Annotated in this window: 35 protein-coding genes and 6 pseudogenes (1 of these 41 running past the window's edge); 26 read left to right on the forward strand and 15 right to left on the reverse strand. The window is 71.7% G+C overall.

What is annotated here, in order from left to right:
- Positions 1 to 231: 231 nt before the first annotated feature.
- A pseudogene (locus ACSMTC_RS33895) lies at positions 232 to 744 on the reverse strand (IS1380 family transposase); the annotation flags it as partial.
- 107 nt (positions 745 to 851) lie between these two features.
- Here ACSMTC_RS33895 and ACSMTC_RS33900 point away from each other — a divergent pair.
- The 5 genes from ACSMTC_RS33900 (at position 852) to ACSMTC_RS33920 (ending at position 5,902) form a co-directional block, all read left to right on the forward strand.
- The gene (locus ACSMTC_RS33900) at positions 852 to 1,253 is read left to right on the forward strand and encodes a RidA family protein (protein WP_436563568.1); all 402 of its coding nucleotides are present in this window, start codon (positions 852 to 854) and stop codon (positions 1,251 to 1,253) included.
- A gap of 176 nt (positions 1,254 to 1,429) precedes the next feature.
- Positions 1,430 to 1,639: a hypothetical protein gene (locus ACSMTC_RS33905; protein WP_436563569.1), complete on the forward strand. Its 210-nt coding sequence runs from the start codon at positions 1,430 to 1,432 to the stop codon at positions 1,637 to 1,639.
- 285 nt (positions 1,640 to 1,924) lie between these two features.
- Entirely contained in the window at positions 1,925 to 3,325 is a 1,401-nt protein-coding gene (locus ACSMTC_RS33910) for a hypothetical protein (RefSeq protein WP_436563570.1), read from the forward strand.
- Positions 3,326 to 3,383: 58 nt separating this feature from the next.
- Positions 3,384 to 4,646, forward strand: coding sequence for an AAA family ATPase (locus ACSMTC_RS33915; RefSeq protein WP_436563571.1), 1,263 nt, complete (start codon positions 3,384 to 3,386; stop codon positions 4,644 to 4,646).
- Positions 4,643 to 5,902 (forward strand): vWA domain-containing protein, encoded by a 1,260-nt coding sequence (locus ACSMTC_RS33920; protein WP_436563572.1) that lies wholly within the window; start codon positions 4,643 to 4,645, stop codon positions 5,900 to 5,902. The genes ACSMTC_RS33915 and ACSMTC_RS33920 overlap by 4 nt, the downstream gene beginning before the upstream one ends.
- A gap of 315 nt (positions 5,903 to 6,217) precedes the next feature.
- Here ACSMTC_RS33920 and ACSMTC_RS33925 read toward each other — a convergent pair whose 3' ends face one another.
- The gene (locus tag ACSMTC_RS33925; RefSeq protein WP_436563573.1) at positions 6,218 to 7,198 is read right to left on the reverse strand and encodes a pirin family protein; all 981 of its coding nucleotides are present in this window, start codon (positions 7,196 to 7,198) and stop codon (positions 6,218 to 6,220) included.
- 92 nt (positions 7,199 to 7,290) lie between these two features.
- On the opposite strand from ACSMTC_RS33925, the gene ACSMTC_RS33930 reads away from it, so the two are divergent.
- The 3 genes from ACSMTC_RS33930 to ACSMTC_RS33940 all read left to right on the forward strand — a co-directional run bounded on the left by ACSMTC_RS33930 (position 7,291) and on the right by ACSMTC_RS33940 (position 10,446).
- Positions 7,291 to 7,791 carry a carboxymuconolactone decarboxylase family protein gene (locus ACSMTC_RS33930; RefSeq protein WP_436563574.1) on the forward strand — a complete coding sequence of 167 codons (501 nt, stop codon included), beginning with the start codon at positions 7,291 to 7,293 and terminating at the stop codon, positions 7,789 to 7,791.
- Between the two features lie 286 nt (positions 7,792 to 8,077).
- Complete coding sequence (locus ACSMTC_RS33935; protein WP_436563575.1) at positions 8,078 to 8,584, forward strand: Dps family protein; 507 nt, start codon at positions 8,078 to 8,080, stop codon at positions 8,582 to 8,584.
- 158 nt (positions 8,585 to 8,742) lie between these two features.
- On the forward strand, positions 8,743 to 10,446 hold the full coding sequence (locus ACSMTC_RS33940) for an NAD-dependent malic enzyme (RefSeq protein ID WP_436564890.1): 1,704 nt from the start codon (positions 8,743 to 8,745) through the stop codon (positions 10,444 to 10,446).
- Positions 10,447 to 10,514: 68 nt separating this feature from the next.
- Here ACSMTC_RS33940 and ACSMTC_RS33945 read toward each other — a convergent pair whose 3' ends face one another.
- From ACSMTC_RS33945 to abc-f, 7 genes and pseudogenes are all read right to left on the reverse strand, one after another.
- A complete protein-coding gene (locus tag ACSMTC_RS33945; protein WP_436563576.1) occupies positions 10,515 to 11,861 on the reverse strand; it encodes an amidase in 1,347 nt (448 codons plus the stop codon).
- A 382-nt stretch (positions 11,862 to 12,243) separates the two neighbouring features.
- Complete coding sequence (locus tag ACSMTC_RS33950; protein ID WP_436563577.1) at positions 12,244 to 14,556, reverse strand: ABC transporter permease; 2,313 nt, start codon at positions 14,554 to 14,556, stop codon at positions 12,244 to 12,246.
- A 490-nt stretch (positions 14,557 to 15,046) separates the two neighbouring features.
- Positions 15,047 to 15,577 carry a hypothetical protein gene (locus ACSMTC_RS33955; protein ID WP_436563578.1) on the reverse strand — a complete coding sequence of 177 codons (531 nt, stop codon included), beginning with the start codon at positions 15,575 to 15,577 and terminating at the stop codon, positions 15,047 to 15,049.
- 140 nt (positions 15,578 to 15,717) lie between these two features.
- On the reverse strand, positions 15,718 to 16,281 hold the full coding sequence (locus ACSMTC_RS33960) for a CGNR zinc finger domain-containing protein (protein WP_436563579.1): 564 nt from the start codon (positions 16,279 to 16,281) through the stop codon (positions 15,718 to 15,720).
- An 81-nt stretch (positions 16,282 to 16,362) separates the two neighbouring features.
- Positions 16,363 to 16,965 (reverse strand): annotated as a pseudogene (locus ACSMTC_RS33965) (ATP-binding cassette domain-containing protein); the annotation flags it as partial.
- Between the two features lie 40 nt (positions 16,966 to 17,005).
- Positions 17,006 to 17,179, reverse strand: a pseudogene (locus ACSMTC_RS33970) (hypothetical protein); the annotation flags it as partial.
- An 11-nt stretch (positions 17,180 to 17,190) separates the two neighbouring features.
- Complete coding sequence (abc-f, locus tag ACSMTC_RS33975) at positions 17,191 to 18,825, reverse strand: ribosomal protection-like ABC-F family protein (protein ID WP_436563580.1); 1,635 nt, start codon at positions 18,823 to 18,825, stop codon at positions 17,191 to 17,193.
- A gap of 492 nt (positions 18,826 to 19,317) precedes the next feature.
- On the opposite strand from abc-f, the gene ACSMTC_RS33980 reads away from it, so the two are divergent.
- The 4 genes and pseudogenes from ACSMTC_RS33980 to ACSMTC_RS33995 all read left to right on the forward strand — a co-directional run.
- The gene (locus ACSMTC_RS33980) at positions 19,318 to 20,040 is read left to right on the forward strand and encodes a molybdopterin-dependent oxidoreductase (RefSeq protein ID WP_436563581.1); all 723 of its coding nucleotides are present in this window, start codon (positions 19,318 to 19,320) and stop codon (positions 20,038 to 20,040) included.
- On the forward strand, positions 19,988 to 20,668 hold the full coding sequence (locus tag ACSMTC_RS33985) for a cytochrome b/b6 domain-containing protein (protein ID WP_436563582.1): 681 nt from the start codon (positions 19,988 to 19,990) through the stop codon (positions 20,666 to 20,668). The genes ACSMTC_RS33980 and ACSMTC_RS33985 overlap by 53 nt, the downstream gene beginning before the upstream one ends.
- Before the next feature lie 120 nt (positions 20,669 to 20,788).
- The gene (locus tag ACSMTC_RS33990; RefSeq protein WP_436563583.1) at positions 20,789 to 22,408 is read left to right on the forward strand and encodes a tannase/feruloyl esterase family alpha/beta hydrolase; all 1,620 of its coding nucleotides are present in this window, start codon (positions 20,789 to 20,791) and stop codon (positions 22,406 to 22,408) included.
- Positions 22,409 to 22,447: 39 nt separating this feature from the next.
- Positions 22,448 to 23,026, forward strand: a pseudogene (locus tag ACSMTC_RS33995) (DUF308 domain-containing protein); the annotation flags it as partial.
- Positions 23,027 to 23,294: 268 nt separating this feature from the next.
- On the opposite strand, the gene ACSMTC_RS34000 reads toward ACSMTC_RS33995, so the two are convergent.
- The 4 genes from ACSMTC_RS34000 to ACSMTC_RS34015 all read right to left on the reverse strand — a co-directional run bounded on the left by ACSMTC_RS34000 (position 23,295) and on the right by ACSMTC_RS34015 (position 26,358).
- On the reverse strand, positions 23,295 to 23,771 hold the full coding sequence (locus ACSMTC_RS34000; protein ID WP_436563584.1) for a hypothetical protein: 477 nt from the start codon (positions 23,769 to 23,771) through the stop codon (positions 23,295 to 23,297).
- Between the two features lie 439 nt (positions 23,772 to 24,210).
- Positions 24,211 to 24,600, reverse strand: coding sequence for an SsgA family sporulation/cell division regulator (locus ACSMTC_RS34005; RefSeq protein WP_436563585.1), 390 nt, complete (start codon positions 24,598 to 24,600; stop codon positions 24,211 to 24,213).
- A gap of 177 nt (positions 24,601 to 24,777) precedes the next feature.
- Positions 24,778 to 25,638 (reverse strand): alpha/beta fold hydrolase, encoded by an 861-nt coding sequence (locus tag ACSMTC_RS34010; protein ID WP_436563586.1) that lies wholly within the window; start codon positions 25,636 to 25,638, stop codon positions 24,778 to 24,780.
- 360 nt (positions 25,639 to 25,998) lie between these two features.
- Entirely contained in the window at positions 25,999 to 26,358 is a 360-nt protein-coding gene (locus ACSMTC_RS34015) for a hypothetical protein (RefSeq protein WP_436563587.1), read from the reverse strand.
- Positions 26,359 to 26,654: 296 nt separating this feature from the next.
- Here ACSMTC_RS34015 and ACSMTC_RS34020 point away from each other — a divergent pair, with 296 nt between their 5' ends.
- Entirely contained in the window at positions 26,655 to 26,849 is a 195-nt protein-coding gene (locus tag ACSMTC_RS34020) for a hypothetical protein (protein ID WP_436564891.1), read from the forward strand.
- Between the two features lie 483 nt (positions 26,850 to 27,332).
- Here the strand turns inward: ACSMTC_RS34020 and ACSMTC_RS34025 are convergent, their stop codons facing one another.
- Complete coding sequence (locus ACSMTC_RS34025) at positions 27,333 to 28,463, reverse strand: metalloprotease (protein ID WP_436563588.1); 1,131 nt, start codon at positions 28,461 to 28,463, stop codon at positions 27,333 to 27,335.
- 647 nt (positions 28,464 to 29,110) lie between these two features.
- Here ACSMTC_RS34025 and ACSMTC_RS34030 point away from each other — a divergent pair.
- Positions 29,111 to 31,504, forward strand: coding sequence for a penicillin acylase family protein (locus ACSMTC_RS34030; RefSeq protein ID WP_436563589.1), 2,394 nt, complete (start codon positions 29,111 to 29,113; stop codon positions 31,502 to 31,504).
- A gap of 166 nt (positions 31,505 to 31,670) precedes the next feature.
- On the opposite strand, the pseudogene ACSMTC_RS34035 reads toward ACSMTC_RS34030, so the two are convergent.
- Positions 31,671 to 31,820, reverse strand: a pseudogene (locus tag ACSMTC_RS34035) (exodeoxyribonuclease III); the annotation flags it as partial.
- Positions 31,821 to 32,645: 825 nt separating this feature from the next.
- Here ACSMTC_RS34035 and ACSMTC_RS34040 point away from each other — a divergent pair.
- The 12 genes and pseudogenes from ACSMTC_RS34040 to ACSMTC_RS34095 all read left to right on the forward strand — a co-directional run.
- Positions 32,646 to 37,487 (forward strand): DUF6603 domain-containing protein, encoded by a 4,842-nt coding sequence (locus ACSMTC_RS34040; RefSeq protein ID WP_436563590.1) that lies wholly within the window; start codon positions 32,646 to 32,648, stop codon positions 37,485 to 37,487.
- Positions 37,488 to 37,492: 5 nt separating this feature from the next.
- Positions 37,493 to 39,709, forward strand: coding sequence for a hypothetical protein (locus tag ACSMTC_RS34045; RefSeq protein WP_436563591.1), 2,217 nt, complete (start codon positions 37,493 to 37,495; stop codon positions 39,707 to 39,709).
- Positions 39,706 to 43,776, forward strand: a complete 4,071-nt coding sequence (locus ACSMTC_RS34050) for a hypothetical protein (protein ID WP_436563592.1) — start codon at positions 39,706 to 39,708, stop codon at positions 43,774 to 43,776. Before ACSMTC_RS34045 ends, ACSMTC_RS34050 begins: the two co-directional genes overlap by 4 nt.
- A 43-nt stretch (positions 43,777 to 43,819) precedes the next feature.
- A complete protein-coding gene (locus tag ACSMTC_RS34055) occupies positions 43,820 to 44,314 on the forward strand; it encodes a hypothetical protein (RefSeq protein WP_436563593.1) in 495 nt (164 codons plus the stop codon).
- 41 nt (positions 44,315 to 44,355) lie between these two features.
- Positions 44,356 to 45,297, forward strand: coding sequence for a hypothetical protein (locus tag ACSMTC_RS34060; protein ID WP_436563594.1), 942 nt, complete (start codon positions 44,356 to 44,358; stop codon positions 45,295 to 45,297).
- A gap of 49 nt (positions 45,298 to 45,346) precedes the next feature.
- On the forward strand, positions 45,347 to 46,996 hold the full coding sequence (locus tag ACSMTC_RS34065) for a DUF4097 family beta strand repeat-containing protein (protein ID WP_436563595.1): 1,650 nt from the start codon (positions 45,347 to 45,349) through the stop codon (positions 46,994 to 46,996).
- A gap of 301 nt (positions 46,997 to 47,297) precedes the next feature.
- Positions 47,298 to 47,894 (forward strand): annotated as a pseudogene (locus ACSMTC_RS34070) (transposase); the annotation flags it as partial.
- A gap of 121 nt (positions 47,895 to 48,015) precedes the next feature.
- On the forward strand, positions 48,016 to 48,876 hold the full coding sequence (locus ACSMTC_RS34075; RefSeq protein WP_436563596.1) for a ribosome-inactivating family protein: 861 nt from the start codon (positions 48,016 to 48,018) through the stop codon (positions 48,874 to 48,876).
- A 259-nt stretch (positions 48,877 to 49,135) separates the two neighbouring features.
- On the forward strand, positions 49,136 to 49,699 hold the full coding sequence (locus ACSMTC_RS34080; RefSeq protein WP_436563597.1) for an EF-hand domain-containing protein: 564 nt from the start codon (positions 49,136 to 49,138) through the stop codon (positions 49,697 to 49,699).
- 159 nt (positions 49,700 to 49,858) lie between these two features.
- Entirely contained in the window at positions 49,859 to 51,295 is a 1,437-nt protein-coding gene (locus tag ACSMTC_RS34085) for a PfaD family polyunsaturated fatty acid/polyketide biosynthesis protein (RefSeq protein ID WP_436564892.1), read from the forward strand.
- 53 nt (positions 51,296 to 51,348) lie between these two features.
- Entirely contained in the window at positions 51,349 to 56,439 is a 5,091-nt protein-coding gene (locus ACSMTC_RS34090; protein ID WP_436563598.1) for an SDR family oxidoreductase, read from the forward strand.
- Positions 56,420 to 57,671 carry the 5' portion of a polyketide synthase dehydratase domain-containing protein gene (locus ACSMTC_RS34095; RefSeq protein WP_436563599.1) on the forward strand. The gene runs 302 nt beyond the window's last position, so the window shows 1,252 of its 1,554 coding nt (coding positions 1–1,252); the start codon lies at positions 56,420 to 56,422; its stop codon lies off the right edge, out of view. Before ACSMTC_RS34090 ends, ACSMTC_RS34095 begins: the two co-directional genes overlap by 20 nt.

The raw sequence follows: 57,671 nt of genomic DNA on the forward strand, positions 1-57,671 counted from the left end.
GGCCAGGTCGGACGAGTTCCCGAGCGATCACGGGCGCACAGGTCCAAAATGTCGACCACATGGTGCGAATTACCGTGATACGGGCAGTTTCGCCACGTGGCGGTGATCGTCGACGCCACGCTGAAGAGTGGGTCCGTCGCCGAGAGCTGCCGTGACGCACACGCGTCAGGCGGGCTGTCGCACCGCCGTCCCACGACGATTGTCGATCAGGTTCTGCCAGAGTCCATCCGCGCCGCGGCGTGCGATATCGCTTGCGGAGCCTTCGATGTACGCGTGCACCGCCCACCCGAGCGCGGTAACGTGGTCGGCGGCGGTATTCGAGCCCGCGTTCCCCACGCGGAGCAGCCTGGCGAGGGCTTCGCTGTCGGCGATGTCGGGGCGGTCCAGGAACACCGGTAGTGGGTGGTGGCCGTAGGTTTTCTTCCAGGTCGCTGCCGCGTTCTGTTGGAGTGGTCGATGGTGATGGTGGCATCGACATCGATGTGCAGCCACCCACCCGCGGAGGGTGCGGCACCGGCCGCCCACGCCAGTGCTCGCGCGGCCGTGGCGACCAGATCGGCGAACACCGCCCGGCTCGTACACCCGCGGACCCTTGTATGTGTCCGCGAGCACGGCCGTGACCTGCACCGAAAGTGTGGTCAGGTCGGCGAGTTCGCGCACCATACCCATCCCGGCATGCGACAGGCCACCCAGGCCGTCAGCAGAGATTCGTACCCAGCCTGGCGTGTGGAGTCCTTCAGAAATCCTATTGTGTCTTGCAGGGCAGACACTTTCGCATTTCGCACGCACTCATCGGCGGACTTTCGCGAAAAATCCAGGCTTGACTGACGCCTTACCGACAAGGAGCGAGCATGGAACGGGAAATCATTCGGGTCGAACCCATCGACAGCAATTTCGAGAAGTGGGGCGCGCCGGTGTCGACCTGCACCCGGGCCGGCAACATGGTGTTCATCTCGGGCATGCCGCCTTTCGACCCCGACACCGGGGAAATCGTCCCGAACGCGCCGTTCGAACGCCAGGTCGAGCTCATCCTCACCCAGATTAAGGAGGCGCTCGAGGCCGCCGGCTCGGACCTCGACCATGTGCTGAAGTGCAACGCAATGTGCATCTCGGCCGACCACTTCAACGCTTTCAACAAGGTCTACAAGCGCTTCTTTCCGAACAACCCGCCTGCCCGCATCTTCTTCTGCGTGCCGGAGTGGACGGGCCCCTTCGACATCGAGGTCGACTGTATCGCCGTCACGAAGGACTGAGGGCTGGGACGCCATGACCGCGCCGCGCGCGGTGACGATCATGACCCAGACGGTGCAGGCGGGCCGGCCCGACGCCCCCTCGCCATAAACAGCACACCGAGCCTGGTGCCCTGACCTACCAGATCGCCGCCGCGCTCTCCCAGCACCGGCAGGTCGCCACCACCCATCTGCAGCGCATGCTCGCCCCACACATACACAGCACCCAGATCCTGCGCCGGACCAGGAAGCTGCGCGAGCAGGGCCTGGCCCCCGCCACCGAGAGCCGGGTCGCCGCCCAAGCCCGCAGTGTGCTGGCCAGCAACAGCGAACAGGTCATCGCCGACATCCAGGAACACCGTCGTGTCCACCAAGCCCGCTACCAGGACAGACTCCGCCTCGCAGCCTGAAGCACCACTCACTCAGGACGAACTGCACCCAAACACGTCCCAGAACTTCCCCGCGCACGCTGCACAGATACGCTGACCACGCTTCACATCGCTCGGGATCGGAGTGGATTGGTGGCCGCGTGCGCGCCGGACGCGGTGAGGCGTTCTGGCTCGCTCGCGTCCGGCTTCGGAGTCGGGATGCTCGACCGGAAAGCACCTGACAGGTCGAGGTGGGACCGCTATGCTCCCCGTGATGATGACTCACTCTCAGCGATTGGGGGTCCCGTCCGCGCAAGGTGAGTGCTGATGCTCACTCAGACCGCGAACGGGGATTCCCGCCTTTCCTTCTGGCTGCGCGTGCGCGAGTTCGCCGTGCCGCCCTCCGTGATCGAGACCGCGACCGACCGCCGCCAGGCCGGGGACTGGGCAGGGGCGTGCGCCGCCGCAGGTGTCGACATCGATCTCGATCTGCGCTCCGTGGCACGCACCTACGGCCGAGAGCTCGCAGCCCAGGTCCGGGCCGATCTCCGGCACCTGGCTCCTGACCTGTTGCGCTGGCACATGCCGAGGATCGCTCCTGACGGGCTGCTGCGCCCAGGTGTGACCATTGCGCTCGCCCGGTACGACGGCGCGGGGCGTGACGGTCCCGGCCCGGTGCACCTCGTGGTCCGAACGCCGCCGGCCTGGGCGGATGCCGGTCAGCGGATCAGCCTCGCGCTGTGGGACGGCTCACGTTTTGAGGCCAGCGTCTGCCGCCATCCGCGTCCCCGTTCCGACCGGCGGTACCGCCTCGACCTGCACCGCCACCTGTGGGACACGCGCAGGACCAACGAGCTGCGGATCCGGTCCGGGGCCGATCGCCCGCCCACCGTCGGTGACCCGGTGATCCACTCGGATCTACCGGGGATGCTGCCGCAGGTACGTGGTTGTGCCGTTGACCGCTGGGCGGCCGAGGCGGGGATTCTGCTGCACGCCGAAGAGCGGCCCACCGGCGCCGTCTCCGTGCGGCTCGGAGCCCGACAGCGGCTGGCCCTGGACCTGGTCGCGGACCGGAACGGCGCCGCGCCGCCTGCCCTGCGGATCAGGGCGGCCACGGACGGCGGCACCTCCGCGCTGCCCGTCCTGCCCGACGCGGCGACCTGGAGGCTGCCCGACCTGGACCTGCTCCGCGCCGGGCTGATCGAAGCCGAGCAGCTGCACCCGCTGGTCGCCTCGGCACTGGTACCGGGCCATCGGCCCGCCGGCCCGCCCCGCACCCCTGACCGGGCCGGCGGACCGCGCCTCGTGGAGTGCCGCGGAGCCCGGCACCGGATCGGCCTGATCAACGGGGTACTGGCCGCACTGGACCACGACCCGGCCGAGCTCCGCGGGGAGGAACTCCTGGCCGCACTGACCGGTACGCCGCTTCCCTGCCTGCAGGCGATCGACCAGGCACACCGTCACCCCGAGTGCCTCGACGACGTCCGCGCCCGCCTCGACCACGGCGACACCGCCGGCGCCCTGGCCGTCGTCGAGGCACTGCTCGGCCCCGACGCGCTGCTGCGCGACGGCGCGCTGCGCGACGAACTGGAAGCGGCCACCCAACGGCGGATCACCTACGGGCTGTTCAGGGCGGGCCTGATCGGCCCCGGGCCCGCCCCCAGCCACCTGGACCGCCGCCGTCCCCGCGATCACCGCACGCACCCCCGCCACGTGACCTCCCGCTGACCCAGAAACCTGCGTTCCCTCTTCATCCGTACACCACGAACCCACAGGTGACTCAGACATGTCCAGGCACGCTCCGTCCGCCGCAACCAGCACCCCCTCCGACCCGACCCGCACCTCCCAGCTCGGCGTCGCCGACGAGCTGCTGGCCATGCTGCGCGACACCACCACCGAACCACGCCCCGACACCCAACTGGAGGCCCTGACCCTGGCGGTGGCCGCCGACCTGCCCGTGCTGCTGTGGGGCGAACCGGGGATCGGCAAGACCGCCGCCCTGACCCAGCTCGCCGCAGCGCTGGACCTGCCGCTGACCACGGTGATCGCCAGCGTGCACGAACCGTCCGACTTCTCCGGTCTGCCCGTCATCGGGGACGATCCCGCCGAGCACGGTGTCCCGATGGCCCCGCCGGACTGGGCCGTGCGACTGGTCCGGGCCGGCCGGGGCCTGCTGTTCCTGGACGAGCTCTCCACCGCGCCGCCCGCCGTGCAGGCCGCCCTGCTCCGACTGGTGCTCGAGCGACGGATCGGCGCCCTCCAACTACCGCGCGGAGTAAGGATCGTGGCCGCTGCCAATCCGCGATCCTCGGCGGCCGACGGCTGGGAGCTGAGCCCGCCGCTGGCCAACCGGTTCGTTCACCTCCACTGGACGCACGACCACGAGGTCGTGGTCCGCGGCCTCGGTGGGACCTGGCCCCTGGCAAGCCTGCCCCTGCTTGACCCGGAGAGGTTGTCGGAGGCCGTGGCTTTCGCCCGCCGTGCGGTGTGCGGGCTCCTCGCGGCCCGTCCCGGGCTCGTGCACCGGCTGCCCGACAGCGAAACCCGCCGCGGCGGCCCCTGGCCGTCACCGCGCAGCTGGGAGATGACCTTGCACCTGATCGCCTTCGCGACCGCGGCCGGCTCCTCCCGGGACGTACTCTCCCTGCTGGTCAGGGGCACCGTGGGGGACGGCCCGGGGCTGGAGCTACTGGCCGGTCTGGACCGGATGGACCTCCCGGACCCCGAGACGCTGCTCGCCGACCCGGCCGGTGCCGTCATACCCGAACGGGGGGACCTGCGCCAAGCCGTGCTCGACGGTGTCGTGGAGGCGGTCCGCAAGCGCCCGGACAAGTCCCGTTGGGACGCCGCGTGGGAGCTCCTGGCCAGGGCGATCGAGACCGGAGCCCCGGACCTGGTGGTCGTCCCCGCGACCACCCTCGCCACACTGCGCCAACAGGACTGGGACGTTCCGGCATCGATAGAGCGGCTCGCCGGCGCGGTATCCCTGTCCCGGCGAGCAGACCGCGCGGCAGCCCAGGCCGCGGTCGCCGCGAAGGCCGGCCGATGACCGCGGCCGCACCGAGGGCACTGGACCGCGACAAGCTCTTCGCCGCCCGACTGCACGCCGCCCGGGCCCGGCCCTACCTGGCCACGGCACTGTTCGCCCTGCACACCGTGGAGTCGCGGCGGGTCCTGACGATGGCCGTCGACCGGCACTGGCGCTGCTACGTCTCGCCGGCCTTCGTGGCCCGCACGCCGGTGGAGGAACTGGCCGGAGTATGGGTGCACGAGGTGTCCCACCTGCTGCGCGACCACCACGGGCGCAGTGACCGGGTCGCCCGTGAGCGTGGGCTGACCGGCCCGGGGGAACGGCTGCGGATGAACATCGCCGCGGACTTCGAGATCAACGACGATGTCTTCGGCGACGGACTGATCCGACCCGAAGGTGCCGTCGAGCCGGGAACCCTGGGGCTGCCCGAGGGGCATCTCATGGAGGACTACCTGCGCTGGTTCCAGCTCGGGCCGAGAACGCAGAGCCTGGCCTGGCTGGACTGCGGCAGCGGCGCCGACGGACTGGAACGGGAGTGGGACCTCGGAGCGGACGGCGCGCACGGCCTCAGCGAGCAGGAACGGGACGCGGTCCGGTTCCGGGTGGCGCAGGGCATCACCGCCCGCCCGGGAGACAGCCCGCAGGGATGGCGGCGGTGGGCGGAGGAAGCGTTCCACCCGCCCCAGCCATGGCGGGAGTTGCTGGGAGCGGCGGTCCGCTCGGCGACCTCCGGCGCCGGCGCGGGCGAGGACTACACCTACGGCCGGCCGTCGCGCCGCTCAGCCGGGGTGCCCGGCGCCGTGCTGCCGAGCCTGCGGCGCAGGCCGCCGCGGGTCTGCGTGGTCATCGACACCTCCGGGTCGGTCAGCGACGCCGAACTGGGCAGCGCGCTCCTCGAAGTTGCCGCGATCTCCCGCGCCGTAGGCGGCCGTCGCGACCTGATCACCGTGCTGCCGTGCGACGCCGCGGCCCAGACCGTGCATCCGCTGTGCCGTGCCGAGGGAATCCCGCTGATAGGCGGCGGGGGCACGGATCTGCGCACCGGCTTTGCCAAGGCGCTCCAAGCACGCCCCCGACCGGATGTCATCGTGGTCCTGACCGACGGGCAGACACCCTGGCCGAGCACCCGGCCACCGTGCCGGACGGTCGTGGGCCTGTTCCCCCGGCAGCAGACAGCCCGCTCGTGGGACGAAGACGACCCCGACTACGTACCTGACTCACCGCCCCCATGGGCGCGAGTGGTCGAGATCGGATCAGCTCCCGCTGCCCGGTGAGTCAGCCCCCGGTGACGTCCCGCCCCTCCAGCAGCGAGGGGCAGCTCCGACTCGACACGAGACGCAGGTCAATTCCTGAAACTGGTCCAGACCACTTACCTGATTGCCCATCAGGAAAGTCAGCAAAAGGTCAGCATCGATCCGACTGGACCCTGTCACACATGCCCAAACATATGACTTGAGTCACTCCCAAAGAGAGCTTTCGCAGTGATCAACAAGACCGCCTGGTGGCCCGCCCACCGGGGTGCGGCGGGGCATCCAGTCCCGACCGATCAGCGACACTCCGACGCGCCCCTCAGAGCGAATCTCCGCAGATCAGCGCGCCCGTCCGCGCGGCTTCAGCGGCACCGAAGGCAGCACGGGAGCGGGAAGCCGAGCGCCCGCGTAGCCGTGCACCTCCCCGAACCGGTCCCCCTTCTCCCAGTCCTCCCGCGCCTGTGCGATCTCCTCCGTCGAGCGTCCGATGAAGTTCCACCACATGACGATCTGCTCCTCGAAGGGCGGGCCGCCGAGCAGGATCGTCCGGGCCTCGGTGTCGGTGGTGTTGGTGAGGGTGAGCGTGGCGGTGCCGGGGGCGAGGTAGCCGAGTTCGGCGGGCCGGAGCGGGGTGCCCGCCATCCGGACCTCGCCGCGGTCGACGAGCAGGCCGTGTTCGAAGGCGGGGTCCACGTCGAGGGTGACGGTGGCGTGCGGGTCGAGGGTGAGTTCGGCGCCGAGCAGCGGGGTGAAGGTCGGTGCGGGGGAGGTGTCGCCGGCCAGGGTGCCGAGGAAGACCCGGGCCTCGCCGCCGTCCAGGGGTACCGGGCGCGGCACGTGGTGGTGGAAGTCCCGCTCGGTGTGCCGGTGTTCCTCGGGCAGCGCCACCCAGAGCTGGACGCCGTGCAGGACCGTGGTCGCCGGGGTCGAGACCTCGGAGTGGCAGATGCCGTGACCGCCCGTCATCAGGTTCAGCTCGCCCGGCCGGACGAACGCGTGGACGCCGAGGCTGTCCCGGTGCTCGATCTCGCCGGTGAACAGCCAGCTCACCGTCTGCAGCCCGGTGTGGGGGTGCGGGGCGACGTCCATCCCGCCGGTCTCGGCGACGTCGTCGGGTCCGTAGTGGTCCACGAAGCACCAGGCGCCGATCAGGGGCCGGGAGCGCTGCGGCAGTGTGCGCCGTACCGTCATCGCCCGTGGTCCGCCGAGCGGGACGTCCCGTGCGGGCAGGACCTCCACCCGTGGTGCCCGCGCTTCGGCCCTTCCGTCCGCCGGGGCGTCGCCGCGGGGCTCGACGGAACCGGTCTCGATGGTGCTCACGATGTGCTCTCCCACTTCCCCAAATGGTTGTATCTTCAACTATCATGCCATGGCGAAGTGCCGTCCGACAGTGAACCGCCGGAGGAGTTCCCGTGAGTGATGTGACCAGCGATGTGACCGTGGCCCCGGTGCGGCGGCGGGTGTTCGTCGACAAGCAGAGCCCCAAGGCCTACCGGGCGCTTGTCGCTACCGCCGAGTCGGTCCGCGCGGGCGCGGAGGAGGCCGGGCTGGACCGCAAGCTCGTGGAACTGGTCAACCTGCGGGTGTCCCAGATCAACGGCTGCGCCTACTGCCTCAACGTGCACACCAGGGCGGCGCTGCAGGCGGGTGACACCGCGCAGCGCCTGGGCACGCTCCCGGCATGGCGCGACACCGAGCTGTTCACCCCGCAGGAGCGCGCGGCCCTCGCCCTGGCGGAGGCGACCACCACTCCGGCGGACGCCGCGGCGCAGGAGGACGCCTACAGCGCCGCCCGCCAAGTCCTGACCGACGAGCAGATCTCCGCCGTCATCTGGGTGGCCATCGCCATCAACGCCTTCAACCGCGTGTCCATCCTGAGCAAGCACCCGGTGCGCCCGATCCCGGCGCAGTGACAGCACCTCATCCGTGGAGGGCGTGGGATCGACGCGGCGCGGTAGTCGTCGAGCGGTCCGCCGAGTACCCGGCGGCACCGAACTGTCGCGGCGGGCGGCGAAAACCGCTGCTCAGCCGCCATGCGGCAGAGGGGGCATCCCTCACGGGCGACGCCGACGCGACCGGGCGGGAGGGCGGCCGAACGCCGGGTGGCGGCGCAGGGGGACCTTCGTAGGATTGTTGGCGTCAGCCACCGGGCCTCCTGTTCCGGGGCCCGGTCTCCTGTGCTCTCGAAGGAGAGATGCCATGACCGCTTCCTCTGCCCCCGGGGGCTCCCGGCGTTCGGGGACCGATGTCGCCGGGTTCACGGCCTCGCCGCAGCTCGCCCGAGCCTTGCAGCAGATCGTGGTGGACCTGGTCGAACTGCACCTTCAGGGGAAGCAGGCCCACTGGAACGTGGTCGGCCACAACTTCCGGGACCTGCACCTGCAGCTGGACGAGGTCGTGGACGAGGCCCGGGAGGCGGCCGACACCATCGCCGAACGCATGCGGGCTCTCGGGGCCTGCCCGGACGGCCGTACCGACACCGTGGCGGCGACCACCTCACTCCCCGGGTTCCCGGAGGGCGAGCAGAGTGTGAGCACCGTGGTCGACCTCGTCACCGTACGCCTGCGCGCCACCGTCGACACGCTGCGCACCCACCGCGACCAGGTCGACAGCGAGGATCCCTCCACGGCCGACCTGCTGCACGGGATCATCGGCTCGCTGGAGAAGTACGCCTGGATGGTCAGTTCGGAAAACCGATCCGCCTGAGACCCCACGTGTCGTCGGCCGGTGCCGCCGGCTCGCCTCCGGACATAGGCGATGCCTGAGGGGGCATCAGAGCGCCGGGAGCGCGGCGGAGTGGTTCGGCGACGCCGAGCGCGATCGGCTGACTGGTCGTCAATTCACAGGAGAAAGTCATGAATTCGATGCCGACCAGATGGAACGCCCGTTATCGGCGATGGGACACGGAGGCCAGGGGCCGGGCCGTGCTGGCCGATCCCCGGCTGAACAAGGGCACCGCCTTCACCAAGGACGAACGGCGGGCACTCGACCTCGTCGGCCTCCTCCCGCCGCAGGTGCTCACACTTGAGCAACAGGCCTCCCGCGCCTACGCGCAATACCTGGCGCAGCCTGACGACTTGGCCAAACACGTCAACCTGACCGCCGTACACGACCGCAATGAGGTGCTGTTCTACCGGCTGGTCGGCGAGCACCTGGACGAAATGCTGCCGATCGTCTACACCCCGACCGTCGGCACCGCGATCGAGCGCTACAGCTCCCAGTACCGGCGGCCCCGAGGGGTCTACCTGTCGGTCGACGCGCCGGAGGACATCGAGCGTTCGCTGCGGGCCACCGGACTGGGGCCGGACGAGGTCGACCTGATCGTCACCACCGACGGCGAGGCGATCCTGGGCATCGGCGACTGGGGGGTCGGCGGCATCAACATCTCGGTGGGCAAGCTCGCCGTGTACACCGCCGCGGGCGGCATCGATCCGGCCCGCACCCTGCCCGTGACGCTCGACGTGGGCACCAACCGCAAGGAACTGCTGGACAATCCGTCCTACCTCGGCAACCGTCACCCCAGGGCCGACCGGGAGACCTACGACGCCTTCGTCCAGACCTACGTGGACACCGTGATCCGGCTCTTCCCCGGCGCCCTGCTGCACTGGGAGGACTTCGGGCCGGACAACGCGCGGCGCATCCTGGCGCGCTACCGCGATCAGGTCCTCACCTTCAACGACGACGTCCAGGGCACCGGTGCGGTGAACCTGGCGACGGTGCTGTCCGGCGTGCGGGCGAGCGGCATGGCGCTGCGGGAGCACCGGGTGGTGATCTTCGGCGCGGGCACGGCGGGTGTCGGCATCGCCGACCAACTGCGCGACGCGCTCATCGCCGACGGCCTGACCCCGGGCGAGGCCACCCGCCGGATCTGGTGCATCGACCGGTACGGCCTGCTCACCGACGACATGACCGGCCTGCGGGACTTCCAGGCCCCCTACGCACGCCCCGCGGACGAGGTGGCCGACTGGGCGCGTGACCCGAAGATCGGCGGCATCGCCATGGCGGAGGTGGTGCACCGGGTCGAACCGACGGTTCTCATCGGCACCTCCGGCCAGGGCGGCGCCTTCACCGAACCGGTCGTCCGCGAGATGGCCGCATCCGCCCGCCACCCGATCATCCTGCCCATGTCCAACCCCACACCGCTCTCCGAGGCGACGCCCGCCGATCTGCTCGCCTGGACCGACGGCCGGGCCCTGGTAGCCACCGGCAGTCCCTTCGCACCGGTGACCCACGAGGGCACCACCCACCGGATCGGCCAGGCCAACAACGCACTGATCTTCCCCGGCCTCGGCCTGGGCGCCATCGTGGCCCGAGCCACTCGCATCACCGACGGCATGCTCGCCGCAGCGGCCCACGCGGTCGCCGCACAGGTCGACCCGACCACCCCCGGCGCGCCGCTGCTGCCACCCACCCAGCAGCTGAGGGAGACCTCCGCAGCCGTGGCCGCGGCGGTCGCCCGCAGCGCCGCCCACGACGGGGTGGCCCGCGCCTCCGTCGGCGACGAGATCGAGACCCAGGTCCGCGCGGCCATGTGGCGGCCCGACTACCAGCCCGTACACGCGATCTGACCGCACCGGACCGCCGTCCGTCCGGGGCCCTGGCACCGCCCGCCGCCGGCGTACCTGTCGCCGCGACGTCAGTAGCCGGGAGGCCTCGTGAACGCGGGCAGAACGCCCGCCTCCTCCATCTCGGCGGCGATGTCCAGCAACCGTATGTCCGACCAGCGGGGGCCGACGATCTGAACACCGATCGGCAGGCCGGCCTCGTCATGACCGGCGGGTACCGTCAGCACGGGCAGCCCGGCGAGGTTGGCGAACACCGACTGGCGTTCCTGTCCGGCGTCCGCCGTACTGTCATGGGGGAACGCGGTCGTCGTCGCGGGAGGAAGGATCAGCGCGTCGAACGCACCGAAGTAGTCCTCCCACGCGCTGATGAAACGGTCCCGCCGGTCCAGTGCGGCCAGATACCAGGCCAGGGTGCGGTGCTCGTCGGCGAGGCGGGCGCCGGGGTCGAAAACCCCGGTGACGGCCGCCATCAGGTCGTCGGAGAGTTCCTGATCGTCCCCGTCCGTGTCCGGCAGCCGGTCTTCCACGTGTGCCCCGGCATCGGAGACGCGGGCGGCGATCCGCTCGACCTCGGCCCGCAGAGCGGCCGCGACGTTCGCCCCCGGCAACGCCGTCACCGCCGCCAGCCGCAGCCCGGGCAGCGCCCGCCGTCGGCGCAGGTGGAGCGGCACGGGCGGGACTTCAGGGTCCTGCCCGTCGGGCCCCGCGATCAAGCGCAGGACGAGTTCGAGGTCGTCCAGGTCGCGTGCCATCGGGCCGAGTGACATCAGGATCCGGAGCGACCGCGGCGTGCCTGCCAGTGGACGCCGGAATCCGGTCAGCGGAATCCGGCGCTCGGTGGCCATCAACCCGTAGACGCCGCAGAAGTGCGGCGGCAACCGCAGCGAGCCCCCGAAATCCGAGCCGACCTCGATCGGCGTCAGCCCCGCCGCGAGCGCCGATGCGCCCCCGCCGCCGGAACCACCGGGTGTGCGGTTCACATCCCAGGGGTTGTTGGTGCGCCCGAAGATCGCATTGTCGGTCCGGTACTCCGTGAGCAGGGGCGGCACGTTGCTGTGGCCAAGGATGACGGCGCCCGCGGCCCGCAGTCGGGCGGCGACCGTACCGTCACGCTCGGGAACGCGGTCGAAGAGTTCGGTGCCGAGCGTGGTGCGCAGCCCCGCCACATCGTGACCATCCTTGAGGGTCATGGGAACTCCGTGCAGTGGCCCCGGGTGTTCCCCTCGCTCCAGGAGGCGGTCGGCGTCCGCCGCGGCCTGGCGGGCCCGGTCGAAGTCGGCCGAGACGACTGCGTTGAGCGTCGGATTGAGCCTTTCGATCCGGCTCAGGTAGGAGTCGAGGACCTCGACGGCGCTCAGTTCCCGCCGCTGCAGGCGATGTGCGAGCACCCTTGCCGGCAGATAGCACAAGTCGTCCATCGCTTCCCTCCTCCTTGCTTCCGTAGCCTTCCTTGCTTCCGTGGCGCGCCTTCGCCGATGCCGACCCCCTTCCTGCCGTCGAAACCTCCGCAGCGCCTGCAACGACGTGCACAGCCGCACCGATGCCGTGCAGGGGCCCGAACCGCCGGCCGACGCGGTGGGCCCGCCCGGTGGGGTGCGCGGGTCACGGGCTCGGTCGCCGGTGTCAGCGGTCGTCGCGCCGCCGGAGGTACGTGTCTGTAAATCGCAGCACAGAGCGCCTCGAAGTTCATCCCGGCGCACGTCGGCGGGATCGAGGGCCGGTCGTCCTCACCGGGGTTGTGCGGTGCCGTCCCCGCGCATGACGCGGATGCGAGGTCGCGCCCGGCGGGAAGCGCGGGTGTCACTCGTTGTGCAACACCTGCGCGATGGTGAGCCGGGCCGCGGAGCGCGCCGGGATGAGCGCACCGAGTACGGCGATCACCAGGCCCGCGAAGGCCAGCAGGACGAGCAGCGGTGTGTGCCAGACGTCCAGCATCGATGCCGGGAGGTCGATCTGCGCCGCGCGGACCATCACCGGCACCAGCAGGCGGTGTGCGAGGACCCCGAGCGGGAGGCCGATCACGCTGCCGACCGCGCCCAGGCCCGCCATCGAGGTCACCATCATCACCGTGACCTGCCGGGGTGTCATACCGATGGACTTGAGCATGCCCAGGTTCCGGCGGCGCTCGCGGGTGGTGAGCACCACGGTGTTGAAGACACCGAGTGCGGCGACCGCGGCCAGCATCAGGGTGAAGAGTGACGCGAAGCTGACGACGGTCAGGGTGCCCTGGTTCAGTTCGTCCGTGTGCTTCACGGGATAGAGGCCGGGGCCGGCCGCCTTCCTGAAGGCGGCCACGAAGGCTTCGGCGTCGGCGCCCGGGGCGAGCTGGACCATGTAGTCGCGGGGCCGCGGGCCCGGTGCGAGCTGCGTCAGGGTGTCCCAGTCGGAGAGCACACCGTCGGGGTCGAAGGCCATCAGCTGGCCGACGATGGTCACCGGGACCTGCCTGGCTCCCAGATCCACGGTGAGCCGGTCGCCGACCGCCAGACCGCGCTGCCTCAGGAAGCCTCCCGAGACGAGGATCTCACCCGGCCCGTCCAGCCAGTGTCCCTTGACCATCGTGTAGTTCAGGCTCGCGGAGTCCCCGCGCAGGAACAGGCCGTTGAGACTCCGGGTGGAACCGGCGAACTTGACGTTCTGCCACGCGTCGGCCGTGACGCGGACCGCACCCAGGGAGCGCATGAGGGCTTCCGTCCGGGCGTCGCTCAGCGTCGGTGCGGGCTGATCGGGGCGACGGCCGCCGACGGCCACATCGACCTGGTAGGTGCCGTTGTGTTCCTCCGCGTTTCCATAGGCGGTCATCGTGTTGGTCAGGCCGCTCGCGAGGGTCACGGTGGTGACGCCGAGGATGATGGCCGCCATGGTCAGTGCGGTGCGCGCCGGGCGGGCGAAGGGCAGGCCCAGCCCCAGGCTGACCGAACGCGGCAACCGGGAGGCACCGAGCCGGCGTTGGACGCCCAGCCCGCGTCCGGCCCGTGGGGCGCTGCCCGCGCTGATCGCCTCGGCCGCGGAGAGCCGGTGGGCACGAAGGGCGGGGCCGAGTGCGGCGAGCGCGACCACCGTGGGCATGCCCAGCAGTGCGAGGGCGTCCACCCGGTAGGCGACGCTCACGCTCTGCACCCCGAGCCCCTGGAACGCGCTGAGCAACAGGGGCTGGGCCAGGAGGTTGCCGAGAGCGGTGCCGGTCAGGCAGCCGAGAATCGCGGGAACGGAGATCATCAGGACGTAGACCGCAGCCACCTGGTTCGGCGTGAAGCCCAGAGCCTTCAGGACCCCGATGTGCCTGAGTCCCGAGACCACCGCGCCACTGACCACGTTGGCGACGATCAGGACGGCGACCACCAGTCCGAGGACGCCGAACGTCATCAGGAACGGGACGTAGGCGTCGGTCCGGGCGGCGATGGTCTTCTTCAGGGCGAGGTAGGACTGCGATCCGGTCAGCGAGTCCTGGGGCAGGCCCGCGGTGACCGTGGCCAGGCCGGCGCGGATGTCCTCGTCCGTCGCGGAGGCGGAGAAGCGGTAGAGCATCTCGCTGGTCTTCGGATGCAGGGCCGTGAGCTGGCCGGGCGTCACCCACGCAGCCGCCGACTGGCTCACGCTGGAGGCGAAGCCGACGACCCTGAGTTTCGAGCCGTCAGGCAGTGGGATCGCATGGTCCGGAGGGAACGACGCACCGTAGCCGGAAGGGTTGCTGTTCAGGACGGTCTCGCCGGGGCCGGTGGGCCAGTGGCCGGCCCACAGGTTCAGATGGTCCACCGGGCTGTCCGGGCCGGCCCGGCCCACCACCGTCAACGGGCCCGCCGCGAAACCCGGAGTCCCGTCGGGCACATTGACGACGGTCTCGGCGAACGGGCCGGCTGCGGCCTTCACTCCCCGACTGTGGGCCGTCTTCGCCAGTTGCGCCTCCGACACCCTGGAGCTGTCGAAGGTGGCCACGACGTGCGCGCCGTGCTGCTGGGAGAACGCGTCGTCGAAGGGGGCCGCGGCAGCCGCCATCAGCGCGAGTGCGACCGTGATCGTCGTGGTGGAGAGCAGGACGACGATGCCGATGATGGTCGTCTGCAGCCTTCGGCGCTTCACGGCTGCCCGTGAGGCCCGCCAGACGGCGCTCATGCGGCCCGCTCCATCGTGCTCCCGCGCGCCACGTGTCCGGAACTGTCGTCAGAGGTCATGCAGACAAGCTAGAAGCGCGGTTGCCGCCGGATCGTCCTTCCCCGGAGGTAGCTTTCCGCGGCCGTCATTCGCGAGATGTACAGCGCCGGGGCGGACGACCCGGCGCGATTCCCCGCATGCCCGCCGGCCCGGCGCCGCTGGGGCTCCACCGGGTCCGATGCCCGTGAGCAGCCGCTGCCCCGGCCACACGGACGTACGGAACCCGGGGCCACCTTTCCCGCTGTGGGTCGCACATCACTACTTTGACCGGTGACGTGTGAAAGCTGCCATCCCGGTCACCATCAAGGCCGGCGCTGCCGTCTGATCCACCCGGTGGTGGGTCCCGTGCCCGTTCTTCCGGCGCGGGACCCGCACCCCTCGGTCACACCCGCACCGCCGGCCGGGGAACGAGGGCAGCGCACGCCCGCACCAGCGGGACGCATCAGCTGGGTCAGCCGGCCTCGCCCGACGCGACCGCGCCCGGCCTCACCAGGGTGTACAGGACGGAGCGCTGCTGCTTGTGCCGCTCGATGCGGCCCTTGGCGACGAGGGCTTCCAGGGTGTTCCGTACCACCTGGGGCGTCGGGTTGCGCCTGGGGTACTTCTCCAGGAGTTCCTCCCGCAAGTCCTTTGCCAGGCACGGCTCGTCGTGGTGGCCCAGCAGATCCGCCAGGAGGTCGCCGAGCAGGGGCTGCTGCGCCTTCCCCTTCGTGCCGCCCTTGGCCGCGCGGGCCGCCGGAGCGCTACCGGTCGGCGCCGGACGCCGCGAAGCGGTTCGGGAGGCGGGCCTCTGCTTCGCGACGAGTGGCTCGCCCTGCATCTGCTCGGGCAGCCGTGACGGGTCCGAGAAGCCCTCGTACCGCTCGGCGAGGCTCAGGATCTCCGCCAGGAGGGCTTCCTCCTGCTTCAACACCCGTAGCTCTTCCGCCAGTTCCTGCTGTCGCTGGTGGTTCTTCTCGAGGTCCGACGCGGCTTGTTCCACGTACCGGGACCGGAGCGTGGAAGCTGGTTGGCGGGTCACTGCCGTTCACTCCCTAGGCATGGATGGTGTTGCGCATGGTACCCATGCCGGGGCTTCCGTGCAGACGGGTGGCGACGCCGGACGGCTCGTCGCGCGCGGGGCTACCGCGCGCTCATCGCGGGTGAGGTCTTCTTCCGCGCGCGGTAGGCGGCGGCCTTGATCCGGTTGCCGCAGGATTCCATGCCGCACCACTGGCGCCGCATGCCCCGGGAGCGGTCGAGGTAGATCCGCGTGCACTCCGGGTTGCCGCACTCTTTCATCAGGGAGACGTCCGAGCCGCTGAGGAGTTCGACGGCGTGCCGCGCGACGGTCGCGAGGGCCTGTGCGGGGGTGGCCTCGTTGTACCGTCCGGCCACGGTGAGCTGAGGCGTCACGGGAGTCCTGCGTGCGGCGCCGTTGAGCACGGCGAGCGCCTCGCGGTCCAACTCCTCGCCGAAGAGGCGGTTGCTGACGAGCCGGTAGACGGCCTCGCGCACGGTCCGCGCCTCCCGGACGTCATGCTCGTCGCCGGGCGTGATCGCGTCCACGAGTCCGCACTCCAGGTACCAGGCGTTCAGCCGCTCCGGCGTCACGAACATCTCGAACCGGATCGAGCGCCGCGCGCGGAAGGTGGCGGCGAAGTCGAGCGCCGGGTTCCCGCATACGAAGACATGGTTGAGGTCCACATCACCATCCTGACAGGTGACTATGGTGGGCGCAAGAACCGTCACCGCTCCTGGGGTGCCGCCCGGTGGAGCGTGACCGCCCTACAGCCGGATCCCGCGACCCTGCCACCGCCGGCGCAGCCAACGGTCGTGGCTCGCGAGGACGATCGCGCCGGGCCCGGTCTCCAGGGCCGCCTCCAGTTCGTCGCACAGGCGCGGGGAGAGGTGGTTGGTGGGCTCGTCCAGCAGCAGCAACTGGGGCGGGTGGGCCACCAGAAGGGCCAGCGCGAGCCGTCGGCGCTGCCCGACGGACAGTCGGCCGAGGGGCTTGTGCAGGTCAGCCTCGTGCATCAGGCCGAGCGAGCCCAGCGGCACCTTCTCGGCCCGCGCCGGGCCCAGTGCCAGCTCGTAGGTGTCGTGGACCGTGCGGTCGGGCCGGTCGAACACGGTGTCCTGAGCGAGCAGCCCCACCGTCAACCGGTCCCGCCTGCGCACCTCGCCCTCGGCGGCGAGACATCCGGCGAGTACGGCCGGCAGCGTCGACTTGCCCGCTCCGTTGCCGCCCGTGACCAGCAGCCGGTCGGTCGCCAGAGCGTCCAGCGCGAGCCGGCCGGGCACCCGTACGTCCCGGAGGGACACCAGGGGCCGCGGGTCCTCCTCGGCGCCCGCGGCCAGTGCTCCGGCGGTGAACCGCAGCGGGCGCGGCCCGGAGCAGGGCGGACTTGCCGACGCCGTTCTCCCCGATCAGGCCGGTGCGGTGACCGGGGGAGACGGTCAGACAGACGCCGTCGAGGACGCGACGGCCTCCCAGGTCGCGGACGAGGTCATGGGCGAGCAGAGCGGGCTGGGGCACAGGGAACCGTCCAACGTGATCGGTGGTGGGCCCGCCGGGCACGGTGCCTCGGACGGGCCACGCCATGCGCCGGAGGCTCACACCGCGGGGGCTCCCGTCTCCTTCAGCGTCCCGTCGGCCAGCCGCAGCCAGCGGTTGACCCCGATCTCGGCGAGGAACCGCTCGTCGTGGCTGACCACCAGGAAGGCGCCCTGGTAGGAGTTGAGCGCGCTTTCGAGCTGGCCCACGCTGACCAGGTCGAGGTTGTTGGTCGGCTCGTCGAGCAGCAGCAGGTGGGGGGCCGGTTCGGCGCACAGCACGCAGGCCAGGGTGGCGCGCAGACGTTCGCCGCCGGAGAGCACCCCGACGGGCAGGTGGGCGCGGGCACCGCGGAAGAGGAAGCGGGCGAGCAGGTTCATCCGCTCCGTCTCGGTCCGCTCGGGCGCGAACGCGGCGAAGTTCTCCGCCACGGTGCGGTCCGGGTCCAGCAGGTCCAGGCGCTGCGAGAGGTAGGCGATCCGGCCGTCGCCGCGCTTGATCTCGCCGCCGTCCGGGGTGAGGTCACCGGTGATCAGGCGCAGCAGGCTGGTCTTCCCCGCGCCGTTGGGCCCGGTCAGCGCGATGCGCTCGGGGCCGCGGATGTTCAGGTCGACGCCGCCGTCGGTGAACACGGAGCGGTCGGCGTGGCGGACCCGCATCCCCTCGCCGAGGAAGAGGTTGCGGCCTGCGGGCACCTGGGTGTCGGGCAGGTCCAGCACCAGGCGCTGTTCCTCGCGCAGGGCGCGGCCGGCCTCGTCGAGGCGGGCCTTGGCCTCGCCGACCCGAGCCGCGTGCATCTGGCCGGCCCGGCCCGCGGACTCCTGTGCGCCGCGCTTCATGTTGCCGGCGAAGATGCGTGGCAGGCCGGCGTTCTTGAGGTTGCGGGCGGCGTTGCTCGCGCGGCGATCGGCGCGTTCGCGGGCCTGCTGCATCTCCCGCTTCTCCCGCTTCAGCTCCTGTTCGGCGTTGCGGACGTTCTTCTCGGCGACCTCCTGCTCGGCGCGCACGGCTTCCTCGTAGGCGGTGAAGTCGCCGCCGTAGAGCCGCAGTTCGCCGCCACCGAGTTCGGCGATGCTCTGCATGCGGTCGAGCAGCGCGCGGTCGTGGCTGACCAGCAGCAGGCAGCCGTTGAAGTCCTCCAGCACGTCGTAGAGCTTGTGCCGGGCCTCGGCGTCGAGGTTGTTGGTCGGCTCGTCGAGCAGCAACACGTCGGGGCGCTTGAGCAGTTGGGCGGCGAGGCCGAGGGAGACGACCTGGCCTCCGCTGAGCGTGCTCAGGCTGCGGTCCAGGGAGAGGCCGGCCAGGCCGAGGCGGTCGAGCTGGGCGCGGGTGCGCTCCTCGATGTCCCAGTCGTCGCCGATGACGGTGAAGTGCCGTTCGTCGACGTCCCCGGCCTCCACGGCGTCGATGGCCCGGACGATCTCGGCGATGTCGAGCACCTCGGCGACGGTGAGGTTGTCGGTCAGCGGGAGGCTCTGCCGGAGGTAGCCCAGGGTGCCGCCGACCGACACCGAGCCGGTGGTGGGCTTGAGTTCACCGGCGATCAGCCTGAGCAGGGTGCTCTTGCCGGAGCCGTTGGGGGCGACCAGGCCGGTACGGCCGGTGGGCACGGTGAAGGACAGGTCGTCGAAGACCGGGGTGTCGTCGGGCCAGGCGAAGGAGAGGTTCGAGCAGACGATGGCGGCGTCGGACATGGAAGCGACCTCGGAAGAGACTGAGGGCAGGACTTGGACTTCTGCCCTGGGCAGACATGGGAAAGGGGTACGACGAAGCGGACCACTTCGGCGGCGCTCCTGAGCACCGGCCGGTGGCCGTCAGATCCGGATCTCACCCGGAGATGTCGTCTTCACCCACCACGTCTGCGACTCCTCGATCACTCGGTTCAGGTCAACCAACACCGTATCAGGTGTCGTTGCCCGCCCGGCTGTCCAGCTGCCCGGCCGGGTTCGTAACCGTCCGGGGGTACACGCATGCGTGCGCATCGACAGGCCTTCCGTGGAGCTCCTCCGTCGTCGCGTTGACAGCCCATGGCAGCCATGCCAGCATCGTCACCGGTTGAACCGGTGACGATGCTGGAGCGAGCGGCTCGACGGTGTTCACACGTGTGTATCTGCCCGTGACCGGGGCCGGCCTGAGTGCGGCCGCCCCCGCCGGGACCGCCGCGACCGAGAAGGAGCGCACTGACCATGGCGGGAAAGCCGAAACGGAGGGCCGAGGGCGCGCCGGTGGGACGCCGAGTGGTGCTCGGCATGCTCGGTGCGGGCGCCGCGGGTCTCGCCGCCGCACCGTACCTCCAGCGCGGCTGGGAGAAGTTCCTGGCCGCAGCTTCCGAGCACGACGCGACGGGTCTGACCGGCCTGCTGCCCGACCCGGGCGGCTTCCGGTACTACAGCGTCGTCGGCTCGGTGCCGCACAAGGACGAGACCGGCTACGAACTGCGGGTCGACGGACTGGTGGAGCGGCCGAAGACCTACACGCTCGGCGAACTGCGCGCGATGCCGCAGACCCGGATCGTCCACGACGTGCTGTGCACGGACGGATGGCGTGTGGACGCGACACCCTTCGAGGGGGTGAAGCTGGCGGACCTCCTGGACGCCGCCGGAGTCCGCTCCCCGGGCGCGGCGGTCCGTTTCACCTGCTTCGACGGCGCCTACACCGAGAGCCTCACCCTGGAGCAGGCCCGCCGCTCGGACGTCCTGGTGGCGCTGAACATGCAGGACAAGCCCATCACCCACGAGCACGGCGGACCGGTCCGCCTCTACGTGGCGCCCATGTACTTCTACAAGTCGGCCAAGTGGCTGTCCGGAATCTCGGTCACCGACAAGGTCGTTCCCGGCTACTGGGAGGAGCGCGGTTATGCGATCGACGGTTGGCTCGACGACGCCGACCGGCACGACGGAGCGGCCTGACCCCTCCGGCCGGGTCCGCCGCTTCGGTACCGCCGAGCGCCTGGTCCACCGGGCCACCGGCTGGCTGATGCTCGTGTGCCTGGTCTCCGCCGCCTGCCTGTACCTGGGGCCGTTGGCCCAACTCGTCGGGCGGCGCCACCTGGTGGCCATGGTCCACAAGTGGTCGGGCATCTCCCTGCCGCTGCCCTGCCTGCTCGGACTGCTCTCCGCCGAGTTCCGCGCGGACCTGCGCGGGCTCAACCGCTTCGCGCCGTACGACCGGCGGTGGCTGCGGGCCGTTCGCAGGCGCTGGACGTCGCCCGAGGAGCGCCCGGCCGGCAAGTTCAACGCGGGTCAGAAGCTCTTCGCGGGCTGGATCGCCGGCGCCGTGCTGGTGATGGCGTCCACCGGTCTGCTGATGTGGTTCAGGGGACTGCTGCCGTTCATCTCCCGCACCAGCGCGCTCTTCGTCCACGACCTCCTGGCCTGGGCGATCGCCTTCGTTCTCCTCGGGCACGTGCGCAAGGCGTTCGAGGACTCCGAGGCGAGGCTCGGGATGCGCACCGGGCACGTCAGTCGCGCCTGGGCGGAGCGGCAGCACTCCCGGTGGCTGCGCGAGGAGGCGCACCCTGACCGGTCGGACACCTGAATACCACCTCTTCGTCACCGGTTCAGCCGGTGATGAATTCTGGAACGGTCATCTATTCATGTCTCGTGCACATGTCCCGGCGCGGCCGGGCGCACACCTACTCTCTTGGAAGGGAAACCCATGAGGCGACTTCTGACCGTCCTCGCGGCCGGCGTGCCGCTGGCTCTGGCGGTGAACCTGCCGATGGCGTCGGCGGACGCCCGGAGCAGCTCCGTCCCCGCGGCGTTCACCTGCTCGACGGCGTCCGTGAAGGCCCCCGCCGGTACCGAGGTGGATTCCGTGACGGCGGTCCGCCAGGAGGGCGGCACCATCGACGGAACCGGGATCCTGGGCGGCACGGTCACCGGTGTCCCCGCCTACTGCGAGGTGACCGTCACCCTCACCCACTCCGGCGACAACGACCGTGCCAAGGTTCGGACCTGGCTTCCCGTCAACGGCTGGAACGGCCGCTTCCAGGCGATCGGCGGCAGTGGCTACGCGGCCGGGGACAACGGCGTCGGCCTGGCCACCGCAGTCAGGAACGGATACGCCGCGACCACCACCGACGCCGGGATCGGTGACGCCCTCGACACCGCCTGGGCGTTGAACGGCAAGGGAGAGGTCAACACCGCGCTGCTCACCAACTTCGCCTCCCGCTCCCAGCACGAGGCGGCGATCGTCGGCAAGCAGGTCGTCGCCGCGGTCTACGGCGAGCGTGCCTCCTACTCCTACTTCAACGGCTGCTCCACCGGCGGACGCCAGGGCTACATGGAGGCCCAGCGCTACCCCGCCGACTTCGACGGGATCCTGGCCAACGCGCCCGCCGTCAACTGGGACAGGTACCAACTCGCCACCCTGTGGCCGCAGGTGGTCATGAACAACGAGAAGACCTACCCGTCGCCCTGCGAGTTCAAGGCCTTCACCGGCGCGGCCGTCAAGGCCTGCGACCCGCTCGACGGTGTCAGGGACGGCCTGGTCAACGACGCTGGGCGGTGCGACTTCGACCCGCGACGGCTGATCGGCACCAAGGTGGTGTGCGATGGCAGGGAGCTGACCGTCACCGCCGCCGACGCGGCCGTGGTGCGCAAGATCTGGGACGGCCCGCGCACCGCTTCGGGCAGGAAGCTGTGGCCCGGCGTTCCGGTCGGAGCCGACCTGTCGGCGCTGGCCGGCACCACCGCGCCCGACGGGAACGGCGTCGTCAAAGGCATGCCGTTCCCCGTGCCCCAGCGCTGGGTCGCGACCTGGCTGGAGAAGCAGCCGTCGTTCGACGTCTCGACGATCACCTACAGCCAGTTCACCCGGCTGTTCGAGCAGTCCGAGGCCGAGTACGGCGGGATCATCGGCACGGACGACCCCGACCTGTCCGCCTTCCGTGACCTCGGCGGCAAGCTTCTCACCTGGCACGGCCAGACCGACCAGTACATCCCCACCCAGGGCACCGTCGACTACCGCCGGCGGGTCGAACGGAAGATGGGCGGCTCCGAGCGGGTCGACGACTTCTACCGTCTCTTCCTCGCCCCGGGCACGGTCCACTGCGGCCTCAACCGGGGCGACGGCACCACCGACGACCTCGGTGCGCTGACGGCCTGGGTCGAGCAGGGCAAGGCCCCCGGGACGCTGCCCGCCACACTGGTCAGCTCCTCCGGCCAGAGCGTCACCCGTGACCTGTGCCGCTACCCCCAGGTGTCCCGCTACCGGGGCCACGGCGATCCCGCCGTCGCCTCCAGCTTCCGCTGCGTGCTTCCGCCCCGGCACTGATCCGGCGACCACCCGACCACCCGAGAGAGGCCGATCCCCATGAGCATGCGGACAGCGACGCCGTCGAAGGCGACAGCGGACGAACGCTCCTCCCTGCTGAGGCTGTACCTGGGCCGAGGCGTGCTGGCCCTGGCGTGGGCCCTGGCGTTCGCAGGAGCCCACGAGAACGTCGACGCAGTGGCCGTCATACTGCTGGTCGCCTACCCGTTGATCGACGCGGTCTCCTCGCTGATCGACCACCGGGCCCTCGGCGACGGACCCGAGCGCCGGGTCACGGCGTTCAACGGAGTGCTGAGCACCCTCGCGGCCGTCGCGGTCGGCATCGCCGGGGCCGGTGGCGTCGCACCGGTGCTCCATGTGTTCGGCGCCTGGGCCGTCGTCTCCGGGGCGGCCCAGGTGGCCGTCGGACTCCGGCGGCGCGGCCCCGAGCTGGGCAGGCAGTGGCCGATGCTGATCGCGGGTGGCCTGTCATTCATTGTCGGCGTCTTCTACAACATCCAGGCCGCGGGCGACGATCCGTCGCTCGACGTGCTGTCCGTCTACGCCACGGGCGGCGGGGTGTTCTTCATCGTCCAGGCCGGTCTGCTGGGCTGGAAGGCCCGTCAGTCGCGCACCCGGGACCGTCTGAGCGCCGCACCCCTGCGATGCCGTCCCCACCCGTGCCCCATGGCGCGGGCCGGGACCTCGCGTTCCCACGCCTCATGCCCCGGCAGATCCGCCGCGCGGGGCCGGATGTGCCGTCAGGCGACGCGGTAGCGCACCCGAGGGGACAGCACGTCGCGGATGATGCCGGAACCGGCCGATTCGGTGGACTCGCTCCACCGGATCGGCCGGTTCCGGGCCGTGGGACGCGGGACGGCGAGGTGGGCGGGTTCGCCGTCCGAGGTCAGCAGGAGCCCGGGTAGTCGCCCCAGTTCGCGCCGTTGGCGTAGGCGTGCCACGAGCCCGCGCCCTCGGCGCAGTGCTCGATGATCGCCAACGCCTGGAAGGTGTCGGGGGTGAAGTCGTGAATGTAGTCGGCGGGTGAGTCGACGTCCTTGACCGCCGTCGAGTTGTCCGGGCCCCAGTTGATACCGCCGTTCTGGGCATAGATGCCGACGGTGATGACCGCGCCGGAGTGGTCGGCCTGGAACTGGCCGGACCACTGGAAGTGCGCCCAGGCGTAACCGTTGCAGGTGTTGTACTGCTGCTCGACCTCGCCCGCGTACTCGCCGTACGCGGAGACCTTCCCGGGGTTGCCGATGTTGATGATGCCGCAGCTGTCGGGGGTGGCGGCGTGGGCGGTGCCGACGGCGAAGAGGCCGAGGCCGGCGGTCAGGCTGACAGCTGCGGCGGCACTTGCGAGGCGTTTGAGAGTACGCATGGTGGGTTCCCCTCCCGGTCGGGCGTGCCGAGGGGATGGCGCTGCGGCACGTCCCCCGGCATGCGCACTGCAGTGTGCGGCCTACCGTAGCTGACGGCAACTCTCCTGAAAACAACGGGAGTTCACAGCATGCGCCGTGATCTCGCCGAACGGTGCTTCCTCGCGTAGACCTTCCCGTCCAGCCAGCCGGGCCCGAACCGTGCGGCAGTGCCAGTCCGCCCCGACGCTGTCAGGGCTGTTTACCACCTGCCTCGGCACTCCCTGAGACGAACTGCTCTAAGTTTCAGGCGGGTTGCCGCGACAGCCCGGCGGCGCAGCCCTCTCGCCTCACTCGATTCCGTGGCGCCCCGCGGCGCACCCACCCGCTACGAGAGCCGCCAGGAGACACCCTGGGCGCCGGTCGCGCGCGGCACCTCGGGGGCGGCCGTGGGCAGGTGGGCTAGCGGATATCGAGTAGGTCCGCGGTGGTGACGTCCCAGTCGACTCCGGTGAACTCGTGACCCGCGGGGACGAGTTCGTAGGTGTGCGCCAGCCACTCCGCCAGTGGCGGTACGGGCAGTTCGAACAGGGCCGCCATGTCTTTGGAGACCAGCCGGAGCCACACGGTCGCCCGGTCCGCCCGGTTCGACGGCCGGAGCCGGACGTCACCGAGGCCGCTCGTCTCGCGCAGCCCCTGCCGGAGGAGGTCCCGCCCGATCCGCCACAGGACGTGCGGGCCGCCTTCGGCGAGGAGCTCCACGCACACGACCAGGGGGAGTTCCGGATCGAACCGGAACTCCGCCCTGATCGCCTGCCGGGCGGAGACGTCCAGCACGCGCTCGATGTCCAAGGTCAGCTCAGGACGACCGTGCGGTGTCGTCCGGCTTGCCCGTGCACCGGGCCGGTGGTCGCTCAAGACGGGTGGTTCCTTCCCTGTGGCGGAAGCCGGCCCGGCCCGCTTCCGCCATCGCGGCATCGCCGCACACGGATGACTCGACTGCCGAAACGCCACCGGTTGTGGAGTGGGTCAGCGGACGGTGGTGCGGGCGGCTCGCTCGATGACGTCCGCGACGAGGCGGGGGTGGGAGACCGCGACGGAGTGGGAGGCGGCGACCTCGGTGGTGTGGGCGTGTGCGCGGTCGGCCATGAAGCGCTGCACCTCGGCGGGGATGTTGAGGTCGCGGGTGGTGACGATGTCCCAGCTGGGCTTGGTCATCCAGGCGGCGGTGGTGGCCTTCTCCTCCAGGGCGGACTTCGCGATGGGGCGCTGCTCGGCGGCCATGAGCGCGGCCTGGCCGGCGGGGACGTCGGCGGCGAACTGGTGGCGGAACTTGTCCTGCTGGATGTACAGGTCGGTGGCGGTGGTGCCGTCGGGCTGCCGGTAGGTGACGGGGTCCAGGGCGTCGGCCAGGGTGGAGCCCGGGTACTTGGCGGTGAGCTCCAGAGCGGTCTCCCCGGGGGCCGGCAGGTAGGCGGCCACGTAGACGAGGGCCTTGACCTCCGGGTCGTCGGTGGCGGCCTCGCTGATGACGTTGCCGCCGTAGGAGTGGCCGGCGAGGACGATGGGCCCCTTGATGTGGTCGAGGACGGTGCGCAGGGCGGTGGCGTCGGAGGCCGGGCCGCGCAGCGGGTTGGCGGCGGCAACCACGGGGTAGCCGTCGGCGCGCAGTTCGGCGATGACGCCGTTCCAGCTGGAGCCGTCGGCGAAGGCGCCGTGCTCCAGGACGATGGTCGGCTTGGCGCGGCTGCCGACGCCGTCGGCTCCGGCCGCGGTCGCGCCGTCCGCGGTGCCGGTGAGGGTGAACGCGCAGAGCGCGAGACCCGCCGTGAGCGCCGAGACCGTACCCGTCACCAGTCGCCGCCGGCGCCCACCCTTGAAGCTCACCACGACAGAACCCCTCTCAGGAAATTCGGCAATGGGGCGGCCCGACCTCGTCGATATCGTCACCGCCCTGACAGGTGACGAAGGTGGCATGACGGCCCGTCACCTGTCAAGCAGGTGACGATGACGGGGCATGCCGCTGCGGCCCGCGGGGCCTTCCCGGCGGGCGGTCCGGCCGGAGGTGGCGGCTGGGGTGTGCACATATATCCGGAGGGTGGCGCCGCCTGGCCGGGTGTGAGTGCACCGGCGTGTCCGAGTGGCTCCGCCCGCGCTTCCCGCGCGGCCTACGGGAGGAGGGTGGGTCTGCCGCGTTCCGGCCGAGTGGTAGTGCCTCGGCCGGGACGCGGCAGGACACTCACGGTGTCGTCATGCGGGGGTCACTCGGTAGCTCAGTGCCGGCTCCGGAAGGTTGGACTGGGCCAGCGAGCCGGTGGCCCATGGGCCGGCACCGGTGCAGCCGGCTCCGGGGTACAGCAGCACGGACGTGGGGCCGGTGACGACCTGGAACGAGAGGACGGGGGTTGACAGCGTGTGGCAGGTGCCGAGGTCGTCGAGGTCGACCGTGGTCACCGTTCCCGTGCCGTTGGTGCCCGAGTAGAGGTAGGCGCCCTCATGCAAGGGGGGCCAGTCGGCGGCGTTCGCCGCCGTGGTGCCGAGGCCGATCAGGGCCGCGGCCATGGCCGCGACGGTGGCCGCGCTGCGGAGTTTCCTCCTGGGGGTGAACATGCAATCCACCTCTTCGTGTCGTGTGTACGTGTGCCGATGCCGCTGGGGGTAGCGGCATGGTGTACCCGGTCGAATGTGACCGGTAGCAGATCCTTGCATGTTCAACCATGTGTCGGAGAGTGCAGAATCGGTCAAACACATGTGCACGGCTGAGATGTGATGGTGCGGATGCTCGGAGCATGGATGACCGCCGAGTTCGTCACCACCTTGACAGGTGACTTTGGAAGGCGCAGGATGATAGTCGCCTTCGGCGGCAGTGAAGGCGCCATCCACGATCGACGATGCGGAGAATGGCCATGGGCAAGGAACTCGCCGACGATCCCGCCGCCGTGGCGCGGCATGCGCGCTACGGGAGGCTTCCCGAGCGCATCCGCTTCGAGGAGATGACCGAAGAGATGGCGGCCGGTCCGGGAGGCAAGGCGAACGACGCGTACCGCCCCGAAGACTCCTGGAAGTTCTACTCGTGCCTGGCCGTTGACCTGGGTCTGTGACGGGCGTCTGGCCGTGCCGGCGTTCGGCGCGGGTGACGGTGCGCTCGACGCCGCCGACGGCTGATCACAGAGACCCTTCGGACACGCCCTGACCACACAGCAAGGGGTCCGAACGGTGGGCGGCCGTCAGTAGCCCGCCTTGGTCGGCGTCGAATTGCAGCAGTACCCCCGAGCCGGTGACCCGCCACCACCGCTCGCCCGACGCGAACGGATCGCACGGCTCGACCGGCTCGCCGGCCTGTCGCAGCCGGGCAAGGAGCGCGGCCTCGCCGGGGGTTGCCGGCCGGTGCGGGCGAACTCCAGGAGTGTCACCGGTGCTCTCCACGGACGTCGGCGGGCCGTCCGCACCGGTGCGGTGCGGACGGCCCAAGGTACCAGCGGATGTCAGCGGATCAGGGCGTCAGCGCGGACACCAGGTTCCGCAGCCCGGGGACCTGCTGGCTGTTCGGGAAGTTCTGCTCCAGGTAGATGGCCGCACGGTTCTCAGTAGTTGATGGTGTGGTCGGCCAGATAGGTGAGCGCGCTTCCGTCAGTGGGAAGCGGAGGGTTGGCAGTCGGCCGATCGGTCTTGAAGTAGTCCGCGAAGGTGGACGGGGTGTGGGAGGTCAGCAGGGAGACGGTGCCGCCCCATCCGTTGTCGACGTGGTTCCACAGGTCCAGAAGCGCCCCGTCCACATTGCCCTGGACCTGGTCTCCGTTGTCCCAGCCCGTGGTGTGGGTGAAGTCCTCGCTGCCGCCACCGGGCCAGACGTAGCGGTGGTCGCCCAGCAGGTAGGCGGCGGTGGAGTCGGCGAAGGCTTCGACCCATGAGCAGGTGCCGGAGCTGACGCGGTCGACGTAGTGCGGACTGCAGTCGGTGACGTTCGGCCACCAGCCGTTGTACAGGCGCTGCATGAAGAAGTGGCCGGACTCGTGGAGGACGGTGTGCTCGGAGTCGGGGTCGGTGGCGGAAAGGTGGACGGTGTTGGCGAGGTCGTAGTACGGCCCGTCGGTCGAACCGCTGGTCCACCGGATGTTGAGCTCGGTGCAGGCGTTGCCGTTGGTCTCGTGGGACGACCAGCAGATGCTGGCGGGGTTGTCGCGCTTCCACCAGAGGAGGTTGACGGTGTCGAAGGCGTGCCAGGCCCGGGCGGTGTCGCTGGAGGGCTTGAGGGTACCGAGGGAAGTGCTGCCGGAGATGTTGTGCTGGACGGGCGAGTCCAGGGTGTAGGTAGTGCCGTTGTTGTCGCTGACCCTCCACAGTCTGGTGCTCTCGGCGTTGAACCGCACCCACATACTGCTCATCGAGGTGGTGGAGGTGGGTGTGTAGCAGAGGTTGAAGCCGCCGTCGCCGGGATTCGTGTACTGGTAGTCGGCGGTGAGTTGACGCGGGGTGTCGGTCGGCTTCTCGCTGCCCCACAGCTGGACGTTCGCGGCGCGGACCGGTTTGGTCAGCACCGGCTTGGCCGGGCCGGCTTCGGCTGACTGGTAGTCGTACTGGAGCCTGCCGCTCAGGCAGACGGGGGCCGCGGCCGCCGCCGCTCCGGTGGCCGTCAGCGGGACGGTCGCCGTGGCGGTGAGGAGGGCGGTGCCGAGGACGGCGAAGCCGCGCGGCAGGCGTATTCCGATGTTCATGCATTTCCTCTCGTGGGGACGTGCCCGGACCGCTTCACGCGGACAGTCGACACTTCCGCCCGAGATCATCCCAGGCCAGGCGGCCGACGTGACAAGGCCGGGGGGCTTCGGCCTACTCGGGTGGAACGCCCGGGCAAGGCCTGGGCACCACCAGCCAACTACTTTGCACACGAGGACCCTGATGCTCCTTCAGTGGAGTGTCAGGGTCGGCTGGGGGTAGTCCCTGATGGGCTGACCGACCTGGCGCGAGGAGACTGATCCCGTGGCGCCCGGGCTGCGGCCAGGGGGTCCCCCGGCCGACTGGGGGAGAGCTACCCGCGCCTGAACGCCTGTCACCGTTTCGAGCTCCGCCGAAGCCCGCCGTGCACAGCAGCGCTCAATCTCCGTGTGCCGGGCTTGCCGCGACAGGGATCCGGCCTGCCAGACGTGTTCGCGTCGCAGATCGAACCCGCGTCGACCGTCCGCAACGTGCTCGCACCCGCCACCGTTTGAGGAGCGGATTCGTGAGAAGCATCAGACCACCGTCAGACAAGTCATTCCTCCGTTCTGTGCTCCGCCTGCCGTCCCGGTCTCTGCGGGCCGGCCGTCGTCACCGGACCCGAGGGCCGAGGCGCCGACTCCGGTTGCCGGCAGTCATGCTGGGCCTGGTGGCGTGGATACCGCCGACCGGTGCGACAGCCGCCACCGGTCCGCGGTACCAGGCGACGATCGTGCGGACCGCCTACGGCATCCCGCACATCACGGCGGACGACTACGGCTCCCTCGGCTACGGCTACGGGTACGCGTTCGCCAGTGACGACCTGTGCACCATGGCGGACGACTACGTGACCGTCGAGGCGCAGCGTTCGCGCTACTTCGGCCCTGACGGGACGTACCAGCAGGTCGGTCCGGCCGGGGTGGACAACCTCGACAGCGACCTGTACTGGAAGTCCGTCGCCGACTCGGGTGCGGTGGCGCGGATGCTCTCCGTGCGCTCCGGCCCGAGCGCGGTCCTGCCGCAGGTCAAGCAGATGATGGCCGGGTACGTGGCGGGCTACGACGGCTACCTGGCCTCGGTCGGCGGCGCGCGCGGCGTGCCCGATCCGACGTGCCGCGGCAAGGCCTGGGTCAAGCCGATCACGCTGACCGACGCGTATCTGCGGTTGTACCAGCTCGTCGACATCGAGGGCATCGCGGGTGACCCGGGCTCCTGGACCGGGGCGCAGCCGCCGGCGGTGGCGGCGACCGCATCCGTGGGCCCGGGCGACCCGGCGCGCGTGAGCCGGCCGGACGTCGCGCGCCTTGCCGACGCGCTTGCCTCCGACCGTCCCGGCGCGCCCGGCAGCAACGCGCTGGCGATCGGCTCCGCGGGCACGCGGGACGGCGGCCCCGGTATCCTGCTCGGCAATCCGCACCTGCCCTGGGCGGGCGCCGAGCGCACCTACGAGGTTCAGCTGACCGTCCCGGGCCGGATGAACGTGGAGGGCGCCACGCTCTTCGGAGAGCCGTTGGTGGCCGTGGGCTTCAACGGGTCGGTCGCCTGGAGCCACACCGACACCCCCTCGTTCCCGATGTCGCTCTACCAGCTCACGCTCGTGCCCGGACACCCGACGCAGTACATGTACGACGGCCACGCGGTGCCGATGACCGAGCAGACCTCCACGGTGCTCGAGACGGGCGCCTCGGGCCGGCTCCGACCGGTCAGCCGCACCCTGTGGACGACCCGCTGGGGACCGGTGATCCGGCAGCTGCAGGGTGTCCCGCTGCCCTGGACCGCCGAGTCCGCCTTCGTGCTCGCGGACGCGGGCGCCGCCGACTCACGCTTCCTCAATGACGTGTTCGCCACCGACGAGGCCACCGACACCGCACAGATCCTGGCGGGCCAGGAGAAGTACGAGGGCATGCCGTGGGTCGACACGATCGCGGCCGACGCACAGGGCCACGCCCTCTACAGCGACCTCGGCAACTTCCCGGACGTGACCGACGTGCTCGCCGAACGCTGCGACACCCCGCTGGGCGCCGAACTGTTCGCCAGGGCCGGTATGCCGATCCTGGACGGCTCCGACAGCTCGTGCGGATGGGGCACCGACGCCGACTCCGTCGTGCCCGGGATCTTCGGCGCGAAGGAGGAGCCGAAACTCAGCCGCTCGGACTACGTCGAGAACTCGAACATGAGCTACTGGCTCACCAACGCGAGCGCCCCGATGACCGGCTACCCGCGGTTCCTCGGCCTGACCGACGTCCCCGCGAGCCTGCGCACCCGCAGCGCGCTCACCATGGTCACCGGGCGGCTGGCCGGTACCGACGGGCTCGGCCCGGCCGGCTTCACCCTGCGGGACGTGCAGAACCTGATGTACTCCGACATCCAGTACGGTGCCACGCTGGTCAAGCCGCAGCTCGTCGCGCTCTGCGACGCACTGCCCCACGGCACGGCCCCGACCAGCGGCGGCGGCGAGATCGCCGTGGACGACGCGTGCGGCGTGCTGGCCTCCTGGAACGACCGCGAGGATGCCGACTCGCGCGGCGACGTGCTGTTCCGCGACTTCTGGGAGCGCGCCCTCGACCTGCCCGAGGGTCCGTGGTCCACGCCGTTCGACGCCAACGAGCCGCTCACCACGCCCAGCGGGCTCAACACGGGCGACAAGGCCGTCGCCCAGGCCCTCGGTGACGCGCTCAGCGACCTGAAGACCGCAGGCGTCCCGTACGACGCCACGCTCGGCAGCCTGCAGTACGTCGTGCGCGACGGCGTGCACATCCCGATCGACGGCGGCCCGGGCGACCCGGACGGCGAGTTCAACGCGATCTACCAGAACGTGCTGACCCAGCCCGGCGCGGCCCCTTCCATAGGCAGCAGCTACATCCAGGCTGTCACCTGGAGCAAGGGCGGCTCCTGCCCCGTGGCGCGCACGATGCTGACGTACTCGCTGTCCGACGACCCCACCTCGCCGCACTACGCCGACCAGACCAGGCTCTTCGCACAGCAGGGCTGGGTCGACGCGGCCTACTGCGCCGCGGACGTGCTCACCCAGGCCCAGTCGGTCCAGGTCGTCTCCGGGTACTGAGGGACAAGTGCGACGGGGGAGGCCGGCATCGGCCGGGCCGCCCCGGGCAGCTGTCGGCCCGCTCGGGCCTGCTCTATCGAATGCGTCTTCGTCGGCGGAAGTTGTGTGACCGCGCGGGCAACCGGTCTGCCCGCGCGGCACTCAACTTCCGCCATTGACAGGTGAGTTACGCGAGATCGAACACCGCGGTCACGGGCGCGTGGTCGGACCAGCGCTCCGCGTGGGTGGCCGCGCGCTCGATGCGGGCGGTGGCGGCCTGCTCGGCGAGGCCGGGGGTGGCCATCAGGTAGTCGATCCGCCATGCCGCATCGTTGTCGATCTGCCACTGTTGGGCGCTCTTCGACGGTCGCTCATGTCCGTCGGTGGGCTTCGGCGGCCATGCTGAGCCGAACTACCCGGCCGTGGGCGTGCCGCCGGGACCACCGCTGCCGCGGTGGAGGACAGGCGGGATGCGGTCGACGTCGGCCCGAGTCGGCCGACGTCGGCCGCCAGTGCGCCCAGTGTCCACTCGGGCGGGCTTGCCTCGTGTGCCGCGGCCAGGTCCCCGCTCGTCTGGACGGTCGGCCGCCCGAGTCGCCCCAGCATGGCTTTTGCGCCCACTGCTTGAGGAATCCAGCAGTAGAGGATGCCGTACCGGTCGGATTTGGTTTCCCGGTGCTGGACGGCGTCGGTGGGCACCGGTCGCAGGTGGGGCGAGGTGGTCGTAGAGGTCGTGGGGCATCGCGTGCCGGAGGTCGGCCACGACCAGGCCGGTGATGTCGTTAGCAGAGGACTTCGAAGAGGGGTCGCATTCCGGCCAGATGCGCACGGATTGTGTCGGCAGTGAAGCGCACTGTTATGGATCGGGAGCGACTGCCACCCAGCTCGCTGGCCGCTTGCGAGGTTGACGCGATTTGTCTCCGTGTGGTGCCCACATCGAGTGCGGCCGTGCTCTCATCTGGTCTGGTTTGTCTGTGCTCCGGGTCCAGGCCCGACACCTGCGTGCGCTCCGGCGGCCGTCAGTCCACGCTCGGACGGGCTGGCGGGCGGACCGGTCGCGTCGAGGTCCGGCCGGCCTGGTGCTCCGCGGTCGAACCCCCGTGCCGGGTCGGTGTTTCGGTGCGGTCCGTGCCACCTGCAACGGCAGCAAGGGGGATGTCCCATGGCAAGGTCAGTCCAGGAGCTCGTCGACAGTTTCCCGCCCGTCGGCCAGGACTTCACGCTCTCGGCGGAGCACTGGGAACTCCCCGAGTTGTACGCCCTGGTGGGCACGGCGGGCAAGGAGCTGGTGCTGCGCACCACTGAGGTCGCGGCCGAGCGGCTCAGGGTGGTCGGCCGGGCCGCGCTGCTCGGGGGTGCCCGGACGGTGGAGGTGGCCCTGGACTTCGCCGCGGACGCCCAGCGCGAGCTGGTGGTCGGGCTGACGGCCCGGGTCGACGGGCTGGCGCTGGCGCTGGTGGAACTGGCGGCGGCCTGGGAGGTGTCGCTCGGCGAGGCCCCGGGGGCGTTCCTCGGTGAACTCGCCCGCCTGTCCGCCCACTACGACCTGGTCGGCGGCGCGGTGGCGGTGACCGCGGAGACGGACCAGCTCCGGGTCGCGTTCGCCGCGCCCGGGGCCGGGGGCCCGCTGACGGCGCTGGTCGGGCTCAAGGGCACGGAGGCCCACCTGTCCGCGCTGCCGTACGTCGGCGAGCTGATCCCGGACGGCGAGTCGATCGGCGTGCGCACGGTCGAACTGGCCGCGCTGGGCCCCGGAGGCCTGACGGCAGACCAGTGCGTGGCCGTCAACACCGCCGTCGCCGCCGCCCTGCCGGGAGAGTCGGACTGGCCGCTGCTGCCGGAAGCCGAGTTGGCGGGCGGGCTGTGGGTGGGTGCCAGCGCGGTGCTGCCCGGTGACGACACCCGGGTGTGGCTGGTCCGGCTCGGCGTGCCGGACCTCTCATGGCTGCCCGGGTTCCCGTCGATCCGGCTGGGCCGGTTCACCCTCTCGGGCTTCGGCCTCTCCTCCTCCGGAGGCGGTGGCGGGAGCGGCACCGGCCTGAACATGGCCTTCGGCCTCTCCGTCGACCTCGGCCGGCTGACGGTGACGCTGCCCGAGGCGGGCTTCGCCTTCGACCTCCCGGGCGTCGGCGCCTGGAGCGTCGTCCCCCGGCTGCCCGCCCAGTCCTTCGCCGTCCCGGACCTGCCCGCTCTGCCCGCTCTGCGCTTCGAGACGATCGACGGCTCCGACGGCCAGTCCTGGCCGGGCTTCCCCGGCTTCGCCGCCCCCGGCCTGCCGACCGGCTGGTGCGACCGGCCCGGCCTCGGGGTGCTGGACCTGGTCCGGCTGCTCGGCATCGAACTGCCCGCCCTGCCCAGCTGGTTCGACCCCGCCCTGACCGGGCTCGGCCTGCGTCTGGACCTCCGCACCGGGGACTTCGCGCTCACCGCCGACACCGAGCGGCTCCGCCTGGTCCTGGGCTCGCTGCCCGCCGGGCCCGACTGGTCGCTCCGGGGCACCGTGGCGCTGCTGGGCGTCAAGGGACTGCGCGCGGTGCTGTCCGAACTTCCCTTCATCGGCGGCCTGTTGGGGAACATCGACGACTTCCTGCTGGACGGCTTGTCGCTCAGCGCGATCGGCACCGGTCTCGGCCTGGACGCGGGCGGACGGCTGAACGGCTGGCTCACCTCGCTGGGCGCCCTGACCGGTTCCTGGTGGCCCACCCTCGCTGTCCCCTCCGGCGGCGGCAGCGGCGGCGGGGGCGGCTGGCGTCCCGGCCTGTCCCTGGACATCGACTGGCGGCTTCCTGGTCCGGGCTCGGCGGGCTGGGGCATCCCCTGGCCGCCGCCCGTCACCCCGCCGGACCTGTCCTGGCTGCCCGACCTCCCCACACTCTCCCTCGGCCCGCTGCACGTCAGCGGCATCGGACTGTCCTGGCCCGCCGTGAATGACGAGGAGTGGACCGGCGGCACCGACTGGGTGCTGAGGCTGGTCCTGGACGCCACCTTCGACCTCGGCGGCGGCTTCACGCTCGGCCTGCCGGGCCTGGGCTTCGACCTGGACCTCAAGGCTTTCACCGTCCGCCCCCGCTTCCCCGTGATGTCCCTGCACCTGCCCGGTGGGGTGACCATGGACTTCACCGTCCCCACCGCCGCCCCGCCGTGGCCGGTCGCGGTCACCGCGCACTGGGAGGACGAGGAGGGCGTCCCGGCGACCGAACTGGCCCGCTTCCTGGGCATCGACGTGGCCGACGACGCGATCCCCGAGATGCTGCTGCCCCGGCTGTACGCGGTCGGCCTGCACTACGACTTCTCGACCTACCTGCTGGTCGTCACCGCGGCCACCGAGCATTTCGGCTGGGCGATGGCGACCGTCCCGGCCAACACCCCGCAGCGCCGCAACCTGCTGGCCGTCCGGGCGGCCGTCGAGGCGAAGGCCTCCGATCTGCCGGTGATCGTCGAGCCGACCTCCCCCGACCGGGACATCACGCTGGCCGGCATCCACCTGGTCTACGCCGAACAGCCGTTCAGCGCCGCCGACATCACCAAGCTGAACGCCATCCTCACCGAACTGAACACCCACGCGGGCGGCCGGCTCCCGGTCGTCCTCGCCGGCGACCTGGACAAGGGCGTCCTGCTGTGGGCGGTGCTGACCCTGGGCACCACCGCCGGGATCACCCTCACCTACCCGGACCGCGAGATCATCCCCGCGGCCGACACCCCCGAGGGCGGTGCCCTCGCCGGGGGCCCGCCGGGCGCCAACACCGACCTGCTCGGCTGGGCGATCGGCGCCGCACGCTTCAGCGGCGCCCGGCTCAGCTTCGGGTTCGGTCTGCTCTACCTCGCCCTCGACGCGACCTTCGCTCTCGGCCCGCTGGAGTTCCAGCTGATCGGCCTGGGCATCGGTATCGACAAGAACTTCCAGGCCCGCCCGATGCTGGAGGGCGCTGCCGTCGCGTTCAGCACCCCCGGCCCGCCGAAGCTGGAGCTCTCCGGGTCGCTGGCCCGGCTCGACCTGGGCTCCGGCTTCGAGCTGGCCCTGGCCGGCCACGGCCGGATCGAGATCCCGAACCTGTTCACCCTCACCGTCGCGGGCAGCTGGTCGCGCAGCCGGGAGGGCTGGACCTCGCTGTTCGCGTACGCCGAACTGGTCGCCGGCCACAACCAGCAGCACGGCATCTTCGCCATCGGCCCGGTCACCGTGACCGGCCTGGCGCTGGGCTTCGGCATCAACAGCACGGTGCGCACCCCCACCATCGCCGACGTCGGCACCTTCCCGCTGATCAAGCGGTTGGGCGCCCGCTCCACCGGGGGCGGCGAGCCGGACAAGCTGACGCCGGCCCAGGCCCTCGGCGAACTCGCCGGCCCCGGCGGGTGGGTGACCCCCGCCCAGGGCCGGTACTGGGTGGCCGGCGGCGCGCAGTTCACCGTGTACAAGTTCATCGCCGCCCGGGCGCTGGTCCTGGTCGAGTGGGGCCAGGGCGGCTGGAAGGCGCTGCTGACCGGCACCACCACGCTGGCGCTGCCGCCGACCGTGCCGTCCGAGGACAGCAGCGAGGCCTTCACCGCGCCTGCCACCGAACCGAGCGCCGACCCCACCGCCGCGCCCCGACTGGCGATCATCGGCAGCATCGGCCAAGTCATCGTTGACTACGTCTTCGTCTTCGATTCGGCCCTGGGCCGTTTCTCGATGGACGCCGTGCTGGCCGACGGCTCGTACATCATCGACAAGGCGGCCAAGCTCACCGGCGGGATCTCGCTGTACGTATGGGGCAGGAGCCTGCCCGAACAGGGCGTCGACAAGGGCTTCGTGCTCTCCGCCGGTGGCTACCACCCGCAGTTCCCCGCCCCCCGGCACTACCCGCAGCCACCGCGCATCGGCTGGCTCTGGGAACGCGGGCCGATCACCATGAAGGCCCACGCGTACGCCGCGCTCACCGACGGCGCGTTCATGATCGGCGGGGCCTTCGCCGCCGTCTACGACGGCAAGCACGGCGTCCGGGTCCAGGCCTGGTTCACCGCGTACCTGGACGCGCTGGTGCAGTGGAAGCCCTTCTACGCCGACCTGGCGCTGGGCCTGAGCATCGGTGTCGCCGCCAGCGTCAAGGTCGCTTTCGTCCGCATCCGGGTGTCCCTGGAGGTCGGGGTCGACCTCCAGCTGTGGCTGCCCCCGATCGGCGGCCGGGCCCGGGTCAAGGTCTGGTTCGTCTCCTTCACCCTCGGCTTCGGCGCCGACCGCAAGGGGCCGCCGCCGATCCCCTGGGAGCAGTTCCGGATCCAGATCCCCGCCCCCCAGCGCACCGCCCTCAAGCAGGGCTGTGCACTGCCCGACGTCACCACCGGCGAGTCCGAGGCCCGCGCCGCCCGCCGGGCGCCCGCCCTGGTGCGCATCGACGGTTTCGCCGTCACGGTGGAGTCCGCGCTGCCCGCCTCCAGGATCACCGTCAACGGCGACACCCTCGCCGCCACCGGCGCCGGCTCGATCGACATCCGCCCGATGGGCCTGACCGGCGTGGTGTCCGAGCAGCACGTACGGATCACCGGCCCGGACGGACGGGAGTTCGCGTGGGCGGACGCCGACTGGACGATCACCCCCGTCCGGCAGGGCATGCCCCAGGCCCTGTGGGGCCGCCCGCTCGGCAAGCCCGGTGACGCCCTGACCCAGCCCGGCCTGGTGCCGGACTGCCTCACCGGGCTGGAGATCACCGCTCCCGCGCCCGGACGCGGCGGCTCGGTGGGCCCGGTCAGCGCCGCCGCCCTGGACGTCGAGGAGGTGCTGCCGCGCGGCGCCACCCCGCTGCGCGACACCGCCGTGGCGGGCCGCCCGCCCGTCACCGAGCCGGGCAGCATCGACGTCATCACCGACACCCTGACCGCCACCGCGCCCGCCCGCACCGCCGTGCACCGGGCCCTGGCCGCGCTCGGCGCCGCCGCCGGCAGCGACGGGCCGCTCACCCGCTACGCCACCCTGGCGGGCCGCACCCTGACCGATGCCCCCCTGCTCACCGACACCGGCGCGAGGTGACCCGCATGCCCAGCACTCCCGACCTTGACGTGACCTTCTACGACCGGATGCAGCCGTCCGCCACCGCGGGCGTCTACACGATCGAGGTCACCCACCGGCTGGCCAAGGACGGCCGGGAGGTCGACGCCGAGGCTCCGCTGCCCACCGTCACCGACGAGTACGAGATCCGCGCGGCCCAGTTCGTGCTGGACCCGGCCACCGTGCACGCGACCTATCCGCCCACCGGTGCCACCGGGCGGTACGGCAGCACCCTGCCGCACATCACCCTGTCCCGCCCCGTGCTGCCGTGGGAGCGGAAGCTCCAGGGCGTGCTGGCCGACGCCCAGGCGCCCTGGCTGGCGCTGCTGGTGTTCGCCGCGGGCGAGGTCGAGGACGACCCGCAGGCCCGCGGCGAGGGCACCTGGCGCCCCGTCGCGGAGCTGGTCGACCCCGGCCGGGGCGGCGTCGTCCTCGGCCCGGCCCTGTCCGGCGCGCCCGACCCCGCGGCCGAGTGCCGCACCATCGACGTGCCCGCCGGGGTGTTCACCGCCGTCGTCCCGCGCGAGGACGAACTGATCCACCTCGCCCACCTGCGCGACGTCCGGACGGCCCCGCGGCGCGCCGCCGACGGCGAGGTGCTCACCGAGGGCGAGTACGCCGTGATCGCCGCCAACCGCTTCCCCCGCGCGCCCGGCGACTACGCCGTCCACCTGGTCTCACTGGAGGGCTGGCTCGGCCGCCTCGGGCCCGGCACCCTGCCGGGCGGCACCCGGACGGTCCGGCTGTGCAGCCTGTGGTCCTGGCACTTCGCCAACGACCCGGACGGCTCGCTCAACCCCGCCGTCCTGCTGCGCGACCTCACCGCCCCCGGCCACGACGACCCGGAACGGCTCGCCCTCCGGCTGACCCCCACGCCCGCGACCGGGACGGCCGACGCCGCCGAGGAGCACGCCCGGCAGCGGCTGCACCACGGCTACACCGCCGTCGCCTACCGCCCGCCGTCCGGCGAGAGCACCTTCGCCTGGTACCGCGGCCCGTTCACCCCGCTCACCGCACCGCCGCTGCCCGCACCCGCCGTCGAGGGCCCGCACACCACCGCCGACCACGCGCTGATCTACGACCCGGCCAACGGCCTGTTCGACGTCGGATACGCCGCCGCCTGGACGCTCGGCCGCACCATCGCCCTCGCCGACCCCGACTACACCGGCGAGGTCACCGAGGCCCGCCGCGAACTCGCCAACCGGGCCGCCGTGTTGACCGCGCTCGGCGCCGACCCGGCCCGCGCCCGGCACGAACCCGACGCCCTGCCCGCCCGCGCGGCCCTCGACCGCCTCGCCGCAGCCGGCCTCGGCACCCGCCTGACCCGCGCCGTGCGCGAGCGGACCATCCCCGGCCCGCCCCCGGTGCCCGCCGCGCGCACCGCCCAGGCCGACACCGCCACGCTCCTCGCCGAACCGCGCGCCCTCGCCTCGCTGACCGCCGCCGTCGCCGCCCGCACCCCCACCCTGCCCAGCTGGCTCGACCACCTCGCCCTGCTGCGCGGCGTGCCCTTCCAGCACCTCGTCCCCGACCCCCGGATGCTGCCGCCGGAGAGCCTGCGCGCCTTCCGGATCGACCCGGCCTGGATCGAGGCCCTCGTCGCCGGAGCCACCGACGTCGGCGCCCTCACCTCCACCGACCAAGAGCTCGACACCGTCCTGCGCGGCCACCTCGCCACCCGCAGCGGAACGCCGAAGCCCGCCGCCGGCCTGCTGATCCGCTCCGAACTCGTCCGCGCCTGGCCGGTGTTCGAGCTCACCGCGACCCACGGCACCGACCGGCGGCCCGCCGCCGAACTGCGCCGGGACCACCTCGCCCCCGACGTCCTCCTGGTGCTCTGGGACGCGGTACCCGACAACCTGACCATCCGCGAGCCCGGCCAGGGACTGCACTTCGGCATCGACGACCGGGCACGGATCAGCCTGCGCCACCCCGACGGGCCCGAGGTCGGCTGGCCGAGCGACCGCACCTTTCCCGCCCCGGCCGACCCGGACGTGTTCCAGGCCCACCTCCGCCCCCGGACCGGCACCGCGCTCCCCGACGTCCTGCGGCTGCACGACGAGGACGGCCCCGGCCTGGTCCCCGCCCTGCGGGCCTTCCTTGACCTGCCCGAACTCACCCCCGGCCAGCTCGCCCTGCAACTCGTCAACGCCCCGCTGGAGCACCGGCTGCTCCCCGACCCCACCGCCGAGGAGCAGGCATGAGCGACACCGACCTGATCGTCCCCGTCAAGGTCCACGCCCTGCTGGCCAACCACACCGTCCGCTCCCTGCACCCGTTCTGGCGCACCGAACCGAGCTTCGGCTACATGCTCGGCGACCTCGCCGACCTCGCCGACGAGATCGGCCGCGGCGCCGCCGAACCCGCCCCGTTCGACAACGGCAAGCGGGTCGACCTCGACGACAGCTTCGAGGGCGTCCACGTCCAGTGGGAGCTGCCCGAGGCACTCACCGAAGGCCGGATCGACGACGCGACCGGCGAGACCCGCTACCCGCTGGTCCCCAACCGTTGGCTGGTCGTGCGCTACGCCACGCTGCGCGGCGCCACCACCGCCGTCGGCTGGGTCGTGCACAGCGACTACCTGGCCTCCGACGACGACGGCGCCTCCTGGGACGGCGAGAGCGCCATCCACGAGTTCATCGACCCCCGGGCCGAGCGCCCGGAGACCGACTGGATCGGCCGCTCCCACTCCCTCGCCGACGGCCCCTGGCAGGAACCGGCGGCCCGCCGGCTGTTCCTAACCGCGGTCGGCGCGGGGATCCCGGCCTTCGCCGCGATGGAGTCGTACCACGAGAACGTCTTCTCGCTGCACGACACCCTCGCCGACCTCAAGGACCGCACCGACGACTACCCGCCCGACGCCCAGCTGAGCTACCTGGTCACCGGCTGGTACAGCGACCCCGCGTCCGACCTGCTGCGCACCGCGCCCGCGATCCCCGGCCTGCTCCCGCCCGACCACGACGGCAGCCTCGCCGGCCTGCTCACCGGCCTCGGCTGGCAGGTCGACGGCGACACCGGCCGGGTGGACCGCACCGTGTACGCCGGCACCGCCCTCGGCCTCGACTGGCGGCGCGAGGGCGCCGCCCCCGACGACGACCGCCCCGACCCCAACAAGGTGAAGATCGCCTTCGGGCACAGCACCGGCGAGGTCGCCGAGCTGCTGATCGCCCGGCAGACCGTCTCCGCCGAGGACGGCCGGCTGTTCGGCGCCCTGTTCCACGGCACCCTCGACACCTTCGACGGCCCCGACGGCGACCGCGACCTCGACGAGATCACCCACACCAGCTGGTTCGCCGGCCGCGACGGCGGCGCCACCTGGCAGATCGTCCCCCGCACCGGCGACGAGCCGACCGGCGGCGACGACGTCAAACGGCGCGCCGCCCGCACCCCCGGCTGGCTCGACCGGCTGAACGCCGACCAGGTCGCGTACGACCGCACGCTGCGCGACCTGAGCGCCGCCCAGTGGCGGGTCTGGAGCCTGCACTGGCTGAGCAACCTGCCCGAATTCGACCGGCCGAAAGACCTGCCGGCCGACTTCGACACCGACTGCGCCCGGCTCCTCGACCCGGCCCGGCCCGGGCCGGCCAAGGACGCCGCCGACGGCCTCACCGCGCTCGCCGCCCTGCGCGCCCGGATGCCGCAGCCGCCCGAGGACGACGCCGACCCCCAGGAAGCCATCGACGCCTGGGCCACCGCCCAAGGCCTCGACGAGGACCTCCGGCTCCAGCGCGTCCCCGCCGACGCCTTCCACACCCCCGCCGACCCCGTCCTGCTCATCGAGGGCACCGGCGGCGGCACCGTCCCGCTCACCCGCGACGCCGACAACCCCTTGCCCTGCCGACTGCCCTCGAACCTGCTCCGCGAAGCCCTGATCGGCGGCAGCTGGGTGCCGGCCCCCGACAACCCGCCCACCCCTCCCGCCCCGCCCACCGCACAACTCCCCCTCCTGCCCGCGCTGCTGCGCGAGTTCGCCCTCCTCGACCTCGCCGCCCGCACCCCCGAAGGCACCGGCACCGCCCTGCACGCCATCACCGCCGATCCCGAGGCCACCGCCCGCGGACCGCTCGCCGAGTACACCGCGCCCTGGCGCCAGCCCTGGCTGCCGATGACCCTGATGTGGACGGCCAACTACTTCCCGCTGCCCTACCGCACCGGCGACCGCGCCAACTGGACCTTCGGCCCGCCCGCCCCCAACAGCGGCCTCACGTCCTACAGCTACACCTGGGACGGCACCGGCGCGCCGCCCGCCGACTTCGAGTCCGAGGGCGACCTCCTCAACCGCGAGTACCGCTCCCGCTCCTACCTCGCGCCCACCACCGTCCACGTCCTGCGCGCCCAACTCGCCCGCTACCGCGACAGCCACCCCAGCGCCGACCGGGCGGCCCTCGACACCCTGCGCGAGGACCTCGAAGACCTCGACGTGCTCTCCCAGACCCTCACCGGCCTCAACGACTGGCTGCTCCAGCTCGACGGCGGCGCCCAAGTACCCACCGAGGAGGCCGTCGCCCCGCTCACCGGCCCGCAGAACCACGTCCCCGACCCCGCCACCGCGCCCGGCCTGCGCCGCTTCCAGCCCGTCCGCGCCGGGCAGCTGTTCCTCACCAAGCTGCGCATCGTCGACCGGTTCGGCCGCTGCCTGGACCTGGTCACCGACGGGGAGGGCGGCAACTGCTACAAGCAGGAGCCGCTGCGCACCGCCTCCGTGACGCCGAACCGCCCGCTCTACACCGACCCCCAACTCATCAACCCCGAACGGTTCGTCCAACTGCCGCCGCGCCTGCTGCACGACACCCGGCTGGCCATCACCCACCGCCCCACCGGCGCCGCCGCCGAAGCCGGGCAGACCGACGGCCTGGCCGGCTGGCTGCTCGTCAACCACCTCGACCAGTCGCTGGCCGTGTACGCGCCGGACGGCGCCGGGCTCGGCGAACTGCGCGCCGTCGGCAGCCCCGCCGACCGCCAGACCGACTACGCGCCGCTCCCGCACTCGCCCTACACCGACGAGACCGACCAGCGCCTGGCCGACGACCACCCCGAGGTCCACGCCTTCCTCACCGCCCTGCTAGCCCACCCCGTCGACGCCTTCGAGGCCCTGGTGGCCACCGTCGACCGCAGCCTGCGCACCCAGGTCGCCACCGACAGCCAGGACGACGACCTGCCCGCCGTCCTGATCGGCCGTCCGGTCGCCCTCGTCCACGCCACCCTCGACCTCGAACTCCACAGCGCCCGCCCCACCGACCCCTCCTGGGCCACCGCCCTCGACGCCTCCGCCGACGACGCGGCCCCTACCGGCCCCGAGGACACCTGGGCCATCCGGCTGGGAGACCCGTACGACCTCGACGACGGCCTGATCGGCTACTTCCGTGCCCCCGAGCCCGGCGCCGCCGTCGACTACCAGCTCCTGCACGCCCTCACCCCGGTCGGCGGAAGCGACTACCTGACCCCGACCACCAACGGCGCCGACCTCGCCCTCCCGGCCCGAACCCCGCGCCACGCCCGCACCCGCCGGGTCACCCTGCTCGCCCACCCGCACCTGCCGGTGCACGCCACCACCGACATCCTGCCCGTGCACACCGTGCGCCTCGACCCCGACCGGGTGCACCGCAGCCTCGCCGCGCTGCGCGCCTCCTTCCGGCTCAACCCCCTGCTCGCCACCGCCCGTTCGCAGCGCGAGCTGAGCACCACCATGCGTCCCGACCCCGAGTACCCGCTCGGCCACCTCACCGCAGGCGAGGGCGGCGAGTTCCGCAGCCTGGGCGCACCGGCGATCGGCTCCACCCTCACCCTCGACCTCGGGGCCGTGCACCAGCTCACCGGCTACTCCCTGCGCACCGGCACGGCCGACGGCGGCAACCGCCCCGGCACGCCCGTCCTGGAGTCCTCCACCACGGGCGCCGAGGGCGACTGGCAGGCCCGCGCCTTCGACCCGGCCCGGCCCGACAACGACTACGTGCTGGCCACCCCGGTCGCCGCCCGCTACCTCCGGCTGCGGCTGACGACCCCCGCCACCGGCTTCTTCGCGCTGCGCGGCTTCGACACCACCTGCGCCCCCGACGACGCCGCCCTCGTCCTGCCGCCGCTCTCCGCCCGCTACGGCACCTGGACCTGGGCGCAACCGCAGGCCACCGCCACCGAGCAACTTGACTGGGACGAACGCCCGTTGATCCCCGCCGACCAGCTCAGCCACCCCGACGACCCGGCCCCGACCGCCCGCGCGGGCTACCTGCAACTGGCCCCGGCCGCCCTGCGCGACGACCGGCCGCAGCCGTGACCGCCCACCTTCGACGACCGACGACCGGACAGGAGACCACCGCATGACCACCGAGCCGACCTCCGGTGACCCGCTGGTCTACACCCTCACCACCGAGCCCGCCAGGCTCACCCGCTCGGCGCCCGACGCGCCGCACCGCGGCCGGCTGGAGATCACCGTGGCCCGAGCGGCCGGCGTCACCGGCGCCGTGCACTGCCGCGGCATCACCGTCGAGGTCCCCACCGGCGACGCGCCGCGCTCGCTCACCACCCAGCCGGAACGCATCGGCACCGCCTACCGGGCGCCGCACGGGCGCACCTGGTGGATCAGCGCGAGCTTCGCCGACCCGCGCAGCACCGTGTTCACCTGCGTACCGCGCAACCCCCGGCGCGAGGTCCGATTCGAAGGCCCGGAGCCCGCGTTCACCCTCCTCCTGGACTCCATCCCGCTCACCGGCACCCCCGGCGAGGTCGGCCTGCGGATCACCGCCGACAGCCGGGACGCGACCGGGGCGGCCGTCCGCACCAGCGCCGACCTCACGGTGACCGTCGGCGCCTGACGTTCCCCGACCGTCCAGTCAGCCCCGACCGGAAGGCCCGCATGTCCCCGAGCACCGCCGCCACCACCCCGCTCGACGTCGTCTGCCCGACCCGCCCGGACCGCATCACCGTCTCCACCGCCACCGAGACCAAGCGGGCCACCCTGTACCTGACGTTCCGCCGGCCCGGGTCGGCCGATGTGCGGTGCCGGTCCATCACCGTCACCCTGCCTGTCGGCACCGGCGCGACCCACCTGCTGAGCAGCACCGAGGCGGCTCCCGCCGACGACGTCGACGACTACCCCGTCGACTCCGCCGGCACCGAGTGGGCCGTCGAGCGCCGCACCACCCCGCCGACCCCAGGCGCGCCAGGTGAGGTCAGCGCGATCACCTTCACCTGCAAGCCCGCCACCGCGTCCGGCGACACGGTGTTCGGCGCGAACCGGGAGTTCACGCTGATCCTGTCCCGGATCCCGGTCAACCGGACGGCGGGCGCGGCCCGCCTCACCGTCATCGTGAGCACCAGCACCAACCCCACCGGCACCCCCCAGTGGCAGGACCACACCATCGACCTTCCGCCGGTCGAGAAGGCGGGCAACGAGTTCTACCTGCGGAACTTCTCCAGCACCACCCCGCGGGTCGGCCACGACCAGCCCGCCACCCTCACCTGGGAGGGCACCCCGCAGAACACCGAGTACTGGCTCTACTGGGACGAGCAGTCGGTCAAGGTCACACCGACCGGAACCCCGCTCACCCACACCACGGCGAAGCTCACCCGCACCACCACCTTCGTCCTCGACGCCCGCACCCTCAACGCGGCCGGCCAGACCGTCCACCACTACCACTCCACCACGGTCACCGTGGCGGGCCCCGCGATCGAGGCCCGCACGCTCACCGCGGGCGACAAGGTCGACGTCCAGGACACCTTCGTCGCCGACCGCACGAACAACGGTCGGACCTGGGCCAACGCCGCCCTGTTCACCGGCGAGGTCACCATCGGCTGAGCCTCGGCGCCTCGACCCCGCCCGCACCCGCCGACGCTGAGGAACCCCGATGCCCGACGAACCTCTGGCCGCCTCCCCGCTCCACCTCGACCATTCCACCGAGCCGCCGACGTTCCTCGTCTCCACCGCCAGCAAGACCAAGAACGGCACCGTCACGCTGACCTTCAGCAAGCCCGAGGGAGCAAGGGACGTCAGCTGCCGCAGCATCACCGTCAAGCTCCCGGTCGGCCCCGCGGCCACCGACCTGACCACCAACCCCAACCCGATCACCGCCAACTACAGCGGCTACGGCACCTGGCGGATCACACCCACGGCCGACGCTCGGACGGCGACGTTCGTCTGCACGCCCCAAATGCCCGGTAACAAGGTGGTGTTCACGGCTGGGCGTCACTTCACCCTGGTGCTCTCCAGCATCCCGGTCGCCCGCACCCCCGGAGTCGCCGCGCTGGCCATCACCGCCTCCATCGAGACCGCCGTCGACACCGAGAGCTGGGACGAGAAGCCCGTGACCTCCCCGGACATCGCCAAGGACCGCGAGGACCTCGCCGTCCCGTTCTTCTTCCGCGCCTTCTCCTGCAAGGCTCCCCGCGTCCCCAACGGCGGTACCACCGAACTGCATTGGGAGGGCAGCGAGGCCGGTGTCGAGTACTGGCTCGCCTGGGACGACCGGCCGCCCGTCCGGGTCTCCGGCCAGAGCCACCGGACCCACGCGCTCACCGACACCACCACCTTCGTCCTCGATGCCCGCACCACCGAGAACGGCAAGAGCGTCAGCCACTTCCTGTCCACGACCGTCACGGTCAAGGACCCCGACATCGTGGCCAAGACCGTCACGGCGAGCGACCGGCTCTCCGTCACCGACACCTTCACCGCCACCCACAAGAACGGCGCCACCGTCGTGAAGAAGGTCGAGGCCGGCACCACCGTCTTCGCCGGAGAGGTGACCATGAACGCCAAACTCACCGTCAACGCCGACATCCAGGCCAACGGCGACGTCACCGTCAAGGACACCCTGACCGCCACCGGCCACCTCCAGGCGAACACCTCGATCACCCTGGCGGGCGGCAAGACCCTCAAGGTCGACAAGATCGACGCCTCCACCACCAACGGCAGGATCAACCTCCTCGGCAACGTCGAGGTCAGTTCCAGCAAGACGCTCTACGCCCGCTACCTGATGGGCCTCGGCACCTACCCGACGATGGACATCGACGCCCACCTCGGCCTCTCCTCACCAGGCCGGACGACCTACGTCAACGGCCCGCTGGTCACCAAGGGAAACGTCACCATCGAGCAGAAGAGCATCCTGAATCCCCCTACCGACAACGTCTTCACCCTGCAAAGCCTCGCCAACCTGTTCGGGACGGTCCAGTCCTGGGGCCTGACCTGGAACCGGAAGCGCACCTTCACGGCCCCGACCTCGGGCATCGCCATCGCCATCGTCCAGTGCACCGGAGGCGACCGGAACCCCGTCGTGAAGATCGAGGCCGGCGGCAAGGAAGTCCGCGCCTCCGCCCTCAAGTTCAACGGCCCGGTCCGGGACGGCCACGCGACGACGATGCTGGCGCTGCACAAGGGACAGGCGTGCACCGTCCGGTTCACGGACTCCGGCGGCGACAGCGGAAGCAGCTACAAGACCGCCTGGCTGGTCTGGATCCCCGTCGGCGTCGGCGCCATCAACCCGGTCGACGGTCCCCTCTGACCAGCCCCACTCCGGCCCGACCGGCCTGTCGGCGATGGACGTCCGGCCCGTCATGCGCACCGACAGATCCGCCCCGGTGCGGGAGAGCACTCCCACACCGGGGCGACGGGCTGAGCTCCCTGCTCCAGCCCGCACACAACAGGCGACACCGTTGTCCTTGGGGGCTTCCCCGGGAGTGTCATGAATCAGGTGGACACCCGGATCAAGGGAGACACTGATGAGCTCGCTGACGGATCACCAGATCGAGTCAGTTTCTGACGGTTCGGTTTCGTCGGAGTCCCATGGGACCGATGCCTTGGACATGCGTCCGAGGAAGAACACGGATGCGTCGGATGTGGTGGCGTCGGTCGCCGAGCTGGCGGCCGAGCAGGCCAGGGCCGGCGGGATGCAGCTGCTCGGCGAGGGCGGACTGCTGCAGCAGCTGACCCGGCACCTGCTCCAGCAGGCGCTGGAGGCAGAGATGGACGAGCACCTGGCCTCGACCGCGGAGCCGGGCCGCTCGGCGCGCAAGGGTGGCAACGCGCGCAACGGCTACCGGATGAAGACGGTGACGACCGAGGCCGGGCCGGTCACGCTCGAGATCCCGCGGGACCGGGCCGGGACGTTCACGCCGAAGGTCGTGCCCCGGCACGCCCGCCGCACCGAGGGCCTCGACAACCTGGTGGTGTCGCTGACCGCGAAGGGCCTGACCTCCGGGGAGATCGTCGCCCACCTGGCCGAGGTCTATGGCATGACCACCGGCAAGGAGACCGTCTCCACCATCACCGACCGGGTCCTGGAGGGCATGGCCGACTGGCGCACGCGCCCCCTCGACGCGGTCTACCCGGTCCTGTTCATCGACGCCGTGAACATCAAGGTCCGCGACGGACAGGTCGCCAACCGGCCCGTATATGTCTCCGGGAGTGCAGGTGCGTTGCCACGAATGAACAGTTCGGGGTGGGGAGTCAGCCGATCCAGCTGAGATCCCTCACGGCAGTGAACATGACGTCATTGCATTTCACGAACGAATGGAGCGGTTCATGAAAGCGACATCATGGGTGCGGAGCCTGCTGGCCGGGCTCACACTGGTATCGGCGGCTGCGAGTGCCGGGGTGGCGGTCGTTGCACCGGCGTGGTCCGAGCCTGTCGCCGCGGTGGAGAAACCCGCCGTCCGTGCGGATCCTTCACTGAACACGAGTACGGCGACCGCTGCGAACTACAGCAGCTTCGTGCAGGCTGTGCGTGTGCGCGCGACCAGCGGGCAGGTCTTCTACCAGACCATGTTCAAGATCCGCCCGACCGCGACCAACGACCTGTTCCCCGTCGCGTTCACCACGGCTTCAGGGGCCCAGGTTTGGGAGATCGTGCGTTCGAGTGACCTCTACGGCGTGGGCTGGTACACCCCACGCGATGACACCTACCACGCCCTCAAGGAACACGACGGCAGCTACACCACCTACAAGCACACCGCCAACACCAAGCAAGTCCATCTTGACTACGACGGGAGCTACACGACTCTGGAAAGGCGCGCACAGACCTCTCTGGAGGCGGTGACGCTCGGCAAGACGGGTACCGACCGGGCTGCGGCTGACCTCGCCACCAAGCCTGACACCGGTAAGGAAGCCGCTGCGGCCCTACTGGTCCTGGCCCAGGAAGTCAACGAAGCCGCCCGATTCATCAAGATCGACGACCTGGTCAACAAGGGATGGGTTACGGGCGGCATCCCACCCGGCGATCGCGGCTTGATGGTCGATCTCGAGAAGGGCTGGTCCAGTTTCTCCACCTGGGCCGTGAACAAGCTCAACAACCCCGCTACCCCGGCTCACCGGATCAACGCCCAGATCACCGTCAACGACCTGCAGACGGCCCAGACGTATCTGCGCGTCGTGAAGGTGCTCTGACCTAGGCCGAAAGGGGCTTTCGCGGTAGCCGCTGGGTATTGCGAAGCGCGGCTCCCTCCCGGTCATGGGCGGGAGTCGTGCGAGCAGCGACAACTCGCGCCGGCGCGGCCGGAGACGTGGGCGCGACCGTTTACCTGACAATAGATCAACTCCTTTATGCGACAAGTGCGATGACTATCGCCGTCACTCAGGGGAGCGAGGTGATGTGCTACGGTGACCGCGCTCTGTCGTGAACATCGCTACCCGGGGAGAATCTGCTGTGATCGACCTCTTTGGTGACGGCCTGCGGCGTCGCAAGCTGGACCGGCTCTTCGGTGTCATCGACGTCGACGGTGACGGCGTGATCACTCAGACGGACTACGAGCAGCTCGGCCAGCTGATGGCCAAGGTCAGCGGCGCGGCGTCGGATTCGGCGCGCAGCAACGAGTTGAAGGCGACGTTCGGGCAGCTCTGGCGGGAGTTCCAGGCCCCGGCCGACCAGGACGGCGACGGCCGGATCGGCAGCGACGAGTTCGCCTCGTCGGTGCTCACTCCGCTGGGTGTGGCCCCGGACCGGGTGCTGCGCTTCATCGGCCTGCTGTGCAATGCCAGCTTCGGCGTGGCCGACACGGACGGCGACGGGCGGATCAGCAAGGCCGAGCACCTGCGGATGGGCCGCGAGGTCTTCCGGGTCGACGAGGCCGGTGCCGCCACGTCGTTCGAGAAGCTCGACTTCTTCAACAACGGCTACCTGACGCTGGACGCGTACCTGATCGCCTTCACCGAGTTCGTCACGAGCCCGGACCCGAATGCCCGCGGGAACTGGCTCTTCGGCGACTTCTAGGCGGTTCGGATCGAGCGCGTGGGATCGCGTGTGTCGTCTGCCCTGTTCGGCGAGGAGTGGCTTGCCGCTCTCGCGCATCGCATACGCGAGCCCCTGTACCTCGTCGCCAGGCGGTCCGACGGGCTGCGCGGCCTGGCGACGGAGACCGAGCTCGCCGGGATGGAGCCGGACTGTGCCGTGATCGGCACGGTCCCGGCACTGTATCCCGAGTGGTTGGGCGACCGCTCGTTCGGTGAGGCGCACGGCGTGCGGTTCCCCTACGTGGCCGGCGAGATGGCCAGCGGCATCGCCGGCACCAGGCTGGTCGCCGCGATGGCGCAGGCGGAGATGCTGGCGTTCCTCGGCGCGGCAGGACTCGAATTGCCGGCGCTGGAGAGGGCGTTGCACGATCTCGCGGCGGCGCTCGGTGGCCGCCCCAACTGGGGCGTCAACCTCATCCACACGCCCTTCGAGCCCGCACGGGAGGAGCAGGCCGCAGACCTGCTGATCAGGTACCGGGTGCCGCGGATCTCCGTATCAGCATTCGCGGAGCCCACGTCGGCGGTGGTGCGGTGCGCCGCGACCGGTCTGCGCGAGGACCGCGCGGGCCGGGTGGTGCGCCGGACTGCCGTCTTCGCCAAGGTCTCCCGGCTGGAGGTCGCGGAGCCGTTCATGGCGCCTGCGCCGGAGCAGCTTCTCCGACTCCTGCTGGAGCGTGGGGAGTTGACGCCCGAGGAGGTCAGGCTGGCCGCGCGGGTGCCGGTGGCCACGGACGTCACCGTGGAGGCGGACAGCGGCGGGCACACCGACAACCGCCCGCTGCTCGCGCTGCTCCCCTCGTTCCTGGCACTGCGGGACGATGCCCGACGCACGTTCGGTTACGCCGCGCCGGTTCGGGTCGGCGCGGCCGGCGGTCTCGGGGATCCGGCGTCCGTGGCGGCGGCGTTCGCGCTCGGCGCCGGCTACGTGCTGACCGGTTCGGTGAACCAGATGGCGGTCGAGGCCGACACCTCCGACGAGGCGAAGGCGCTGATCGCCGGCGCCGATCTGGCGGATGTGGCGATGGCTCCGGCGGCGGACATGTTCGAGTTGGGCATGAACGTGCAGGTCCTGCGACGCGGGACCCTGTTCGCGCCCCGGGCGGGGCGGCTGCGGGAGATCTACCGCCGGCACGGCTGCTTGGAGGAGATCCCCGAGGAGGAGCGGACGGCGCTGGAGCGAGACGTGTTCCAGGCTCCGCTCGACGAGATCTGGACCAGCACGCAGGAGTACTGGCGGCACCGTGACCCGGCTCAGTTGGATCGCGCGGCGACCGACCCCAAGCACCGGATGGCGCTGGTCCTGCGCTGGTACCTGAGCCACGCGAGCCGCTGGGCTGTCAGCGGCCAGGCCGGGCGCCGCGCGGACTACCAGGTGTGGTGCGGGCCCGCGGCGGGCGCGTTCAATCGGTGGACGGCGGGCAGCTTCCTCGCGGATCCGGGCAGCCGCACCGTCGTGCAGATCGCCCGGAACCTGCTGGAGGGCGCCGCGGTCGTGACCCGCGCGCACCAACTGCGGACCTTCGGTGTGCCGTTGCCGCCGCATGCATTCGTCTTCCGGCCACGCCCACTGCTCTGAGCCGGCCGCTTTACCGATCCATCTCGTCATCGCATCCCCGGGGGACACCAGCCGTGGCAACCAGCGAAGTTCCGGCCGCACCCGCGCCGTCGGTGCCGATCGCCATCGTCGGCATCAGCGCCGTGATGCCGGGCGCCGTCGACGCGGACGCGTTCTGGCGCAACGTTCTGGAGGGCCGGGACCTGCTGACCGACGTCCCGCCCAGCCGCTGGTTGCTGGAGGACTTCTACGACCCCGACCCGGCCGCGCCCGACAAGACGTACGCCCGGCGCGGCGCCTTCCTGCCCGAGGTGGACTTCGATCCGATGGCCTTCGGCCTGCCGCCGAACAACCTCCCGGCCACCGACACCGCACAACTGCTCGCGCTGGTCGCCGCCGAGCGGGTGCTCGCGGACGCGGTCGGCTCCCGCAACGGGCTGCCCGACGGCGACCGCGTCAGCGTCATCCTCGGTAGCGCCTCGCTCGAACTGCTGGGCGAACTCGCGGCCCGCCTCGGCCGGCCGCTGTGGCAGCGCGGACTGCGCCGTCACGGGCTGAGTGAGGAGCAGGCGCAGGCGGTCTGCGAGGACATCGCGGCACAGTGGGTGCCGTGGCAGGAGGCGAGCTTCCCCGGGCTGCTGAGCAACGTCGTGGCCGGGCGGATCGCCAACCGGTTCGACCTGCAGGGCTCCAACTACACGGTGGACGCGGCCTGCGCGAGCTCGCTGGCCGCGCTGTCGGCGGCCGTCGACGACCTGGTGCTCGGCCGTGCCGACCTCGCCATCACCGGGGGAGTGGACACCCTCAACGACCCGATGATGTTCGTGGCGTTCAGCAAGACGCCCGCACTCTCGCCCACCGGTGACTGCCGCCCGTTCGCCGAAGGCGCGGACGGCACGATGCTGGGGGAGGGGCTGGCGCTTTTCGCCCTCAAACGCCTCACGGACGCGGAGCGCGACGGCAACCATGTCTACGCCGTGATCCGTGGCGTCGGCTCCTCCTCCGACGGCCGCAGCACCTCCATCTACGCGCCGCTCGCCACCGGGCAGGCGCGGGCACTGCGGCGGGCGTACGCGGCGGCGGGCTACGGCCCTGGGACGGTGGGCCTCGTCGAGGCGCACGGCACTGCCACCGCAGCCGGTGACCTGGCCGAAGTCGCCGCCCTGCGCACGGTGTTCGAGGAGAGCGGGAGAGCGGACCGGCAGTGGTGTGCGCTCGGGTCGGTGAAGTCCCAGATCGGCCACACCAAGGCCGCGGCAGGCGCGGCGGGGCTGCTCAAGGCCACCCTCGCCCTGCACCACAAGGTGCTGCCGGCCACCATCAAGGTGGACCGGCCCAATCCAGAACTCGGCCTGGAGCAGGGCCCGTTCCATCTCAACACCACCACCCGGCCGTGGGTGCACGGTGCGGCACACCCCCGGCGGGCAGGTGTCTCCAGCTTCGGGTTCGGCGGCACCAACTTCCATGTCACGCTGGAGGAGTTCGTGCCGAGCGGTGACGGTGGCGGCCAAGCGGCGCCGCGCAGCCTGGCCAGGCCCACCGAGCTGGTGGTGGTCTCCGCCGGCTCCCCTGGCGAGCTGTTGTCCAGGTGCGGAGAGTATCTGGCGAAGGCCGAGGAGGGGAGCGCGCTGCCGGCGCTCGCGCGAGCCTCGCAGCGGGAGTTCAAGGCCGGGGGCGAGGCGCGGCTCGCCGTGGTCGCCACCGATGCCGAGGACCTGGCCGCGAAGCTGCGTCAGGTCCTCGCCCGGGTGCGCGAGAAGCCTGACGCGCCGTTCGTTTCACCAACGGGGACCCACTACGGCCGGGGCCGGGGCGGTGTCGGGCGGATCGCGTTCCTTTTTCCGGGCCAGGGTTCGCAGTACCTGGGCATGGGCACCGACCTCTCCGTGCACTTCCCGCAGGCCCAGCGGGTCTGGGACCGGATCGACCGGCTGGCGCTGGGCGACGTCCCGCTGTCGCTGGTGGTGTTCCCGCCCGCCGCGTTCACCGACCACGAGCAGGCGGCGCAGCGGACGCGGCTGACCGCCACCGAATGGGCGCAGCCCGCCATCGCCGCCCACAGCCTGGCCCTGAGGGAACTCCTGGAGGACCTGGGGTTGCGGCCGGACTGCGCGGCCGGGCACAGCTTCGGCGAGCTGCTCGCGTTGCACACCGCACGCGCTTGCGACACCGAATCCCTGCTCGACCTGGCCCGCCGCCGCGGCGAGTTGATGCGCGATGCCGCCGCACGCCCAGGCGCGATGCTCGCCGTCGACGCCACAGGCGAGGACGTGACCGGGCTGATCACCGGATGCGGCCTGGACGAGGCGTGGGTCGCCGGCCACAACGGGCCGCGCCAGGTGACGGTGTCGGGAAGCAGCGAGGCGATCGCAACCCTGGAAGCCGCCTGCGGCGCGGCTGGCATGGTCACCCGGCGGCTGGACACGGCCACCGGCTTTCACAGCCCGCTGGTCGCCGCGGCCGCCGGACCCCTGCTCGACCACCTATGCGCCGTGCCGGTCCGGGCGCCGCTGATCGACGTGTACGGCAACGCCGAGGCGGCCCGCTATCCGGTAGATCCGGACGCGGTACGGCAGTTGGTGGCACGTCAGCTGGTCGCGCCGGTCAGGTTCGCGCAGATGATCGCCGCGATGTACGCCGACGGGGTGCGCACCTTCGTCGAGGTCGGGCCGGGCAACACATTGACCGGCCTGCTCGCGGGCATCCTGGACGGCTCCGACCACCTCGCGGTCAGCCTCGACCGCGTCGGCCGGCACGGCGTGACCAGCCTGCACGACGCGCTCGGCCGGCTCTCGGCCGCAGGCGTTCCGATCACCTTCGACGCCCTCTGGGCGCCCCATGAAGCCGAACGCGAGGAGCCCAGGCCGCTGTCGGCCGCCGCGGTCAAGATCAGCGGCGGGAACCTCGGCAAGCCGTACCCGGCCACGACCGACCCCGCTCCCGCCGAGGCATCGATCGCCCCGGCCCCCTGGTTCATCGAGCCACCCGCACCGACGACCGCGGCTCGGGGAGATCATTCGCAGCCCGTGCCGCCGCAGCGGCCCGCACCTGCGATGTTTCCGTCGCCCGAGCCGGGCACGCCGAACGCGGACCTGCTCACCGCGCTCGTCGAGCTGCAACGGCAGACCGCCGAGGCTCATGCCGCCTACCTGCGGATGGCCGAGCAGTCGGTCACCGCCATCACCACGCTGCTGGGCACGGGAGCAGAGTTCACCGCGGCCGACTCCGGCTGCGAGCCGTCCGCCGGGCTGGCCCTCATCCCGGCACCCACGACCGTGTCACCCGAGCCACTCGCGCCACCCATGGCGGCGCCGCCCGTACCGGCGCCGGCTGCGCAGCCGACCGAGCCGCCGCCGCCCCGTGCTCCGCTCCCTGCGGCACCGGAACCGGACGACATCGAAGCGCTGGTCCTGTCGGCCGTCGCCCAGCACACCGGATACCCGGTGGAACTGCTCGGCCCCCAGATGGAACTCGACACCGACCTCGGCATCGACTCCATCACCCGGGTCCAGATCCTCGCCACCCTGCGTCCCCTGGTCCCCAAGCCTGCCGCAGCCGCCGAGACCGGCCTCGCCGAACTGATGGCCCTGCGGACCGTGGGCGACATCGCCGCACGGATGCGGGAGCTGGCCGCCGGAGAACCCGCCCCGGATCCAGCGCACGCCTCGGGGGAGGGGGCTTTCCCGCTCACCCGAATGACACTCCAAGAGGTGCGATCCGCACGCGACGGCTCCGCCCTACCCGGCCTGGGCCACGCAACCGTCGTGATCGTCGACGACGGGGACGGCCTCGCGCCCGCCCTCGCCGACGAACTCACCGCCCGCGACATCCCCGCTGAAGTCAGCAGCACCGTGCCACCGCAGGCCACCGCCGTGGTGCTGCTCGGCGGCCTGGCCAAGATCGGCTCCCCCGAGGAGGCCCTGGCCGTGCAGCGCGCGGCCTTCCACACCGCGCGCGCGATCGCGCCGCGCCTGTCCGCCGAAGGCGGTGTCCTGGTGACCGTCCAGGACACCGGCGGCGACTTCGGCAGCACGGCAACGGACCCGACCCGGGCCTGGCTGGGCGGACTCGCCGCGCTGGCGCGCACCGCCGCCCGCGAATGGCCCAAGGCCTCGGTCAAGGCCATCGACTGCGAGCGGGCGGACCGCGACGCCGGCACGATCGCCCGCGACCTCGCCGACGAACTGCTCCTCGGCGGTGCCACCCAGACCGTGGGGCTCACCGCCGACGGCCGAAGGCTCACCCCAGGCCTCGCCGAGGAACGCCTCGAACCCGGTCCGCCGGCCGACCTCGGCCCCGACCCCGTGATCGTGGCGACCGGCGGCGGACGCGGCATCACGGCGGCCGCGCTCCGCGCGCTCGCCGGCAGGTATCGCGCCCGCTTCCTCCTCCTGGGCCGGACCGAACTCCTCGACGAGCCCGCCGACCTCGCCGCCGCCACCACCGAGACCGACCTCGCCCGCCTCCTCGCCGTCCCCGGACCCAAGGGCACCGCCCCGACACCCGCCCAGCTGCGTGCGACGGTCCGCCAGGTGACCGCCTGCCGCGAGATCCGGGCGACCCTCGCCGCGCTCGAACAGGCCGGCTCCCAGGCCCGGTACGCGGCCGTCGACATCCGCGACCAGGCCGCGCTGAACGCCGAACTCGACCGGGTGCGGGCCGACTGGGGACCAGTCACCGGCGTGCTCCACGGAGCCGGCGTGCTGGCCGACAAGCTGATCGCGGAGAAGACCGACGAGCAGTTCGACCGCGTCTTCGACACCAAGGTCGAGGGCCTGCGCGCGCTGCTGGCCGCCACCGCGGACGATCCGCTGCGGCTGCTGCACGTCTTCTCCTCCGTCTCGGCCGTCTTCGGCAACGCGGGCCAGTGCGACTACGCGATGGCGAACCAGACGCTCCACCAGGTGGTGCTGGCCGAGCAGAAGGGGCGGCCCGACTGCCAGGTGCGGGCGCTGATCTGGGGCCCCTGGCAGGGCGGCATGATCACCCCGGCCGTGGCGGAGCACCTGCGCGAGCAGGCCGTCCCGCTGATCTCATGGCAGGCCGGTACCGACGCCTACCTCGCCGAGACGACCAGCACCACGCCCCCAGTCCAGGTGGTGCTGACGGCCGGCACACGTCCCGACGCCGCGGCGGAGGTGTCCGGTGACCACCTGGCCCGCTGACACCGCCGCATCTCCGGCACCCGAGCAGCCCGCCCAGACCATGGGCCGCGCACCGCACCTGCCACCGGTCCTCGCCACCCCCTCCGGACCGTCCCCGGCGCAGGCGGGGACCCCGTCCGCCGCCGACCCGTCCGCCGCGCGCGTGCTCGCCGCCGTCACCGCACAGCACCGGAGCGCCACCGAACTCCACCTCGCCTTCCTGCGCCAACAGGCCCTCCTTTATGGGCAGTTGGCCGCCCTGCGACCACAACCCGAGCAGTCCGTCGCCGCGGTGGAGGAGACGGTCCTCGACCCTGCGGCCGCGCCCTGGCTCCTGGACCACCGCCCTACCTGGACCGTCCCGGCGATGCCGATGATGTCCATCGCCGATCACCTCGCCACCACCGCCGCCCGCCACAGCGGACGACCCGTCAGAGCCGTCCGCGACCTGCGAATGCGGCGCTGGCTCCCCGTCCCCGACCCGGTCCGCCTGCGCACCACCGTCACCGGCCCCGCCGACCGCCCCACCGCCACCCTGGCCCTGTGGTGGGAGGCCAACGACCCGACCCTGTCCCGCTACGCCGACGTCACCACCGCGCAGATCGAGACCGGCACCTGGGACACCCGGCGCCCGGAACGCTTCGCACCGCTCACCGACCCCCGCACCGCACCCGACCCGTACGAGAGCGGCGAACTCTTCCACGGACCCGGTTTCCAGTACCTCGTGGCGCTGCGTGCCGGCCCCGAGGGCTCCAGCGGTATCCTCGACGCCGACCACGGCAGCGTCCCTCACGGTCTCCTTCAGCCAGGCCTACTGGATGCCGCGACCCACGTCATCAACTCTGTGAGGCAGGGGACTTCGGATGCCCCACGGCCCACGGCTCTGCTCGGCTTCCCCCACCGTCTCGCCCGGCTTCGCGTCTTCGATCCCCTCCCGAAGTCCGGCCGAATCGAGGTCGAGGCCCGGTTCAGCGGGTTCGAGGACGGTCAGCCGACCATGCCGGTCTACGACGTCCAACTCTGCGGCCACGGGCGTGTCCTGGTCGACTTCCGACTCGTCCTCATGCTCCTGCCCGCCGACGCCATGACCCGGACCGCGCCCAGGCTGCGCCGCGCCTACCTGCGCGACCGCCAGTACGTCCCCGAGCTGCTGCTCTCCACGACGGCCGGCGGGACGACCACGCTGCGCCGCACAGACGTCGAGGCCCTGGACACCCCGCCCGGCGCGGTCGCCGTCCTCTACGATCTGCCAC

This window comes from Kitasatospora sp. HPM-01-4 (assembly GCF_051374625.1).
In the GTDB taxonomy this organism is placed as follows: domain Bacteria; phylum Actinomycetota; class Actinomycetes; order Streptomycetales; family Streptomycetaceae; genus Kitasatospora.

Bases quoted from the DNA above. Each gene is read 5' to 3' on its own strand.
- ACSMTC_RS34055 (WP_436563593.1), top strand. From the start codon at position 43,820: ATGACCACCGAGCCGACCTCCGGTGACCCGCTGGTCTACACCCTCACC.
- ACSMTC_RS33935 (WP_436563575.1), top strand. From the start codon at position 8,078: ATGACCGCTTCCTCTGCCCCCGGGGGCTCCCGGCGTTCGGGGACCGAT.
- ACSMTC_RS33920 (WP_436563572.1), top strand. From the start codon at position 4,643: ATGACCGCGGCCGCACCGAGGGCACTGGACCGCGACAAGCTCTTCGCC.
- ACSMTC_RS33945 (WP_436563576.1), bottom strand. From the start codon at position 11,861: ATGGACGACTTGTGCTATCTGCCGGCAAGGGTGCTCGCACATCGCCTG.
- ACSMTC_RS33940 (WP_436564890.1), top strand. From the start codon at position 8,743: ATGCCGACCAGATGGAACGCCCGTTATCGGCGATGGGACACGGAGGCC.
- ACSMTC_RS33950 (WP_436563577.1), bottom strand. From the start codon at position 14,556: ATGAGCGCCGTCTGGCGGGCCTCACGGGCAGCCGTGAAGCGCCGAAGG.
- abc-f (WP_436563580.1), bottom strand. From the start codon at position 18,825: ATGTCCGACGCCGCCATCGTCTGCTCGAACCTCTCCTTCGCCTGGCCC.
- ACSMTC_RS33985 (WP_436563582.1), top strand. From the start codon at position 19,988: ATGCGATCGACGGTTGGCTCGACGACGCCGACCGGCACGACGGAGCGG.
- ACSMTC_RS34045 (WP_436563591.1), top strand. From the start codon at position 37,493: ATGCCCAGCACTCCCGACCTTGACGTGACCTTCTACGACCGGATGCAG.
- ACSMTC_RS34040 (WP_436563590.1), top strand. From the start codon at position 32,646: ATGGCAAGGTCAGTCCAGGAGCTCGTCGACAGTTTCCCGCCCGTCGGC.
- ACSMTC_RS34025 (WP_436563588.1), bottom strand. From the start codon at position 28,463: ATGAACATCGGAATACGCCTGCCGCGCGGCTTCGCCGTCCTCGGCACC.
- ACSMTC_RS34065 (WP_436563595.1), top strand. From the start codon at position 45,347: ATGCCCGACGAACCTCTGGCCGCCTCCCCGCTCCACCTCGACCATTCC.
- ACSMTC_RS34015 (WP_436563587.1), bottom strand. From the start codon at position 26,358: ATGTTCACCCCCAGGAGGAAACTCCGCAGCGCGGCCACCGTCGCGGCC.
- ACSMTC_RS34020 (WP_436564891.1), top strand. From the start codon at position 26,655: ATGGGCAAGGAACTCGCCGACGATCCCGCCGCCGTGGCGCGGCATGCG.
- ACSMTC_RS33990 (WP_436563583.1), top strand. From the start codon at position 20,789: ATGAGGCGACTTCTGACCGTCCTCGCGGCCGGCGTGCCGCTGGCTCTG.
- ACSMTC_RS34075 (WP_436563596.1), top strand. From the start codon at position 48,016: ATGAAAGCGACATCATGGGTGCGGAGCCTGCTGGCCGGGCTCACACTG.
- ACSMTC_RS33915 (WP_436563571.1), top strand. From the start codon at position 3,384: ATGTCCAGGCACGCTCCGTCCGCCGCAACCAGCACCCCCTCCGACCCG.
- ACSMTC_RS33910 (WP_436563570.1), top strand. From the start codon at position 1,925: ATGCTCACTCAGACCGCGAACGGGGATTCCCGCCTTTCCTTCTGGCTG.
- ACSMTC_RS34000 (WP_436563584.1), bottom strand. From the start codon at position 23,771: ATGCGTACTCTCAAACGCCTCGCAAGTGCCGCCGCAGCTGTCAGCCTG.
- ACSMTC_RS33900 (WP_436563568.1), top strand. From the start codon at position 852: ATGGAACGGGAAATCATTCGGGTCGAACCCATCGACAGCAATTTCGAG.
- ACSMTC_RS34085 (WP_436564892.1), top strand. From the start codon at position 49,859: ATGGAGCCGGACTGTGCCGTGATCGGCACGGTCCCGGCACTGTATCCC.
- ACSMTC_RS34050 (WP_436563592.1), top strand. From the start codon at position 39,706: ATGAGCGACACCGACCTGATCGTCCCCGTCAAGGTCCACGCCCTGCTG.
- ACSMTC_RS34060 (WP_436563594.1), top strand. From the start codon at position 44,356: ATGTCCCCGAGCACCGCCGCCACCACCCCGCTCGACGTCGTCTGCCCG.
- ACSMTC_RS33905 (WP_436563569.1), top strand. From the start codon at position 1,430: ATGCTCGCCCCACACATACACAGCACCCAGATCCTGCGCCGGACCAGG.
- ACSMTC_RS33980 (WP_436563581.1), top strand. From the start codon at position 19,318: ATGGCGGGAAAGCCGAAACGGAGGGCCGAGGGCGCGCCGGTGGGACGC.